Raw genomic sequence first — 48,987 nt, 5'->3', positions numbered from 1 at the left:
GCGGCAACGGCGATGCGGCGTTCCTGGCCCAGCCTGCCCACCCGCGCAACAACCGCCGCCACGACCGCCAACACGGCCACGGCAACGCCCAGCCACGGCCCCACACTCAACAACGTCGACGACATCAGTGCCTCCCTGCCCCACCCCACGATGCTCCATCGTGGCGGTAGTGCCGTCAGCGGTCGGGACGCAGCCGAAGTCCGGGTGCCTGGCGTCCCTTGGTCGTGCTGTTGCCATCGGTCAAGGTGCCGACCAGCAGCTCCAAGGTGTCGCTGGCGCCCGGCGCGGTGACGTCGCGTAGCTGGTTGAAGCCCAAGCAGATGCGGTTGTTGCCGTCGATGTAGTTGACCGCGTGGTCACACAGGTCGGCGAGATGCTTGCTGGCCGCTGGGCGGGCAGCGGCGGTCCAGCCGTCCAACCACGGCTGTACGTCACCGCTGTACGCCACCAGGAACTCCAGCGCCTGCATCGCAGTCGGCTGCCGGGGGTGCTGCTCGAGCGTGGCCCGCCACCACGCCTGGCAGTTGCGGTCGACAGCGGCACGCTCAGCCGCCGGCCATTGCGCGAGCACGGCCTCGTGCAGCCGCTCACCGACAAGCGCCTCGTCGACGGGCAGGTCACCGGTCACCAGTGGGGGCAGGATCCGCGGCGTAAGCCGCCGGTAGAGGCCGGCGAAGTCGTCCCAATGATCGGGTACCTCCCTGGCCACCTGGCTGATCAGGTCGACGGGGATCTCGTTGCGCGGGCCGGCAAGTATCGCCAGCTCGTCGGAGGTGTAGCAGTGCGCGCGACCGCCGACCGAGGACGGGCGGTCTGGGCCGAACGCCTTGGGTAGCTCGCCTACCGCAGCCTCGAGCTGTTCCTCCGCGGTTGCCATGGCGTGCCGTTAGTCGGTGAGGCGGGTTACTGCGCGCATCTTGTTGGTGGCGTCGAGGGCGGCTACCTTGTACGACTCAGCCAGGGTGGGGTAGTTGAACACGGTGTCGACGAGGTAGTCGATGGTGCCGTCGCAGCCCATCACCGCCTGCCCGATGTGCACCAGCTCGGTGGCGTTGCTGCCGAACACGTGTACGCCGAGCAGCTTCCTGGTCTCCGTGTGCACCAGCAGCTTCAGCATGCCGTACGAGTCGCCCATGATCTGGCCGCGCGCCAGCTCCCGGTATCTGGCGATGCCGACCTCGAACGGCACGCTGGACGCCGTCAGTTCGTCCTCGGTCTGCCCTACGTACGAGATCTCCGGGATGGTGTAGATGCCGATCGGCTGGAACGGGGTGAGGTCGTTGGTCGGCTCTTCGCACGCGTGGTACGCGGCGATCCTGCCCTGCTCCATCGATGTGGCGGCGAGCGCGGGGAACCGATGATGTCGCCGACGGCGTACAGGTGCGGCACGTTCGTGCGGTAGAACTCGTCGACGCTCACCCGGCTGCGGTCGTCGACGTCGAGACCGGCGTTCTCCGGTGTCAGGTCGGCCAGCACGCCCTGCCGGCCGGCAGAGTACATCACCGTGTCGGCGGGCACCTTCTTGCCGCTCGCCAGGATGGTCAAGGCGCCGCCGGTGAACTTCTCCACCGCGGCCACCGACTCCCGGAACCTGAACGTCACGGCCATGTCGCGCAGCTGGTACTTCAGCGCCTCCACGACCTCCAGGTCGCAGAATGACAGCATCCGCTCGCGGCGTTCGATCACCGTGACCTTCGTGCCGAGCGCGGCGAACATCGACGCGTACTCGATGCCGATGACGCCGGCGCCCACGACGACCATGGACGCGGGCACCCGGTCGAGCGAGAGCAGCTGGTCGGAGTCGACGATCGTCTTGCCGTCGAACGCGACGCTGTCCGGCCGCGCCGGACGGGTGCCGACCGCGATGACCACCTTGTCCGCCGTGACGGTCTGCTCGGCGCCCTCGTCGGACATGACGGTGAGCTTGTGGTCGCCGGCGAACCTGGCGGTGCCGGTCAGCAGGTTCACCCGGTTACGTGACAGCTGGCTGCGCACGACGTCGATCTCGCGGCCGATCACGTAGTGCGTACGGGTGTGCAGGTCGGCCATCCCGATCTCGGACTTGACCTGATAGCTCTGCCCGTACACCTCACGCAGGTCGAGCCCGGTGAGGTAGAGGACGGCCTCGCGCAGCGTCTTCGACGGGATGGTGCCGGTGTTGATACAGACACCGCCGACCATTGCCTTGCGGTCGACGATGGCGACCAACCGGTCGAGCTTCGCGGCGGCGATGGCCGCCTTCTGCCCGCTCGGCCCCGACCCGATGACGACGACGTCGTAGTCGTAACCGTGGCTGGTCGACCCCATGCTCACCCATTCCTACGAGGCTGCTGATACCCCGGGCAATCCGCCCAGCTCTTCGCGTACTTCGGTGAACGCGCGGACAGCTCGTTCCACATCGGCCCGCTCGTGCGCGGCCGACAGCTGGGTGCGGATCCGCGCCTGGCCCATCGGCACCACCGGGTAGGAGAACCCGATGACGTAGATGCCGCGGTCGAGCAGCAGGTCGGCCATCCGGGCGGCGAGCGCGGCGTCGTAGATCATCACCGGCACGATCGGGTGGTCACCGGGCAGCACGTCGAAGCCGGCGTCCGTCATGGCCTGCCGGAAGTACGCGGTGTTCGCCGCGAGCCGGTCGCGCAGTTCCGCGCCCTCGGTGAGCAGGTCGAGCACGGCCAGCGAGGCACCGACGATCGCCGGCGCCACCGAGTTGGAGAACAGGTAAGGCCGGGACCGCTGGCGCAGGTACTCGACTATCTCCGCGCGCCCGCTCGTGTACCCGCCGCTCGCGCCGCCGAGCGCCTTGCCGAGCGTGCCGGTGACGACGTCCACCCGGTCGCGTACGCCGAGCAGGTCGGGCGTGCCGCCACCGTTCGGGCCGACGAAGCCCACCGCGTGCGAGTCGTCGACCATCACCATCGCGTCGTAGCGCTCGGCCAGGTCGCAGATCTCCGGCAGCGGCGCCAGGTAGCCGTCCATGGAGAAGACGCCGTCGGTGGCGATCAGCCGGTGCCGTGCGTCCGCCGCCTCCTGCAGCCGCGCCTCCAGCTCCGCCATGTCGCGGTTCGCGTAGCGCAGCCGGCGGGCCTTGCACAGCCGTACGCCGTCGATGATGCTCGCGTGGTTGAGCGCGTCGGAGATCACCGCGTCGTTCTCGTCCAGGAGTGTCTCGAACAGGCCGGCGTTGGCGTCGAAGCAAGAGCTGTACAGGATGGTGTCGTCGGTGCCGAGGAACGTCGAGAGTCGTTCCTCCAGCTGCTTGTGCGGTTCCTGGGTGCCGCAGATGAACCGTACCGACGCCATGCCGAAACCCCAGTCGTCCATGGCGGCGTGCGCCGCGGCGATCACGTCCGGGTGGTCGGCGAGGCCGAGGTAGTTGTTCGCGCAGAGGTTGACGACCTCGCCCTCGGCCACCCCGATCCGCGCCCGCTGCGGAGTGGAGATGACGCGCTCCGCCTTGTACAGGCCCTGCGCGTGGATCTCGTCCAGCCGGCCGCGCAGGTCGGCTCGTACCGTCTCGAACACGCCTACTCCTCTCCGTGGGTGGGCTGCGCCCACTCCAGGACGACCTTGCCGCAGTGTCCGGATCGGCAGATCTCGAACGCACGCTCGTACTCGGTGTACGGCAACCGGTGCGTGATGACGTGCGAGATGTCCAGGCCGCACTGCAACAGCACGGACATCTCGTACCAGGTCTCGAACATCTCCCTGCCGTAGATGCCGCTGATGGTCAGCATCTTCAGCACGATCCGGCTCCAGTCGACGGCGAACTCCTCGCTGGGCAGGCCGAGTAGCGCGATCTCGCCACCGTGCTTCATGTTGGCCACCATGTCGCGCAGGGCGGGGGCCTTGCCGGACATCTCCATGCCGACGTCGAAGCCCTCGTGCATGCCGAGGATGCGCTGCGCGTCGGCGGCGCCGTGGGTGCGGGCATCGAGCGCGAGCGTGACGCCGGCCCGCTTCGCGAGGTCCAGCCGGTAGTCGCTGACGTCGCTCACCACCACGTACCGCGCGCCCGCGTGCTTCGCGACGGCGGCGGCCATGATGCCGATCGGCCCGGCGCCGGTGATCAACACGTCCTCGCCCATCACGGGGAACTTCAACGCGGTGTGCACGGCGTTCCCGAACGGGTCGAAGATCGACGCGACGTCCAGGTCGATGTCGCTGTGGTGCCGCCAGACGTTGCCCGCAGGCAGCGCGACGTACTCGGCGAAGCAGCCGGCCCGATCCACCCCGAGGCCCTGGGTGTGGGCGCACATCACCCGCTGGCCGGCCATGCAGTTGCGGCACCGGCCGCACACGATGTGCCCCTCGCCGCTGACGATGTCGCCGGCTTCCAGCTCCACCACCCGCGAGCCGACCTCGACGATCTCGCCGACGAACTCGTGCCCGATCACCAGCGGCGGCTGGATGTGCTCGGCCGCCCACGCGTCCCAGGACTGGATGTGCAGGTCCGTGCCGCAGACTCCCGTACGTAGCACCCGGATCAGCACGTCGTCCGCGTCGATCGCGGGCTCCGGTACGTCCGAGAGCGCCAACCCGGGCGCCGCAGCCGTCTTCACCAGGGCCTTCATGTCACCTCTCGAGGTCGACGCCGCTGCAGGCAGCTTCCCACAGGCACGGAAATACGTCATTTGGAGTACGTGGGCCGCGACCGGAAGGGTTACCGTCGACGGGAGGGGCCTAGGGAGGGAACTCGATGGGCAGCAAGCTTCGATGGACGATTCCCGTCGGGATCGCGGCCGCCGCGGTCGCCGCCTCGGCGGTGGTGCCCGCACTGACCGCGGGTGCCGACGCCGCGTTGCCCGCGGTGAGCGCGCAACAGCTGCTCAGCCGCACGCTCGCGTCCGACGTGGACACGTTCTCCGGCACCGTACGCACCGAGGCCGACCTCGGCATCCCGGCGCTGCCTCAGTCGGTGCGCTCGTCCGACCTCTCCTCGCTCCTCACCGGCACCGGCACCATGCGGGTGGCGAAGTCCGGTGCCGACAAGCAGCGGTTGTCCGTGCTCGGGTCGAACAGCGAGCGGACGTACCTCAGGGACGGCCGCACGGCCTGGATGTACGACAGCGCGGAGCGCAAGGCCGTCCGCACCACGCTGCCGCAGCGGGACGACCGGCAGCGGCACGAGCAGGCCAGCCCGGACCAGGCCGCCAAGCGGATCCTCGCCGAGCTCGGCGACGACTCCGACGTGTCCGTCGGTCGCGCCGGCGAGGTCGCGGGCCGCGACGCGTACGAGCTGGTGGTGGAGCCGAAGTCGGCCGAGTCGCTGGTCGGCTCCGTGCAGGTGTCCATCGACGCGAAGACCTGGATGCCGCTCGGCCTCACCGTGCTGCCCGACGGCTCCGCCGACCCGGCGATCGACGTCGCGTTCAGCGAGCTCAGCTACGCGGAGCCGGCGGCGGACACGTTCGAGTTCGACCCGCCGAAGGGCACCAAGGTCGAGCGGCGGACGGCGCAGGCCGGTGACCACGACCGCAAGCCGAAGCAGGCGAGGAAGCACGGCCACCACGGCGAGCCGTCGTGGACGAAGGTCGTCGAGCTGGGCGACAGGGGCTCGAAGCCGACCGGCGAGGCGAGTGCGTACCTGAAGCAGCTGCGCGCCGCCGGCACCCGGGTGACCGGTGAGTACGGCAGCGGCACCATGATCAGGTCGCGGCTGGTCACCCTGCTCGTGCTCGACGACGGCCGGATGTTCGCCGGCGCGGTGACCCCGTCGGCCGTCGAACGCGCCGCGGCGAACGCTTGACCGACCAGCCAGTGGCGGCGACGGCGCCTGCCGACACCGCGGTTGCCGATGACCACGGCGGCAGCGCGATCGTCACGCGCGCCCTGAGCAAACGGTTCCGTGGCGGCCAGTACGCGGTACGCGACCTGGCGCTCGACGTGCCCGCGGGGAGCGTCTTCGGCTTCCTCGGCCCGAACGGTTCCGGCAAGACCACCACCATCCGGATGCTGCTCGGGCTGGCCACCCCGACGGCCGGGGAGATCGAGCTGCTCGGCCTGCCGATGCCGCGGCAGTCCGCCGCCGTGCTGCCGCGCGTCGGTGCCCTGATCGAGGGGCCCGCCGGCTACCCGTGGCTGTCCGGCGCCGCGTACCTCGCCCGGATGGACGCCGCCGACCCGACCGCCGACCCGGCGACCCGGAAGGCGCGGGTCGGCACGGCACTCGAACGGGTGGGGCTGACGGCCGCGGCGCGGAAGAAGTACCGCGCGTACTCGCTGGGAATGCGGCAGCGGCTGTGCCTCGCCGCGGCGCTGTTGCAGCCGCGGCAGCTGCTCGTGCTCGACGAGCCCACCAACGGCCTCGACCCGCAGGGCACCAGGGAGATCAGATCGCTGATCCGGGAGCTGGCCGTCGGCGGTGTGACGGTGCTGCTCTCTTCGCACCTGCTCGCCGAGGTGGAGCAGGTGTGCAGCGACGTCGCCGTGCTCGACCACGGCCAGCTGGTGCTGCAGGGCACGGTCGACGAGCTGCGCGCGCACGCCGGCGTGCGGTTGGTCGTCACCACCCCCGACGTCGACCTCGCGGTGCGTACGCTCGGTGAGCTCGGCCTCGACGGGGTGCGGGCCGAGCGCGACCAGGTCACCGCGGACCCCGGCGAGCTGCCCGTCGAGGAGACGTGCGCCGCGCTGGTACGGGCGGGCGTACGGGTGCGGGAGCTCACCCGTGCGCGGCCGTCGCTGGAGGACGCGTTCGTGGCGGTCACCGGGGAGGGCTTCGATGTCACCGAGTGAGGTCGACACCGTGCAGTCACCGGTGCAGCGGCGTGCGGGCCACCCGGTGGGGCTGTTCCTCAGCGAGCTGTCGGTGACCTTCCGCCGGCTGCGCACGTACGCGTTGCTCGCGGCGTACGCGGCGGTGCCGGTGCTGCTGGGCGTGGTCATCTACCTGTTCGCCAGCCCGGGCGACCACGGCGGGCCGAACTTCATCGGCAGCGTCGTGCTCAACGGCGTGTTCCTGGTGTTCGTGTCGCTGTTCTTCCTGCTGCCGCTCTTCCTCCCGGTCGGGGTTGCGGTGGTCGCGGGCGACAGCCTCGCCGGCGAGGCGCACCAGGGCACCCTGCGGTACCTGCTGGTGGCACCGGCCGGACGGGCGCGGCTGCTGTTCGCGAAGCTGCTCGCCGTGCTGGTCTTCTGCCTGGCCGCGGCGCTGACCGTCTACCTGGTGGCGGTCGCCGTGGGCGCGATCCTGTTCCCGCGCGGTGAGGTGCCGTCGATCTCCGGGGTCTCGCTGTCGTACGGCGAGGGGCTGTGGCGCGGCCTGCTCGCCGCCGGCTACGTCGCCGCCAGCCTCACCGGCCTCGCGGCGATCGGGGTGTTCGTCTCGTCGCTCGTCGAGACCCCGCTGGCGGCGATGGCCACCACGGTCGCCGTGCCGCTGGTGAGCCAGATCCTGGACGCCGTACCGCAGATCGAGGTCATCCACGCGTACCTGCCGACGCACTACTGGCTGACGCTCGCGGACCTGCTCAGGGACCCGATCTACGCCGACAACATGCTCACCGGCCTGGTCGTCCAGCTGGTGTACGTGCTGATCTTCGGCAGCGCGGCCTACGCCAGGATGACCACCCGCGACGTCGCCTGAGCCGGTAGCCGGTAGCCGGCACTCAGCGCGAGCGCGGCTGCCGGTAGTGACCGGGGGTGTCGCGTCGCCGGTGGCTCTGTGGGCGACGCCGTGCAGCGGGTGACCGCCCGCGGGTCCGCTCGACCCGAGCCATCTCGTTCGACAGGGCGTTGCTGACGAAGCCGGCGAGGATCAGGCCGGTGGACTTCACCGGATCGGACAGGCCGGTCATCAGCGTGACCGCTCCCACGGCGATCCCCGCCTTGCTGAACAGCGCGACCCCGCGCCACAACCGCGCCTCGGGTGGCTCGTTCGCCCGCGCGGAGGCGCGGTGCCGGTAGAGAGAGACCACCGTTGCTCCCTCCTGGTGTCCAGGACGCAGACGGCCAGAGCATAACAACGTCACCCGCACCCGTGGCGTGCTCTGCGCGGCCGCTACCGGCCAACGCTCAGTCGTCGACGCCGCGGGCGGCTAGTGCCTCGCCGAGGTCGTCGGCGCGGCGCAGCGAGCGCACCAGCAGCGGTACGGCGAACGCGCGCGGGCTGAAGGTCAGCCCACGGGCGCGCTGCGCGTCGCGCACCTCGGCGGCCAGCGAGGCGACCGTGGGCACGGCCCGTACGCCGAGCGCGAGCAGCAGGCCGACGCGCTCCGGGTCGACGCCGAACCGGCGCAGCGGCCTGGTGGCCGCCACCGTGACGTCGAGGAGCGCGGTGGTCCTCGTGGTGACGGTGACCAGGCCGGCGGCGAGGACGAGCACGACCAGCTGCCCGGTGACGACCACTGCGCGTTCCCAGCCGGCGGCGACGAACTGGAACACCCCGATGGCGAGCAGGATCCACAGCAGCGGGCGCACCTGGGCGAGCATCGTGCGGACGCGTACCCGTGCCACCGGGTAGCCGAGCAGCACGACGGCCAGCGCTGCCGCGACGTGCCACCACCGGTCCAGCCACAGCGTGCCGACGCCGAGCGCGACCAGGGTGAGCAGCTTGACCGCGGCCGGCGCCCGGTGCAGCACCGAGCGCCCCGCGACGTACTGGCCCAGTGCCGCGCTCACTGCATCATCTCCTCGTACCGCGCCACCGCCTCAGCCGGTGGCGCGTCGCAGACGATGCGCCCGCCGTCGAACACCAGCACCCGGTCGAAGCCGGTGAGCGTCGCGAGGTCGTGCGTGACGAGCACGACGTGCTGCGGCAGGTCGTGCAGGATCTCCACGACCTGGCGGGTGTTGCGCAGGTCGAGCAGCGTGGTCGGCTCGTCACAGACCAGCAGCGCCGGGTCGAGCACGAGCACCGACGACAGGGCGAGCAGCTGCTTCTGCCCGCCGGACAGCTGGTGTGCCGGGTGGTCGGCGTAGTCGGTGAGGCCGAACGTCGCCAGCGTCTTCGCCACCTTCGCGTCGATCTCCGCGCGCGGCAGCCCGGACCTGCGCAGGCTGAACGCCACGTCCTCGGCGACGGTGGGCATCACGATCTGGGCGTCCGGGTCGGTGAAGCAGAAGCCCACCCGGCGCCGCACCTTGCGGCCGTCGCGTGCGGTGTCCAGGCCGTCCACGCGTACCCGACCGCGGCTGGGGACGACGAGCCCGTTGAGCAGCCGGGCGAACGTCGACTTGCCCGACCCGTTAGCGCCGATCAGCCCGACGCGGCGTTCGTCGAGCGCGACGGAGACGTCGCGCAGCGCGGTGAAGTCGCCGTACGTGTGGGTGACACCCTCGACCTCGATCATGGCCGCTGCACCACCATGGCGACGCCCTGCCCGCCGCCGGCAGCGATCGCCGCCAGCCCGACGTGCCCGCCGGCCGCGAGCAGCTGGCTGAACAGCCGCACCACGAGCACCGCGCCTGACGCACCCCACGGGTGGCCGAGCGCCAACGCGCCGCCTTCCCTGCACACCCGCTGCGGGTCCAGGTCGAGCGCGTCGCAGCAGGCGAGCAGCTGGCCGGCGAACGCCTCGTTCAGCTCGACGACGTCGACGTCGGCCAGCGTCAGCTCGGTCGCCTTCAGCACCCGCTGCACGGCGGGCACTAGGCCGAGCCCCGGCTGGCGCGGGTCGACACCCGCGGTGGCGGTGCCGAGCACCCGCAGGTACGGCAGCTCGCGGTCGCGTGCCTCCGCCTCGGGCAGCACGGCGACGAGCGCCGCACCGTCGTTGACCCCGCAGGAGTTGCCCGCGGTGACCGTGCCGTCGGTGCGGAACGTGGGTCGTAGCTTGGCCAGCCGCTGCTCGGTGAGGCCGGGCCGCGGGCGCTCGTCCGCCGTCACCCCGTGGACGGGCACCAGCTCCCGGTCGAACGCGCCGTGCCGGCAGCCGGCTACGGCGAGCCGATGGCTGCGGGCCGCGTAGGCGTCCTGCCGTGCCCGGTCGACGCCGGCCGACTCGGCCAGCAGGTCGGCGGCGAGCCCCATGTCCGGGTCGCCGCGTTCGGCCGGCGCGAACGGTGCGCGCTCGTACCGCACGGGCTCGGCCGAGCCGTCCGTCGGCGGCCAGAACCGCCACGGCGCCGTGCTGGCGCTCTCCGCGCCGCCGGCCACCACCCGGCCGGCGTGGCCGGCGGCGACCAGTGCGCTGCCGACGGTGACGGCCGCCAGCCCGCTCGCGCACTGCCGGTCGACGGTGAGGCCCGGCACGGTGTCGGGCAGACCCGCGGCAAGGGCCGCGTACCGCGCGGGGTTGCCGCCTGGGCCCAGGCAGTTGCCGAGCACCACCTCGTCGACCTCGCCGGGCGCGAGCCCGGCGTCGTCGAGCACCGCACGCAGCACCGGCGCGGCCAGGTCGGCGACCGTGGCCGTGCGCAGGCTGCGCCCCGCCGTGCCGATCGGCGTACGGCGGGCGGCGACGAGTACGGGCAGGTCGGTCATCGTGCTGTCACGGTAACGGGCGGCCCACCAGGTCGCCGGTGGCCAGGTCGGTACGGAGCCGGCCGCGGGCCGGCTTGCCCGCGTGCGTACGCGGCAGCTCCGCGACGGCCAGCCAGCGCCGCGGCCGGTACGCGGGTTCGAGCAGGTCGGCCAGCCGACGCCGCAGCTCGTCGCGGGCCGGCAACTCGCGGTCGTCGACGACGACCGCCGTCACCACCTCGCCGAGCTGCGGGTGCGGCAGGCCGAGCACCACGACCTCGCGGCCGGGCAGCACGGTCTGCAGCGCGGTCTCGACGTCCTCGACTGGCACGCTGGCGCCGCCGCTGACCACCAGCTGGTCGCCGCGCCCGGTGACGTGCAGCCGGCCGTCGGGGTGCCGACGGCCGAGGTCACCGACGGTTGCCCAGCCGTCCGCGTCGGTGCGCAGCGGGCCGGTAGCGCCGAGATAGCCGGCGGCGAGGTAGTCGCTGCGCCCCCAGATCTCGCCCGCCCGCACCTCGACGGCCACGCCGGGGAACGGTCGCAGGTCGTGCTCGTGGCCGCCGGTCGCGACGAACGAGAGCTCCGCCGCCCCGTAGTAGTGCGTCAGCCTGGCGCCCGCGGCCGCCGCCCGTTCGGCGAGCGGCTCGGTGAGGCGGGCGCCGGCGCAGACGACCGAGGTGTCGGCGAGCGCGGTTGGTGCGCGGTCGAGAACCGTGGTGAGCATCGTCGGGGTGAGGTGTACGGCGGTCGCGTCCGCGATGGCCGCGATCCCCGCCGCCGGTTGCCACCGCGAGGTGAGCACTGCCCGGGCGCCGGACTCCAGGGCGTGCACGGCGGCGAACAGGAACAGCGATGCCGACAGCGGCCCCGGCACCGCGACCACGTCGCCCGCGCCGATGCCGGTGACCGCGGAGAACGGCGCGAAGCTGCACTGCCACGACGCCCAGCTGCGCACCACGGCGCGCGGCCGGCCGGTGCTGCCCGAGGTGAGCACGGCGAAGCCGGCGTCCGGCGGCGGCCGGGTCAGGCCGTCGGCCGCGCCGACCAGTGGTACGCCACCGCTGCGGCGGACGGCGTACAGTCGGGTGAGCGTGTCGGTGGCGTCGGTGGGGTCGATGCCGACCACGGTGCCTGGCGGCACCTCGCCGTACGTCCGAACCGCCCGTTCGAGCGTCTCCAGGTCGAGGTGGGTCACTGCCTGCTCGAGTGCTGCTCGCGGCGCGTTCTGGCCTCGTCGGCGAACCGTGGGTACGCGGCGTGCACACCGCTGGCGACGGCCGTCGCAAGGACGACCTTCAGCAGGTCGCCGGGGAGGAACGCGAGGCCGCTGAGCAGCGCGGCGTCCGGCGGCAGGCCGGCACGCACGATGAGCCCGGGGATGCCGAGCAGGTACGAGACCCCGATGCCGCCGAGCAGGTTCGCCGCCAGCGCCACCGGTAGCCGAAACCTGGGCAGCTCGCGTTCCACGATCAACCCGATCACCAGCGCGGACAGCGGGAAAGCGATCAGGTAGCCGATGCTCGGCCCGGCGAAGACGCCGATCCCGCCGCGCCCGCCGGCGAGCAGCGGCAGGCCCGCGGCCACCAGGACGAGGAACAGCGCCATCGCGGCGAAGCCGCGCCTGGCGCCGATGAGCGAGCCGGCCAGCATCGGCCCGATCGACTGTGCCGTGATCGGCACCGCGAGCCCGAACGGCGCCCATGCCGGCACCGCACCGAGGGCGGCCATGATGCCCGCGAACATCGCGATCAGCGCGAGGTCCCGAGCCGGCCGGAAGCCGCGCGTCGCACGGTCGCTCACAGTACGCTCCTCCCACCCTACGTCGAGTCATGAGGCCGTCCGGCCCCCGCCATCCTCGCCGATCCGCCCCACGGCCCGGATCCAGCGGTACCGCCAACTCTGCGCCCCCATTTTGGTAGCGCCCCTCCTTGCCGACCGACCGTCGGGTGGTCAGACGGGGGTGATGCCGCGCTTCTTCGGTGGGTGCCGGTGGTGTTGGAGTCCGGTGTGGTGGTCGGGTGGTCAGACGGGGGTGATGCCGCGCTTCTTCGGTGGGTGCCAGTGACCGGTGTGGTGGTCCGCCAGGGCGAGGTGCTGCAGGGTGGCCAGCAGCGCGCTGCGGGTGTCGCGCGGGTCGATGATGTCGTCGATCTTCGCGTGCCTGGCGGCGTGGATCGGGTGTTCCAGGTCCCTGAACTGGTCGAGCACCTCCGCCCGCTGGGCGGTGGCGGTCTGGTCGTGGTGGCCGTAGATGACGTTGGTGGCGCCGTCGGCGCCCATCGGGCTGACCGCCGCCGTGGGCCAGCAGGCCATCAGCTCCGGGTGGAACTCGGCGCCGCCCATGGTGTGGTACGCGAGGCCGTACGCCTTGCGGATCACGATGGTGAGGACGGGCACGGTGGACTGGCCGAGCTCCCACAGCGGCCGCATGCTGTGCCTGGCGATGTTCGTGCGCTCGGCCGCGGTGCCGACGAGGTAGCCGGGGACGTCGGCGAGGAAGATCAGCGGCAGCCCGTACGCGTCGCAGACGTTGATGAAGCGGGCCATCTTGTCGCTGGCCGGGGTGTCGAGGGCGCCGGCGAGGAACATCGGGTTGTTCGCGATCACGCCGACCGGGTGGCCGCCGAGCCGGCCGAACGTGGTGACGACGTTGCGCGCGTGCGTCGGCTTGAGCTCGAAACCGCTGCCCGGGTCGAGGACCAAGCGCACCAGCCGGCGCATGTCGTACGCGGTGTTCGGGTTGTCCGGCACCAGCCGGAGCACCTTGTCCGGCAGCCGCTCGGACTCCGTAGGGGAGTAGCTGTGTCGTGGCGGCGACTGGCCGGCGTTCGTGGGCAGGTAGCCGAGGTACGTCTTGATCGCGTCCACGAGCGCGGCCTCGTCCGGCACCTCGAGCTCGACGGAGCCCAGCTCGGTCGCGTGCAGCGTGCTGCCGCCCATCTCCTCGGCGGTGGCCCGCTCGCCGGTGGCGGCCTCGACCAGGCGCGGGCCGGCGAGGCCGAGCGCGGAGCCCTTGGTCATCACGCAGAAGTCGCTCAGCGCAACGAGGTTGGCGTGGCCGGCGAACGCCGGGCCGGGAACGCCGCAGACGATGGGTACCCAGCCGGAGAGCAGGCTGAGGTCGGAGAACCGCTCGTGGCCGCGGATGGTGGTCGAGCCCATCCGCTCGTTGATCCTCGCGCCCGCGCCCTCGGCGAAGATGATCAGCGGTACGCCGTTGCGCAGCGCGACGTGCCTGGCGCGGGAGAACTTCTCGTCGTTGACGTGGCCCATCGACCCGCCGAGCACGGTGAAGTCGTACGAGACCACGACGACCGGCCGGCCGTCAACCAGGCCGCGGCCGACGACCACGCCGTCGGCCGGTGCGTCCACGTCGCGCATCAGCTCGCCGGTGCCTGTAGGTGCCGCCAGCTGCCCGATCTCGGCGAACGAGCCGGGGTCGAGGAGCGCGTCGACGCGTTCCCTCGCCGTCCACCGGCCGCGGCCGCGCTGTGCCGCCACCGCGTCCGGCCGTGCCGCGTCGAGCACCGCCGCCTTCTGCGCGTTCACCTCCTCGACGAGGTCGAGCAGTGGTGGCGCAGAGTTGGTCGTCTGCGTCATGCAGATCACTCCTCACGGGGGTGCCGTCCACTGTCGACGGCGAGATGCGTTACCGGGCCAGCGACTGCTTCGCGTGCGTCGACGCGACGCGGATGTGACTGCGCATAGCGCGCAGGCAGGTCTCGAGGTCCTGCTGTTCGAGCGCGGCGATGATCGCGCGGTGCTCCCGGTTGGCTTCGTCCCTGCGCTGCTTGCGTTGGTCGCTGGCGAAGAACAGGTACCGCTCACCGAGCCTGCGGTAGCGGTTGACGCCCTCGAGGATCACCGGACGGTCCGCCGGCTGCAGCAGGACGCGGTGGAACTCCCTCGTCAACGGCAGCCAGGTGCGTTCGTCGTCGGTGGCTTCCATCCGGTCGGCCAGCTCGTGCAGCTGCGTGAGCGTCGTGTCGTCGATGTGCTCGAAGGCGAGGCCGAGCAGGTGGCACTCGAACAGCTCGCGGATCTCGTAGATCTCGCTGAGCGCCGACGGGGTGAGCGTGGCGACGACGGCCTGCTGCCGCGGCCGGAACTCGACCAAACCCTCGCTCTGCAGGAGGCGCAACGCCTCGCGCATGGGGATCCTGGAGACGCCGAACTGGTTGGCCAGGTCGACCTGGTTCAGCACCGTGCCGTCCTGCAGGCCGCCGGTGCAGATCGCGTCACGGAGCACCTCGGCGATGTAGTCCGCGGCGTTCTTGCGGTCGAGCAGTTGTGCCGGTGCGGCGAACCTGACCGGCGCGTCCTCCGTGCGCTCCACCTGTTCAGTATCGTGCGCGGGCTCACTGCCCATCGCGCTACCCCCTTGTCGAGTGCCGACAGGTCTTCCGCGGCGGTCGACGACGGCGGTCATCGGACTCACCAGGTACCTCTTTCGACGAGCTCCATCACCTGGGTGTGGTCCCGCGCCGCGCCCAGCCGGCCGAGTGCCGCACGCCAGGTCTGGTCGACCACCGCACTGACCGCAGTCGCGGTCCCGCTGCCCCGCAGCAGCTCCACGGCGATCGCGACGTCCTTGGCCATGAGCGCGGTGGAGAACCCGGAGTCGTAGCTGCCCGGCACGATGTGCCGCGGCCACTTCACCTCGGTGGCGTAGCTGCGCCCCGAGCTCACGTTGACGGCCTGTACGAACGCGTCGACGTCCAGGCCGGTACGGCGCGCGGCCGCGAGCACCTCGCACGCGGACAGCACGGTGGTCGCGTTGAGCAGGTTGTTCAGCGCCTTCGCCGCGTGCCCGGTGCCCGGCCCGCCCATCGGCACGATGTCGGTGCCCAGTTCGCGGAGCACGGGGAGCGCCCGGTCGACCGCAGCAGGTTCGCCGCCGACGAAGATGGACAGCTGGCCGGTTCGCGCGGCGGGCACGCCGCGGGACACCGGAGCGTCGACGAGCGCGGCCCGGTGCCGGCTCAGTTCGCCGTGCAGCCTGCGGGTGCTCTCCGGCCGGGACGAGGAGAGGTCGACGACCAGCCGGCCGGCGACCTCGCCGCTGAGCAGGCCGCCCGGCCCCTCGACCGCGGCCTCCACCGCGTCCGAGTCCGGGAGCACCAGCAGGACGACGTCGCTGCGCTGCGTCACGTCCGCCGGGCCTGTGGCCGCGGCCGCGCCCCTGTCGGTGAGCCGGTCCACGGCGGCGGCAGCGACGTCGTGAACGACCAGGTCGACGCCCTGGTCGAGCAGTCGGTCGGCCACCGCGCCGCCCATCCGGCCGAGCCCGATGATGCCTGTCCGCACCCGTTTCACCTCGCTCCGCCGACTACGTCGTGGGGTAGTCGAACCGTTGTCAGACGCTCACTGGTTCCTGTATACAGTGAACCAGCTTACCGTATAGCAGGTTGGCACTCTCCCGATCCGGAAGGACGACCGATGAGCGGGATGAAGCGCAGCGTGGCGCTTGTCGTGGCAGCTCTACTGACGCTGGCGGGCTGCGGGGGAGGCTCAGCGGGCGGTGGCGGCGGCAAGGACGAGATCCGCATCGGCAAACAGTTCGGCATCGGCTACGCGCCGCTCGTGGTGCTCGAACACAAACCGGAGCTGCTGAAGAAACATCTGCCGGGAGTGAAGCTCACCTGGAAGGAGCTCGGCGCCGGTACCTCGCTGCGCGACGCGATGCTCGGTGAGCAGCTGGACGTCGGCTCAGGTGGCGCCGGCCCGGTCGTCGACGGCCTGACCAAGGGCGTGAACATCAAGATCGCCACCGGGCTGGTGGAGATGCCGATGTGGGCGGTGTCGACGAAGGACGGGCCGAAGAAGCTGTCCGAGTTCGGCGCGAAGGACAAGATCGCGCTGCCCGGCATCAACTCCAGCCAGCACGTCGTGCTGCGGGAGGCGCTGAAGCGCGAGGGCATCGCGCCCAAGCGCCTCGACGACAACCTGGTGCCGATGCCGCACCCGGACGCGCGCCAGGCGTTCACCGCGGACCAGATCTCGGCGCACGTGACGTCGGCGCCGTTCCAGTACCAGGAGGTGGCGGAGGGCGGCAACAAGCTCGTCGACAGCTACCAGCTGTGGGGTCGGCACACCTTCATGACGGTGTACGCCACGACCAAGTGGGCGAAGGAGAACCCGGAGAACTTCAAGGGCCTGGTCGCTGCGGTCAACGAGGCCACCGAGTGGATCGGCTCGCACAAGGCGGAGACGGCCAAGCTGCTCGCCGAGGAGTCCGGTGGGGAGACGCCGGCCAAGGACTTCCGTGAGCAGCTCGATGAGCCGACGGTGACCTTCACCCCGGACATCAAGAACATCAAGCCGATGGCCGACGCCATGTACGACCTCGGCTTCATCAAGAAGAAGGTGACGGCTGAAGAGTTGTTCTTCCCCTCGGCGAAGGTCGAAGGGAGCGACTGGTGACCCAGCGCCGCCCACTGCTCGAGTTCGACCACGTGACGCTGGCCTACGGGCAACAGGAGAAGGCGTCGCAGGGTGGACACGTCGCCATCGACGACGTCTCGTGCTCGGTGGGTTCGGGGGAGAAGTTCGTCATCATCGGCCCTTCCGGATGCGGCAAGTCGACGTTGCTCAAGGCGGCCGCCGGCTTCCTGCCCCCGAAGTCGGGCACCGTGACCCTCGACGGGGCCGAGGTGACCGCGCCAGGCCCGGACCGGCTGGTGGTCTTCCAGGAGTTCGACCAGCTGCTGCCGTGGCGCACAGTGCGCGGCAACCTGACGTACGCACTGCGGCGGACGTCGGGACGTAGCCGCGCGGATGTCGCGGACCGCGTCGAGGAGTACATCGCCATGGTGGGGCTCACCGACCGGATCGACGCGTTCCCGCACCAGCTGTCCGGTGGTCAGAAGCAACGCGCCGCGATCGCGCGCTCGCTGGCGTGCGACCCGTCGATCCTGTTGATGGACGAGCCGTTCGGCGCGCTCGACGCGCAGACGCGGACGAGGATGCAGCAGGAGCTCAACAACATCTGGCGCAACCTCGGCACCACCATCCTGTTCGTCACCCATGACATCCAGGAGGCCGTGCTACTCGGCCACCGGATCCTCGTGCTCACGCCGGGGCCGGGCCGGTTGCGTGCGTTGCTCGACAACCCGCACGAGGGAACGGATTCCGACGACCCCGCGGTGTTGGAGTTCGTCGGCCGGGTGAAGGCGTTGCTCGTCGACACCACCGATGCGGAAGACGCGTCGATGGCGGTGAAGGGAGCGGGCGGATGACGGCCACACTCGTCCGTTCCGGTCAGGCGCGGGTCCGCCGGGCAGGTCCGAGGCGGGCCGGTCGGCTGACGGTTGCGCGCAAGGCGGCCATCGTCGTTGCCCTGATCCTGCTGTGGGAGCTCTACACCCGGGTGTTCGACGTCAACCCGCGGCTGGTGCCGAAGGCCAGCGAGGTGGCAGTCGCGTTCGGCAGGCACCTGGCGAACGGCCAGCTCTTCTCGTACGCGTGGGGCACGTTGCAGGTGCTGTTGCTCGCCCAGGTGATCGCGGTACTCCTCGCGGCGACGCTCAGCGGCATCGCGGTCACCGTCAGGGTGGGGCGGGACCTGCTCGAGGTGCTCAGTGCGATGTTGAACCCGTTGCCTGCGATCGCGTTGCTGCCGCTCGCCATCATCTGGTTCGGGCTGTCCACCAGGAGCCTGCTGTTCGTCGTCACCAACGCGGCGTTGTGGCCGATGTCCGTCGCGTTCCTCATGGGGTTGACGACGACGCCACGCACCATCCTGATGGTCGGTCGCAACCTCGGCCTGTCGAAGCTGCGCCTGGTGGTCGACATCCTTCTGCCGAGCGGGCTGCCGCACTTCATCACCGGCATGAAGGTCGGCTGGGCGTTCGGCTGGCGCACCGTGGTGGCCGCGGAGCTGGTGTTCGGCACGACTGGCGGTGGTGGCGGGCTCGGCTGGTGGATCAACCAGAGCCGGTTCGAGCTGGCCACGGCGAGCGTGATGAGCGCACTCGTCGCGATCATCATCATCGGTCTGGTCACCGACGCGCTGTTCCGTGTGCTCGAACGTCGCACCATCGCGCGGTGGGGAATGGTCGAGGCAGGCCAGGAATGACCGCGTTGCGGCTCTACGTCGCCCATCCCGACGACACCGTGGCCACTGTCTTCGGCGATCCGCTCACCCGCGGCGAGCAGTTGACCGTGCGCGTGCGCGACGAGGAACGCGACCTGGTCAGCCGCGCCGAGATCGCGCGTGGCCACAAGGTCGCGTTGCGGGCGATGGCCACCGGCGAGCGGGTGATCAAGTACGGCCACGCCATCGGCGTGGCGAGCCGACCGATCGCCGTCGGCGAGCACGTCCACGTGCACAACGTGGAGTCCGAGCGCGGCCGCGGCGACCTGGCAGGTACGGACGGGGGAACACGGTGAGCGACGACATCTTTCACGGCTATCCGCGCCCGGACGGGCAGGTCGGGGTGCGCAACCACGTGCTCGTGCTGTCGACCACGCTCTACGCGAACGCCGTATGCGAACGCATCGCGCGGACCATGCGCGGTGTGGTGCCGCTGGTGCACCCGCTCGGCCGTGCCCAGGTGAAGCCGGACCTGCGCCACACCTTCCGCACCCTCGTCGGCCACGGCGCGAATGCCAACGCCGGCGCGGTGCTCGTCGTCGACCACTTCAAGGAAGAGGGGTGCAGCGCCGAGGAGATCGCGCACGAGCTCGCCGGCACCGGCAAACGCGTGGAGGTGGTGAACATCCGCGCGTCCGGCGGCACGATCGCCGCCACCGCCGACGGTACTCGCGCCGCACTGTCGATGGCGCGGGAGATCTCCGACCTGCATCGCGAACCGGTGCCCGCCGCCCGGCTGCTGCTCGGCCTCAACTGCGGTACGTCGGACACCACCAGCGGGCCGACGGCCAACACCGCGCTCGGCCGGGCGAGCGACCGGCTGGTGGCCGGCGGTGGGCGTTCTGTGCTGGCGGAGCTGCCGGAGCTGATGGGTGCCGAGGAGGTGCTGTGCGGCCAGGCGGCGAGCCCGGTGGTCGCCGACGAGATCGTCGCCGCGATTGCGAACATGGAGCAACGCATCCTCGCGTCCGGTGAGGACATCCGTGGCTCCCAGCCCACGGGCGACAACATCGTCGGCGGGCTCACCACGATCGAGGAGAAGTCGCTCGGTGGCGCGTTGAAGGCCGGGCGCGGGCCGATCACCGGCGTGGTCGACTACGCCGAGCGTCCCACCGGCGAGCCGGGCGTCTACCTGATGTGCACGCCGGGGCATGGCGGCGAGTCGGTCACGGGGATCTGTGCCGGCGGCGCACAGCTGTTGGTGTTCACCACCGGCGGCGGCCACGTCATCGCACACCCGTTGATGCCGACCATCAAGGTCACCGGCAACGCGGAGAGCTACGCGCTGATGAGCGACACCGTCGACCTCGATGTCTCCGGCATCGTCGAGGGGCGGATGTCCGTCGACGAAGCGGGCGAGCGGATCTACCGCGAGATCCTCGCGGTGGCGTCCGGCCGGGCGACGTTGTGTGAGCTGCTCCGGGAGGAGACCGGCTTCGCCATCAACCGGGTCGGCATGAGCATATGACGGCCGGCGTAGTGGATGTCCAGCGCGCCGACGGTTTACGGCGCCGCCCGCGCACCGTCGACGCGACCGCCGTAGCCGGCCTCGTCCACCGCGGCGAGACCGTGGTCGCCGGCCACGGCGGTGGCTGGCCGCGGCTGCTGGTGCAGGCGCTCGTCGCCGAGGCGCAGCACCCGTTCTTCGTCATGCACAACAGGGTCGAGGAGGCGCTGCCGTACTTCGGTGCGCGCCACGTACGGCACGTCGGGCTGATGGCGTCGCGGTCGACGCGCGCCGCGATCAATGCGGGCGCAGCCGACTACGTCCCCAACTGCTACGGCGACACCCCGGCGCTGTTCCGCGACGGCGTGCTGCCGTGCGACGTGGTGCTCGTGCACGTCACCCCGCCGGACGCGGCGGGCTGGCACAGCCTCGGTACCTGCAGTGCGTACCTGTCGGCGGCGTGCACGAAGGCCAGGCTCGTGGTGGCGCAGGTGAACGAGCGGATGCCCGTGACCAGGGGAACGCGGATCCACACGAGCGCCCTCGACTACGTGGTGCCGGTCGACGAGCCGCTGTACCGCGAGGAGGTGCCGGCCGCGGGGCAGGTGGTCACGGCCATCGCGCGCAACGTGGCCGGCCTGATCGGCGACGGCGACGTGCTGCAGATCGGCATCGGCAAGCTCGGCAACGCGATCCTCGGCGAGCTGTCCGGGCGAACCGGGTTGCGGTTGTGGACCGAGACGTTCGGCGACGCGGCGCTCGACCTGTTGCGCGACGGCACGTTGCGCGGCAGCGAGGAGATGCCGGCGATCACCGCGACGTTCGTCACCGGATCGCCAGCCCTCTACGAAGCGCTGCACGGGGAGACCAGGGTGCAGGTGCTGCCCGTTGACCGCACCAACCACCCGGGCCGGCTCGCTGGCATCCCGCACCTAGTTGCCGTCAACTCGGCGATCGAGGTCGACCTCACCGGGCAGGTGAACGCCGAGACCCGCGGCGGGCAGGTGTACAGCGGCGCCGGCGGGCATCTCGACTTCGCGATCGGCGCGCAGCTGTCACCCGGTGGACGGTACGTGTGCGCGCTGCCGGCCACGGCCGGCGACGCGTCGCGGATCGTGCCGACCCTCTCCACCGCGGCGGCCGTGACCGTACCTCGGGCGCTGGCCGGATACGTCGTCACCGAGTTCGGCGTGGCGAACCTGCGCGGCCGGTCGATGCGCGAGCGCGCGGAGGCGTTGATCGCCGTCGCGCACCCGGATCACCGCGAGCTGCTGCGGAAGTCGTTGGACCGACAGGTGGGAGTGTCATGAGCGAACAGCTGACCGGTGGCGAGGTGGTCGTTGAGACGTTGCGCAGGGAGGGCGTCGACGTCGTGTTCGGGTTGATCGGGTCGGCGACGATGGAGCTGTTCGACGCCCTGCACGGCGCTGCGGACATCAGGTTCGTCGGGGTGCGCGACGAACGTACCGGCACGCACATGGCCGACGCGTACGCGCGCACGACCGGTCGGCCCGGCGTCATGATCGCCGGCCAGAACGGCCCCGGGGTGACCAACCTGGTGACCGGGTTGGCGCAGGCGTACCGCGCGTACTCGCCGGTGCTCACCCTCGGCGGCGCCGTCGCGCGTCCGCAGGTGGACAGGGAGAGCTTCCAGGAGCTCGACCAGCAGGCACTGCTGACGCCGGTCACCAAGCGCACGTTCTCCGTCGGCCTGCCGGAGAACCTCGCCCGCACGATGCACGCGGCCTTCCGCACTGCGCTCGCGCCGCGTACCGGGCCGGTGCACGTCAACCTGCCCCGTGACGTCCTCGCCGCGCCGATGGACCGTCCGGCACTGCCCGATCCCGCGAGCTACCGGCCCGCCGCCCGCCCGTACGGCGACCCGGCCTGCATGCCGGCAGCGGCCGAGCTGTTGGCCAACGCACAGCGGCCGTTGGCCGTCGCCGGCGCCGGTATCAAGTGGGGCGGCAGGTACGCCGAGGCGCTGCAGCTGGCGGAGACGCTCGGCTGCCCGATCGCGGCGGCGGCCGGGCACGGCGACGCGGTGCCGACGGACCACCCGCTGGCGGCCGGGCAGGTGGGGCCGCGCGGCAACGTCGTGGCGTCCCGGTTGATGCGCGAGGCGGACGTGATCGTCGCGCTCGGTACCAGGCTCGGGTTCAACTCCACGTTCTTCTCGACCGAGCACATCAACCCGGACGCGGCGATCGTGCACGTGGAGCTGGAGCCCACGGCGATGGGTAGGGAGTTCCCGTTCGAGGTCGGCATCGTCGGTGACGCAGCGGCCGTCGCCGGGCAGCTGACCGAGGCACTCGGCGCACACCGGCCGAGCGCTGCCGTGCAGGCGTGGACCACGCAGTTCCAGGCCGACCGGGCGGCGCTGCTCCAGGAACGCGACGCGGCGGCGATGACCGACCGCAACCCGCTGCAGCCGGCGCAGGTGTTCGGCGCCCTGCGCCGCGTGCTGCCGCGCGACGCCATCGTCACGCTGGACGCAGGCACGCTGTGCCTGCAGGCGACCGACGTCCTGCCGTACCACACGCCACCTGCCCTGCTTACCCCGTTGGACTTCGGCCTGGTCGGGTTCTCGTTCGCCGCCGGGCTCGGGGCCAAGCTTGCAGCGCCAGGCCGGCCGGTGGTCAGCCTGATGGGCGACGGTGGTTTCGGCATGACCACGTCGGAGTTGTCGACCGCCGTGGCAGAAGGCATCGCGACGACGGTGCTCGTACTGAACAACGGCGTGTGGGGCGCGGAGAAGGCGTACCAGCGCGACTTCTTCGGTGGCCGGTACCTCGGCGCGGACCTGCACAACCCGCCGTTCGACAAGCTCGCCGAGCTGTACGGTGCGCGCGGGCTTGCGGTCTCGAACGCCGCCGACCTGGACGACGTACTGAAGGAGGCGGTTGCCGGCGACCGTTGCTGTGTCGTCGACATCGCGGTCGACCCGGACGCGTTGTACAGCTTCAGGCGGGACTCGTTCGCGCACCGCGCAGGGGGTTCGGGGCGATGACCACGGTGGGTGTCATCGGGGTCGGCGAGCTCGGTTCCCGGTTGGCCAGGCGGCTGCGCGGAGGTGGCTACGACGTATGGGCGTATGACATCGACGCGACCGCGCTCGCCAGCCTCGCGACCGACGACATAAGCGTGGTGGACACGATCGCCGAGCTGGCCGAGCGGTGCCACGTCGTGGTCACCTGTGTCACCGACCACCACGCCGTACGTGAGGTCTGCCTGGGCGCGGACGGCATGGTCGCCGCCGCCCGCCCTGGGATGGTGCTGATCGACACCACGACGTCGCTGCCCAGTGTCACGGCTGCCGTCGCCGACGCGCTGGCCGAGCGCGGTGGGTACCTGCTGGACGTGCCGGTCAGCCGCGGTGTGCCGGCCGCCGAGCAGGGCACGCTGTCGGCGATGGTCGGTGGCTCGGAGGAGACCTACCGGGCCGTGCTGCCGTTGCTGCGTACGTTCGCGACGGACATCGCCCGCGTCGGCGACATCGGTACCGGGCACGCGGTGAAGCTGTGGAACATGCAGCTGATGGCCGCGCACCAGGTGGCGCTAACGGAGACGCTGTGGCGGGCGCGCAATGACGGGATGTCGGTCGCCGCAGCGGTCGCGGCGTTCGACGACGGGCAGGCGCGCACGTACCTCACCTCGAACCACTTCCCGAAGTTCGTGCTCACCGGCACGTACGACTCGAAGTTCACCACCGGCCTGATGCGCAAGGACCTGGCGCTGTCGCTGGAGCTCGGCAGCGAGCTCGGCGTACCCGCACCGGCCGCGTCGAACGCGCTCGCCGTGTACGACCAGGCGTGCGCGGCCGGCCTCGCCCCGGCCGACAACATGCGCCTGGTGCCCTTCCAGCTGGCCATGCGCGCCGGCGCCCCGGCTGCCGAGGCCGCACGCGCAGCACAGGCGGCCGCCGGCCCTCCCGACCCCGACGAGGCACACACCGACCCCACCTACCTGGCCAAGGCCGACGCCGACCTGTCCCAGGTGAACCGCACCGCCCTCGACGACGTAGTCGCCGCCATCGAGGCGTACGGCATACCCCCAGAAGTAGCCCTGGCGATGATCGCCGCAAGCAGCGGCACCAGCCAACACGTCGCATCCACACTCAGGTGTGGTCAGACGGCGGTGCGGCCGCCGTCGACCGGGTAGGCACCGCCGGTCACGAACGCCGACTCGTCGCCGAGCAGCCAGCAGACCACCGCGGCGACCTCGTCGGCGGTGCCGTAGCGGCACAGTGTCGACGTGCCTACGCCCTCGCCGGCACGCAGTGCGGACGCGTCGATCCGCTCGATCATCTCCGTACGGACCGGGCCGGGACACACCGCGTTCACCCGCACCCCGTACTCGGCGGCCTCGAGGGCGGCGGTTCGCGTGAGACCGAGCACCGCGTGCTTGGACGCGACGTACGGACCGAGCCCGACCCGGCCACGCAGGCCGGCTACCGACGCGGTGTTGACCACCGCGCCCCGTCCCCGCGCCCGCATCACCTGCAGAACAGCATGCAGACCGAGATACACGCCGCGGACGTTGACCCGCATCACCCGATCGAACGCGTCGACGTCGGACTCATCCAGGGTCGCCACGGTGCCCTCGATGCCGGCGTTGTTGTGGAACACGTCGATGCCGCCGAACTCGTCCACCGCGGCATCGACGTAGCTCGCGACGCCCTCGGCGGTCGAGACGTCCGCCGGGACGACCCGCACCGACTCGGCGGGCAGCTGCTGCGCGAGCTGGTCGAGTCCTCTCGCGTCGAGGTCGACGGCGACGACACGCGAGCCCGCGGCGACCAACCGCCTGGTGACCGCGCGGCCGATGCCGCGGGCGGCGCCGGTGACCACGGCGATGGATGCTGCGGTCACCTGGTCGCCTCCGCGCCGAGCAGTGCCGTGCACTGGCTGGACAGCACGCCCCCGTTGCCGTGGACGAGCGCGACATCACAGTCGGCGACCTGGCGGTCCCCGCTGTCGCCGCGCAGCTGCCGCACCGCCTCGACGATGAGCAGTAGGCCGTACATGCCCGGATGGCAGTACGAGAGCCCGCCACCGTTGGTGTTGAGCGGGAACTCGCCACCGGGCGCGATCCTGCCACCGGAGACGAACGCGCCGCCCTCGCCGTTGGCGCAGAAACCAAGGTCTTCCAGGAACAGGACAGGGGTGATGGTGAACGCGTCGTAGAGCTCCACCACGTCGACGTCCGCCGGTCGCAGGCCGGCTTGCGCGAACGCGGCCGCACCTGACTGCACGGCAGCCGTCTCGGTCAGCGACGGCATGCTCGAGATGTGCCTGTGGGTGTGTGCCTCGCCGGCACCGAGCAGATAGACAGGCGGCCGCGCGAGGTCGCGTGCCCGAGCCGCGCTCGTCAGCACCACCGCACCCCCACCGTCGGTGACCAGGCAGCAGTCCCTGATGCCAAGCGGCGAGCACACCTGCGGTGCGTCGAGTACGTCGTCGACGGTGAGCGGTTTCCGTTGCCAGGCAACGGGGTTGAGTGCGGCCCACGCCCTCGCGGCGACGGCGACCTCGGCCAGCTGCTCCCTGGTCGTGCCGTAGTCGTGCATGTGTCTCGCTGCTGCCAGCGCGTACGCGGTGACCGGCAGCATCGGACGATATGGCGCCTCGTACGGGCTGAGCTCCTGCGGTGCGGCCGCAGATCTGCCCTGCGACCGCTGGGTACTCCCGTGCGCGATCAGCGCGACCTCGGCGCGGCCGGTCTCGATGGCGGCCTGCGCGTGCTGTAGGTGGGCGACGAACGACGATCCGCCGATCTGCGTGGAGTCGGTGTACCGCGGTTGCACGCCCAGGTACTCGCCGAGGTTCAGCGTCGCCATCGACAACTGGGTCGACGAGGCGAACAGCGCGTCGACGTCGCCGAGCGTGAGGCCGGCGTCCGCCAGCGCGCGATGGGTCGCCTGTGCCATCAGGTCTGCCGGGGTGGTGCCCTGCGCTACTTCACCGAGGTCGGACTCCGCCGCGCCGACGATCGCCACGCTGCCCCGGGTCATGTGGCGGCCTCCGTCGGCGCGAACACCGGCCACGGCTCACCGTCGACGTCCAGTGACTCCATCCGCATCGTCACCCGCATGCCGATCGCTACGGCGTCCGGCTCCACGTCGACGACCTTGCTCATCATCCGGAAACCCTCGTCCAGGTCGACCAGCGCGATGTTGTACGGCTCACCGCCGCGCGGGCGCGCCGTCGTCGTCGAGTACACGGTGCCGTGCCCGCTGGCCTCCCGCCAGCGCAGCTCGGTGTCCCCGCTGCCCGGCGCGAGCACGCGCGGAAAGAAGACGGGCGTGCCGTCCGTCGTCTCCTGGTGGCCGAGCTTGCCCCGGCGACAATACTCACGGAACGTCTCGTACGGCGCGGTGTCGGTCACCGGGTACTCCTCTCCCCATCAGGCAGCACGAGCAGCGCGTCGGCGGCGACGACCCGGTCGCCGTCGACGAAGAGCGGGTTGACGTCGAGCTCGGTGAAGTCGCCGGTGTGGTCGGCCGCGAACCAGGAGATCCTCGCCAGCACGTCGGAGAGCACGTCCAGGTCTGCCGCCGGCTTGCCGCGCGCGCCGCGCAGCACCGCCGCGCCGCGCAGCTCCGCGAGCATGTCGCGTGCGGTCTCGGGACCGAACGGCGCCATCCGGTGCGTGACGTCGCCCATCACCTCGACGAGTACGCCGCCCAGGCCGACGGCGACGGTGGGACCGAAGAACGCGTCGTCCACCACACCGACGAACAGCTCGGTGCCGGTGGCGGTCTCCTGCACGAGCACACCGTCGACATGTGCCTCCGGCGCGTACGCTCTCGCGTTGTCGACGACGGTGCGTGCGGCCACCTTGAGCTCGTCGAGGTCGCGGATGCCGAGCCGTACGGCACCCGCCTCCGACTTGTGCGGCAGGTCGGGCGACTCCACCTTCACCGCGAGCGGGAACGGCAACGGCGGCTCGGTGAGTGCCTCGATGTCAGCGGGTGTGAGTAGCGCCTCGCGTACCACCGGCACACCGTAGTCGGCGAGCGCCTGCTTCGTGCGGTGCTCGCCGAGCACCCGCTCACCGGGACGGATGTCGACCGGCTGCGGCGTCGGGCGGCCGTCGGGCAACCGGCGTACGCCGCGCTGGGCCTTCGCTGTGAACTCGAGCAGCTTGCCGGCCGCGTATGCGGCCCTGCCGGGCGTCGGGTACCACGGCACCCGATGGTCGTGGAGCACGGCGAGAGCCGCCGCGATGTGCTCCGGCGGAGCGCTCCAGCCGAGGAACAGCGGCTTGTCGCTGCCGTCGACGGAAGCGACGACCTCGGCGGCCAGCTGGTCGGCGAGCGCACCCTGGATCGACGCGTTGTACAGGATCACCTGGTCCACGCCGGGGTCGGCGAGCACGGCTGTCAGCACCGAGTGCAGGCAGTCCGGCTGGTTGAAGATCTGCGCGGTGAGGTCGACCGGGTTGCGCAGCGAGCTGAACGCCGGCAGCGTGGCCCGCAGCGCTTCCGTGGTCTCCGCGGAGAGCGCGGCCAGCTGCAGCCCCGCCTCCTCACAGCGGTCCGCGAGCAGCACACCAGCGCCGCCTGAGATGGAGAGCACGGCAGTGTGCGGCCCGCGGGCCCGCTTGCGCTGCAGCACCGCTCGCGCCACGTCGACCAGGTCGTCCACGTCACGCACCTCGACGAAGCCGCCTTCGGTGAACACCGCGCGGTACATCTCCGGTGCCGCCGTGAGATTCGCCGTGTGCGACGCGGCCGCCTGCCTGCCCGGCGCCGAGTTGCCGACCTTCCAGACGACGATCGGCTTGCCGAGCTCCAGCGCGCGGTCGCCGAGCTCGGCGAGCCGGCGGCCGTCGCGCACGCCCTCCAGGTAGACCGCGAGCACCTCGACCTCGTCGCGCTCGAGCAGGTCCGCCAGCACGTCCAGCGCGTCGACGTCGGTCTCGTTGCCGGTGGAGACGACGTAGTCGAAGCCGATGCCGGCGCGCTCGGCCAGCCCCATGACGGCGTAGCCGAAGCCGCCGCTCTGGGTGACCATCGCGATCGGCCCGCTCGACAGGCCGGGTTCGGTGAAGATCGCGCCGAAGCCGGCGTAGACCTGGTGCCGCGGGCTGAGGATGCCCTGGCAGTTCGGCCCGACGACGCGCACACCGCTGGTGCGGATCGCCTCGTCCAGATCGGCCTGCAGCTGCTCGCCGTCCTCGCCGACCTCCTCGAAGCCCGCGCTCAGCACGATGGCGAACGGGATCTCCGCCTTGCCACACTCGGTGATGACGCCGGGTACCAGCGGTGCGGGCAGTGCGACGAGTGCGACGTCGCACGGCAGCGGCACCGCCGTGACGTTCGGGTAGCACTGCAACCCCTGCAGCGTCTCGTACCGCGGGTTCACCGGGTGCACCTCACCGGCGAAACCGAACTCTTTCAACGCGCGCACCGGTTGGCCGCCGATGCGCGCGGGGTTCTCCGACGCCCCGACGACGGCGACGGCACGCGGGTTCAGCAGTCTGCTCAGGTCGTCAGCTGGACGCATCGGCGACCTCTCCCGGAGTCGTCGTTGCCCGTGCCTCGAACCGGAGATCGCCCTTGCTGACCTTGACGTACTCCACCTGCGGACGATTGGCGAGCTCGTCGACCAGCTCCACGACCGGGTGCCGCGGCGGCCGCCACTGCGTGGCCATCGGGCCGGCCGCGCGCATGTCGTCGACCTGGGAGCCGGCGAACATGAAGTACAGCAACCGGTGCTCGTCGCTGACGCCCGGATACTGCGTGCGCAGCCGCTCGACGGCCGGTTCGAGTGGTGGTGGTTTGGTTGGGATCCGCGACGAGCCACGGGCGACGATCCGGTCGAGCACGTCGGGATACACGGGAGCCGGCAGGTCGCCGTAGTGGCCGAGCGCGTACTTCTTCACCTCATCAGGTACCACGTGGTAGCGCTTGCCGTGTACGACGTTGAACACCGCCTGCGTGCCGACGAGTTGCGCGAACGGCGTGATCATGATCGGCCAGCCGAGCTCTTCACGCACCACCGCGCACTCCTCGAGCACCTCGTCGAAGCGTTCGGGGATGCCGGCCTGCTCGAGCTGGAACTTCAGGTTGGAGAGCATGCCGCCCGGCACCTGGTGTTTGAAGTGGAACGCGTCGTAGTCGAGTGGCTGGCCCACCGGTTTGCCCTCGGCCTGCGCGATGCGGAGGAAGTGGTCGCTGATCTCCGCGATACCGTCCGCGTCGAGCGGGGCGTAGCAGTCCACGCTCGGCAGGTTGTGCATCAGCTGCTGGCTGGACGGTTGTGCCGCGCCGCTGGCCAGCGGCCAGATCGAGCAGTGCAGCTGGTCGGCACCCAGCCGGGCGGCCTCCAGGTAGACCAGCGGCGCGAGGCCGGTCAGGCAGTGGCTGTGGATCTCCAGCGGGATGTCACCGAGCACGCCTTTCAGCGCCGGCACGAGCGTACGTATCCGGTCCGGGGTGAGCAGACCACCGGCGTCCTTCAGCATCACCGTGTCGACCACGCCGCTGTCGACGAGCAGCTTCGCCTTCTGTACGTAGAGGTCGTCGGTGTGCACCGGGCTCTCCGAGAACGCGAGTGCGCCGAAGGTCTGCGCGCCGAGCTCCTTCGCCCGGCTGACGGTGAACAACACGTTGTCCATGTCGTTGAGGCCGTCGAACGCACCGATTACCCGGAAACCGTTGTGGTACAAGCGGTCGACCCACAGCGCGATGATGTCATCGGGCACCAGGTCGAAGCTGATCAGGTTCTTGCTACGTACCAGCGCACGCAGCGGGGTGTCCACCACCTTCGACCGCATCAGGCGCACCCGTTCCCACGGGTCCTCGCGCAGGTAACGCACGCACACGTCGAACTGGATCGCGCCTGCCAGGTCGATCGACTCCAAGCCGAGACTGTCCAGCCGCTGCGCGATCGGGAGCATCATCGGCGTGGTTATCCGTGTCGCCCACAGGCACTGCGGTCCGTCGCGCAGCGTGGTGTCGATGATCCGGATCTCTCTCATACCAAGGCGCTCCACTTGTCCGCGTTCTCGTCCACCCAACCGGTGTGTACGCCGTCGTCGAGGAACGCCGGCTCCGTCAGCAGGGCCTGGTGGAAGGGCAGGGTGGTGCGTACCCCGTCGACGGTGAAGTCGTCGAGCGCGGCTGCCGCACGGTCGATCGCCGTCGCACGGTCGGGACCGTGCACGATGAGCTTCGCCAGTAACGAGTCGTAGTACGGCGGCACGGTGTAGCCCGGGTAGCAGTGGGTGTCGACCCGGATCCCCGTGCCGGCGGGCGGTGACCACCGGTCGAGTGTGCCCGGCGCCGGCAGGAAACCGCGGGCCGGGTCCTCGGCGTTCACCCGGAACTCGATGGCATGCCCGGTGGTGGTCACGTCTTCCTGCGGCAGCAACGGCTCGCCTGCGGCGAGCTTGAGCTGTTCGGCCACCAGGTCGACCCCGGTGACCATCTCCGTCACCGGGTGCTCGACCTGGATCCTGGTGTTCATCTCGAGGAAGAAGAACTCGCCGGAGCGCTCGTCGACGACGAACTCGACGGTCCCGGCACCGAGGTAGTGCACATGGGCGGCGAGGTTCACGGCTGCGTCGGCCATCGCCGCCCGCGTCGCCGCGTCGACGATCGGTGACGGTGCCTCCTCCACCAGCTTCTGGTGTCTGCGCTGGACGGAGCACTCACGTTCGCCGAGGTGGATTGCCTTGCCGCTGCCGTCGCCGAGCACCTGGATCTCCACGTGTCTGGCCCGGTCGAGGTAGCGCTCCAGGTAGGCGGTGCCGTCGCCGAACGCCTTCTCCGCCTCCGCCGTGGCGCTGTCGTACGCCCGCGCGACCTGATCGGGCTCGGCGACGACGCGCATGCCGCGGCCGCCGCCACCCGCGCTTGCCTTGAACAGGAACGGATAACCCACGTCGGCCGCGAGCTCGGTGGCGTGCGCGGCCGACCGCACGCTCACCGAACCGGTGAGCACCGGCACCCCGGCTTCCGCAGCGAGCGCACGGCTGTGCAGCTTGTCGCCCATCGCCTCGATCGCGTCCGCGCTAGGACCGACGAACACAAGGCCGTGCTCGGTGCAGAGGCGCTGGAACGCTGCCCGCTCGGCCAGGAACCCGTACCCGGGATGCACGGCGTCGCAACCGGTGCCCAATGCCGCCGCGACGATCGCCTGTGGGTTCAGGTAGCTGCCGGTCGCCGCGGCCGGGCCGATGCAGAACGCGCGGCCGGCCCGGCGGGCGCCGAGCGTGTCCCTGTCGGCCGCTGACACGCCGAGCACGGTCTCGATGCCGAGTCGGTCGCAGGCGTCGATGACCCGTACTGCGATCTCACCGCGGTTGGCGACGAAGACCTTGTTGAGTCCGGTCACGTGCGCTCCGCCGGCGCGACCGCGACGATCGGCTGGCCGTACTCCACCGTGGCGCCGTCGGGCACCAGGATGTCGACGACCGTGCCCGCTACCTCGGGTGTGATCGAGTTGAAGAGCTTCATCACCTCGATCAGGCACACCACGTCGTCGGCGCCCACCTGGTCACCGACCTCGACGAACGGTGGTTCGCCCGGTGCCGGCGAGCGGTAGAAGGTGCCGACCATCGGTGCGGTCACCAGGTGGTGGCCGGATGAGACGTCCGGTTGCGCCGGTTGCGCATCGTCGGGTGGCGTGGCAGGAGGCTGCGGCGCGGCAGGCACGGTGGGCGAGCCACCGTCGTCCGGCGCCGCTGTCGACTGCTCGCCGGCCTTTCGTACGTAGACCTGCAGGTCGCCGAGCTCGATCCGCACCTCACCGAAGTGCGAGCGGTCGACGATGTCGAGGATTTCTCGTACGTCCTCCCGGGTGAGCTGCTGCCCACCGTCCATCGTGTTCATGCCGCGGTCCACCCTCCATCGAACGGCAGTGTCGAGCCGGTCACGAAGTCCGAAGCCCGGGAGGCCAGGAACACCACCGGGGCGACGATCTCGTGACTCTCGGCGAACCTGTGTTGCGGGATCCGTTCCAGTGCCCGCTGTCTGAGCTCCGGTGTCAGCTCGTCGGTCAGCGGTGTCGCCACGTGGGCGGGCGCCAGTGCGTTCACCTGCACGTTGTGCGACACCCATTCCATCGCCAGCACCTTGGTCAGCTGGATGACGGCGCCCTTGCTCGACGCGTACGCCGCCTGGTGCGTGGCGCCGGTGAGACCGAGCACCGAGGCCAGGTTGATCACCTTGCCCGACCGACGCGCCACCATCCGGCGACCCACGGCCTGCGCGCACTGGAAGGTGCCGACCAAGTTCACGTCGAGCACCCGGCGGAAGTCGTCCACCGCCAGGTCGGCCGCGAGCTCCCGGTGGTTGATGCCCGCGCTGTTGACGCAGATGTCGATGGCACCGACCTCGTCCTCGACACGGGCGACGACGTCCTCCACCTGCCCCGCGTCCGTGACGTCGAGCTGCCAGCCGACACACCGGCGGCCGGTCTCGACCGCGACCTGTGACGCCGTGCGATACGTGTCGTTGCCGTCAAGGTCACAGAGGACGACGTCGGCGCCGAAGGCGGCGAGCCCGAGCGCGGACAGTTGACCGAGGCCCGAGGCGCCGCCCGTGACGAAGGCCGTGCGACCGGCTAGGTCGAAGGTGGCTCGCAGCTGCTCGGCCGAGGCGGGACACGCACTCACGCCGCCCCCGGTTCCGCACCGCTCGGGCTGCTCGACCGCGCCGCCTCCTGGTGGCGGTCTGCAGTGAGGTCCGTGTCGAGCGTCTCCCTGCTCGCCCACGCACAGGCCGCGGTGAGCAGGCCGATGACGACGAGGTAGCCCGCCACACCCCAAGGCTTGCCGCCCGCCCAGGCCGTCAGCGCAGTGGCGAGAATCGGTGTCGTCGAGCCACCGATCACCGTGGCCACGGCGACCGGGAGCGCGAAGCCGGTGAACCGCACGCTCGGTGCGAACAGCTCGGAGAAGTACGCAGGTTGCGGACCGTACATGATGTAGATCCCGCTGCCGAGTAGCACGATCGCAGCGGTGACCAACACCGGTGAACCGGTGTTGACCATCAGGTAGTAGGGGAACGCCATCACGGCAACCCAGAGAGCACCGACCAGGTAGACCTTCCTGCGCCCGAACCGGTCGGAGACCGCACCCGCGATGATCTGCACGGCGATGAAGCAGGCACAGGCGATGAGCACCGCGCTCAGCGCGAGCACTTGCGACAGGCCGAGCGTGGCCGTCAGGTACGAGATGATGAAGACGGTGGTCATGTAGAACGTCACGGTGATGCCGAGGTGCAGACCGGTGTTGAGCAACAGCTGCTTCGGTTCGGTGCGTAGCAGCCGGAGCACCGGGTGCTTGACGACCTCGCGGTTCTGCTTCAGGTCCTCGAACACCGGCGTCTCCGTCACCCGCAGCCTGACGTAGAAGCCGATCGCGACCATCACGATGCTCGCCACGAACGGCACGCGCCAGCCCCAGTCGATGAACGCTTCGTCGGAGACGGCGACGGCAACCAGCAAGATCGTGGCGGTCGACAATCCCAGCCCAATGGGGGAGCCGATGTACGGGATGCTGCCCCAGAAACCCCGCCGACCCCTCGGCGCGTGCTCGACCGCCATGACTGCCGCGCCGCCGAGCTCGCCACCGAACGAAAAGCCTTGCAGGAAGCGCAGGGTGATCAACAGCAGCGGTGCAACGATGCCGACTGATTGGTAGGTCGGCAGCAGGCCAATGCCGACAGTGGCCAAGCCCATGAGCAGCAAGGTGAGCATCAACATCGCCTTGCGACCGATCTTGTCGCCATAGTGCCCGCACACCAGCGCGCCGAGCGGACGGGAGATGAAACCAACGGCGAAGGTGCCGAACGACAGGATCGTTCCCGCGACCGGGTCGAACTGCGGGAAGAAGACCTTCGGGAACACCAACGCCGCGGCGGTGCCGTAGAGGAAGAAGTCGTAGTACTCGATCGTGCTGCCGAACGTGGCCGCGGTGACGACCCGTTTGGTCAACACCGTGTCGTGCCCGGCCACGGAACGTGGGTCACCATTTGTCGCCATGTCAATCCGCCTTGTGTCCTCGTCGTCATGAGCGGAACTGCTCGCCGGTGGCTCCCCGTCCCTGGGTCGCGTGACCGCAGGGGTTGAATCTTAATTATTGATCTTACTTGATGGATCGAGCGTCATCAAACTATATAGTCTTTTCAGTGCAACACAAGAAGTGCTTAAATCTGGTGTGACCGCTCAATCAGGTGATCCCGGTTATTGAGATGAGAACGATGCAGCTAGAGTCGCGGGCCGGCAGCATGACGGTCGACAAGGCGATCGACCTGCTCGAGGAGATTGCGGCTGCGCCTGAGGGTGCACGCAACCTCGACGTCGCGCGTGGGGTGGGGCTGGACAAGTCGACGAGTCATCGGCTGTTGTCGACACTGGAGCGGCGTGGGTTCGTGCATCGTGACCCGCACACCAAGCGGTTCGTGCTCGGGCCGCGGTTGCTCCAGCTGGCTACGGGTAGCGCGATCAGCTCCACCCTGCTCGCCCGCCCGTTCCTGTACGAGCTCGTCGCGTCGACGGGGGAGAGCGCGTCGCTCTCGCTGCTCGTCGACCGGACGTACGTCTGTGTGGACGCGGTGCAGGCACCGCACGAGATCAGGTTCGCGTTGGATCTCGGTCGGCCGTACCCGCTGAACGCAGGTGCGACGGGGAAGGTGCTCCTCGCGTTCAACGCGCGGGCGGAGCAGCGGATGCTCGCCGGCGAGCTGCCGAAGTACGCACCGAACACGATCGTCTCGCCGGACGAGCTCGCGGCGCAGCTCGACGAGATCAGGCGTACGGGAGTCGCGGGCAGCGAGGGGGAGCGGGTGGCTGGCGGCTGCTCGATCGCCGCGCCTGTGACCGGGAGCGACGGCCAGGCGGTCGCGGCCATCGCCGTGTCTTCCGTGGGCGCGCGGCTCGACCTGCCGGCACTGCGCAAGCACGTGGGGCGGATACGCACGCTCGCGGCCGAGCTCTCCGAGGTGCTCACTTCATCAGGGAACTGACCGGGTTGTGCGGAAAGGCAGGTGCTCGATGTCCGAGCGGATCTCCAGGGAACGACTCCAGCAGCCGCCGGGTGAGGTCTACACCCAGACCGTGCTCGAACCGAGCTTCCGGTTCATGCAGGAGCACTACTACGGGTACCTGTTGGAGACCAACAAGGCGTGGGTGTCGATGCTCGTCGAGACGGGCATCGTGCCGGCCGACCGCGGGCGCGCACTGCTGCAGGCCGTGCTCGCGCTCGACGCGGAGGGGCCGGATGCGATAGCGGAGTTCAACCCGGCCTACGAGTACTTCTACTCGCACGTCGAGGCGAAGCTCGCCGAGCACGCCGGGGACGAGGCCGCCGGTGAGGTGAACATCGGGCGTACCAGGCCTGAGCCGCTGACCCGGCTGGTGCTCCGCTCGCGCATCCTCGACATCGCCGAGCTGCTGAGCGGCTTCACCCGCACGCTGCTCGACCTCGCCGAGCGCGAGGCCGACACGGTGATGCCGCAGTGGACACACTTCCAGCCCGCACAGCCGGCGACCGTAGGGCACTACCTGCTCGGCATGGTCGCGGCGTTCGGGCGCGACCACGACCGGCTGGTGGCCGCGTACGGCAACACCAACCAGTGCACGCTCGGCTGCGGTGCACTCGCCGGCACGTCGTATCCGGTGGACCGGGCGCTCGTCGCCGACCTGCTCGGCTTCGACGGGGTGCGCGAGAACACCATCGACTGCGTCTCGAGCGGCGACTACGTCCTCGAGACCACGGCCGCGTTGGCGAACATGCTGGTGACCGCGAGCCGGCTCGCGCAGGACCTCTACATGTGGAGCACCGACGAGTTCGGCCTGGTGGAGATCGGGGACGAGTTCTCCGGGTCGAGCAGCATGATGCCGCAGAAGAAGAACGCGTACCCGTTCGAGTACGTACGGGCGCGCGGTGCGCACGCGATCGGCGAGATGACGAGCGCGTACGGCACGCTGCACAACACCAACTTCCAGGACCTCAAGGACGTGGAAGAGGAGATCGTGCCGCCGGCCTTCCGGTTGCTCGACGAGGCAGAGCAGGTGCTGCGGCTGCTCGACGGGACGATCCGGTCGATGACTATCCACCCGTGCCGGATGCTGGCGCGGGCGGCGTCCGGGTTCGCGACGGCGACCGAGCTTGCGGCGGTGATCCACCGCGAGACCGGTGTGGACGCGCGCACGGCCCACCGCGTCGTCGGACACCTGGTGCTGCGCGCCGTGCAGGGCACCTGGCAGCCCGCCGAGATCGACGCGGCCATGGTCGCGGAAGCGGCGCGCGAGGTGCTCGGGCGGGAGCTGACGCTCACCGACGAGGCAGTGCACTCCGCTCTCGACCCGACCGCGTTCGTCGCCGCGCACAAGGTGCCAGGCGGTCCCGCGCCGGAGAGCGTCGCCCAGTCGCTGGCCACTGCGTCCCGTCGCCTCGAGGACGACGACGCGTGGGCGGCGGAACGCCGCGATCGGTTGGCTGCGGCCGAGAAGGAGCTGGCTGCCCACGTAGCCAGGCACGTCGGTTGACGGTGGTGTGATGCCAGCCAACGCGTTGACGGTGGTCGTGCACCGCAGCGACCCCGAGGCACAACACAGCTTCCGGGTCACTCGTACCGAGCCGATGATGGTGCTCGACCTGTTGCTCGCCATCCAGCGCGAGCACGACGCGGCCATCGGCTTCAAGTACTCGTGCCGGGTGGCGATGTGCGGCACCTGCACCGTCCGGCTGGACGGACGCAGTGTGCTGGCGTGCCAGACGCCGGTGCCGCCGGAGCGCGACACCGTACGCATCGACCCCGCGGCGGGCCTGCCGGTCGTGCGCGACCTGGTGGTCGACACCGCGCCGTTCTGGCGGGAGTGGGCGAAGGTGACGCCGTACCTGGTGCCGCGCGACGACCTGACCGAGCCGGCGGTGATCGCCCCGGACGCCGAGGAGCGGCAGCTGATCGACCCGGGGCTGGACTGCATCGGCTGCGGCGCCTGCTTCTCCAGCTGCGCCGTCGCCGCGGGTTCGCGTGACTTCCTCGGGCCGGCTGCACTGAACCGGGCGATGGTGCTGGTCGCCGACAGCAGGGACGCCGCCGGCGCTCAGCGGCTCGCCGCGGCAGGTGGCGCGGGCGGCGTGGACCGGTGTCACTACGTCTACGGCTGCAGCGCCGTGTGCCCGAAGGGCCTCGACCCGGCCGGGGCGATCCGGCAGCTGCGTGCCTGGCGGCTGCGGCCAGGGAGTGCCGATGACCGTTGAGATCCCCGACCCGGCCGACCTCACCGTCGTCGACACCGACGTCGCGGTCGTCGGCAGTGGCGGCGCGGGGCTGATGTGCGTACTGCACGTGAAGGACGCGGCGCCCGAGCTCGACGTGACGGTCGTCAGCAAGGGCGCCGTGGGCAGGTCGGGCTGCACGCGGATGGTGCAGGGCGGCTACAACGCCGTGCTCGACCCGGCCGACTCGGTGGACCTGCACCTGCGCGACACCCTGGAGGGCGGGAAGTTCCTCAACGACCAGGAGCTCGCGCACACCCTCGTCACCGACGCGCCGAAGGTCATCCACGAGCTGGAGACGCGCGTCGGCTGCTTCTTCGACCGTGGCCCGGACGGCCGCATCCACCAGAAGGCGTTCGCGGGGCAGCAGTTCGACCGCACCGTGCACCGCGGCGACCTCACCGGCATCGAGATCATGGGCCGGCTGCGGGACCAGATGTTCCGCGTGCTGCCGAGCGAGCTGGAGGACGTGCGCGCGCTCGACCTCGTGCTAGACGCGGACGGCGAGCTGACCGGTCTCACCGCACTCGACGTTCGTACCGGCAAGGCGTTGCTGATCAGGGCGCGGGTGGTGGTCGTGGCGACCGGCGGCTCGGCGACCATGTACCGCATCGCCGCGCCCGCGCGGGAGAAGACCGGCGACGGCGTCGCCATGTGCTGGCGCGCCGGCTTGCCGTTGCGCGACATGGAGATGCTGCAGTTCCACCCCACCGGGTTGCTGGCCGACCAGGCGCGGATGACGGGCGCGGTGCTCGAGGAGGGCCTGCGCGGCGCGGGCGCGTACCTCTTCAACGCCGTAGGCGAGCGATACATGGCGCGCTACGATGCCGAGCGGATGGAACGGTCGACCCGCGACGTCGTCTCGCGTGCCGGGTACACGGAGATCATGGCCGGCAGGGGTACGTCTGCCGGCGGTGTGCTCATCGACATCTCGCACCTCGGCAAGGCGGAGGTGGAGCGGCTGTTCCCCGGGATGGTGGAACGTACCAGGCAGATCGGCCAGGACCTGGCCACCGGACCGGTCGAGGTGTCGCCGACCGCGCACTTCCACATGGGCGGTGTGCTCATCGACCGCGACTGCCGCACCGAGCTGGCCGGCCTGCTGGTCGCAGGCGAGGACTCCGGCGGTACCCACGGCGCGAACCGGTTGGGTGGCAACGGTGTCGCGGAGTCGACGGTGTTCGGTGCGAGGGCCGGCGACACGGCCGTCGCGGAGGTCGTCGGGCGGGCGCTGCGGGAGCCCGACCGCGCGCAGGTCGCGGCGTCGCTGGCGCGTACGTACGCACCGCTGTCGCGTACCTCGGGGGAGACGCCGTTCCCGCTCACCGCGGAGCTGAAGGACGCGATGTGGCTCGGCTGCGGCGTCGTACGCGACGGAGCGGGGCTGCGCGACTGCCTCGGCAAGATCGGCGAGCTGACCGCGCGCCTCGAGCACGTCGCCGTGCCGGGGCCTGCGCAGGTCAACTACGGGTGGCAGGAGGCGCTCGACCTGGCCAATCAGCTCGCCGTGGCGCGTGCGGTGGTGGTCTCGGCGCTGCACAGGGAGGAGTCGCGCGGCGCGCACTACCGGTCGGACTTCCCCGAGCAGGACGACGCGCAGTGGTCGCAGTACGTCGTGCTCCGCGGCAACGCGGAAGTCGAGACCCACCAGGTGCAACACACCAGGCTGAGCCCGGAGGAGGTGTCGTGACCGCGGCACAGCTGGTGTTCCTCGCCGGGCTCACCGGGGTGCTGGTCGTCGTGGTGGCGTTCACCGTGGTGGTCCTGGGGTCCGCGCGCCGGGTGGACGGCGGCGCGTTCCTCAGCTGGGCGTTGCTGCGCCGCATCGCCAGGTCGCGCAACGAGCGGGCGGAGGCGGCCCGGTGGGCGTTCTACGCCCACCGGATCAGCGGGTTCGGCATCTTCGCGTTCCTCTGCCTGCACCTGGTGGACGTCAGCCTTTACGTGTTCTCACCAGCGCTGTACGACTCCGTGCATGCGCTCTACGGCACGGCACCGCTGCGGGTGTTCGAGTGCGCCCTGTTGCTGGCGATCTGCTTCCACACGTTCAACGGCCTGCGCCTGCTTGCCGTGGACATCGGCAACGTCGGTCTGACCGGCTCGCTGCGAATGCTCGGTGGCGTCCTGGTGTTGACGCTCGGGCTCGGCATCGCGGGCAGCGTCGTGATCCTTGGCCCGGTGATGGCATGACGAAGACGATGCCCGCTGCCAGGCGCGCGGTGCTGAGCTACCTCATGGTGCGCGTCACGGGGCTGTTGCTCGCGGTGCTAGTCACCGGGCACTTCGCCGTGACACACATCGTCAACGACGTCGCCGCGACCGACGCGTCGTTCATCGCCGAGCGCTGGAGCACGGTGCTCTGGGTGGTCTGGGACGGGCTGCTGCTCGCGTGCGCGCTCAGCCATGGCGCGAGCGGGGTGTGGGTGGCGATCGACGACTACGTGCGCCCCGGCAGGCGACGGCCCTGGCGGTCGGCGCTCGTCGCACTGACCGCCGTGCTGCTGGCCTTCGGCGTCACCGTGCTCGTGGTCGGCGCCGCCAGCTGAACCGTCAGGCGAGGATCGCGGCGACGCCCGCGCAGATCACCACGAACAACGCGATCGTACGGAACACGTGCGCCGGCAGCCGGGTGCCGGCGCACGTGCCGATCAGGTTGCCCGCGACTGAGCCTGGCACGGAGATGGCGAGCAGCAGCCAGCCGTGCGGGGCCGAGATACCGCCGACGAGGACGGCGACCAGGCCGAAAATACTCGACCCGACGAAGAACGCGGCCAGGTCGGCGATGAACTCCCTGCTCGGCGGGCGCGCCTGCGTCATCACGAGCGCCGGCACCACGCCGTTGAGCGAGGTCGTCGCGCCCAGCAGGCCGCCGGCCGCGCCGGCGAAGAAGAACGAGCCCTTCGCCGGTTGGTACGCGGGCTTCCGCATCGCCAGCGACACGAGCGCGAGCACGATGACGATGGCGCCGGTGGCGACCTTCAGCACCTCGGTGTCGATCCTGCCGAGCAACAGGGCGCCGACCGAGTAGCCGGGGAGGCTGCCGGCGACCAGCAGCGTCGCCCGGCGGGTGACGTGGCGGCGCAGCCGCGCGAGGGCAACCCCGCGGGTGATGATGCCGAGGCCGAGGTTGAGCAGCACGATGGTCGGCATCGGCACGCCCACGGCGAGCAGCGAGGGCGCGGCGACCAGCCCGTAGCCGAAGCCGCTGAGCCCACCCAACAGCGATGCCACGGCCACGATGGCGGCGACGACGACGATCAGCGTGAGGTCCATCGGCTCCTTGCCCGGCAGGCAACTGTCGGCCCAGTCCTCAGCAGTCTGCGCCGTCAGTCCTCCGGTGAACCACGGAATATGTGGGTGAGCCCGCTCACAGCGTCGTCGCCCTCAGGCCCAGTCCTGGTGCAGGTTGATGTAGTTGCCGCAGGTGTCGTCGAAGACCGCGTCGGTGCCGCCGTACGGCATCTGCGTCGGCGCCATGGTGAAGCCGACGCCGGCCTCCTTCAGCCGTGCGTAATCCGCGCCGAGGTCGGTCGTCGTGAGCGAGATCGCCGGTCGGCCGTTCTCGTACACGTGCTTCTGGAACGCACTCGCTGCCTCGTCCGGCAGGTCGAGCAGCAGCTCGGGCCCGTCCGGGTCCTCAGGTGACACGACGGTGAGCCAGCGGGCGCCAGGACCGTACGCGGCGTCGGTCTTCACCTGGAAGCCGAGCTTGCCGGTGTAGAAGTCGACGGCGCGGTCCTGGTCGTTGACGAAGATCTGGGCGAAACTGATTCGCATGGTGGTGCCTTCTCCAGTTCGACTCCAGTGCTTGTAGCAACCGGACGATAGACCATCCACCGCCGTCCTGGCTTCTTCCAGCTTGCGCACCGGCGGTCAGAGGTCGAGCGCGATGTCCAGCGCCGGCGCGGAGTGCGTGAGGGCGCCGACGGACAGGTAGTCCACGCCGGTCTGCGCGTACGCGTGTGCCTGCTCCAGCTGCAGCCCGCCCGAGACCTCCAGCTTGGTGCCGCTGCCCGCCACCCGGCGTACGGCGTCCGCGCACTGCTCGACGGACATGTTGTCGAGCAGCACGAGCGGTACGCCGAGTGCGACCGCCTCGTCCAGCTGGTCGAGGGTGTCCACCTCCACCTCGCACGGCAGCGCAGGGGCGTGTGCCCGTACGGCCTCGACGGCAGCGGTGATCGACCCGGCGGCGGCGACGTGGTTGTCCTTGACCAGGACGGCGTCGCCGAGGCCGAGCCGGTGGTTGACGCCACCGCCGCAGCGCACCGCGTACTTCTCCAGCGGGCGCAGGCCGGGCAGCGTCTTCCTGGTGTCCCTGATCGCGCAGCCGGTGCCCGCGACGGCATCCACCCAGGCCCGCGTCACGGTGGCGATGCCGCTGAGATGGCCGAGCAGGTTGAGCAGCGTGCGTTCCGCCGTGAGCAGCTCACAGGTGGGTGCGGTCACCGTGGCGACGACGCAGCCGGCCGGCAGCCGGTCGCCGTCCGCCCGCTCGGCGTGCAGCTCGTACGCGTCCGCCGTGAGCAGCTCGCCGAGCACCACGTCGACCAGCGGCAGGCCGGCGAGCACGCCGGGCCGCCGGCTGGTCAGCCGCGCCTTCGACCTGGCGTCGGCGGGCACCGTGGCGGCCGTCGTCGCGTCCGGCCCGAGGTGCAGGTCCTCGGCGAGCGCCGTACGGACCACCTCGCGTGCGGTGTCGAGCTCGGTCATCGGTTCACTCCTACGGGTGCCACGGTGTCCAGGGAACGGTCGTTGGCCGGGTCGGCCAGCCTGAGGTACGTACTGCGCCGCCAGCTCTCCAGCGGCCGCGGCGCGTCGTGCCGCACGTGGCAGCCGCGGCTCTCCTCACGGTGCGCGGCGGCCACGGCGACCGCCCGCGCAACCAGGGTGACCGCGCAGTCGACAGCCAGCTCCCCGCTGGTGACGGCGACCGGGTCGGCGGTGTCGAGCAGCGCGTCGACCGCGGCCAGGCCGGCGGCGTCGCGGCCGAGGGCGAGCCGGCTGCTGGCCAGCCGCTGCAGCGTCGGCCGGTCCACCCGCCGGCCGACGACGGGTGCCGGTGTGACGGAGGCGGCTGGCTGCCTGCGTTCACGGGCGATGGCGTGCGCCGCCCTGGCACCCGTCACCAGGCCCTCGACCAGGCTGTTCGAGGCGAGCCGGTTCGCGCCGTGCAGGCCGGTGCGGGCGACCTCGCCGGCCGCGTACAGGCCGGGGACGGACGTCCATCCGTCCAGGTCGACGGCGACACCCCCGCAGAGGTAGTGCGCCGCGGGCGTCACGGGGATCGGCGCGGTCGCCGGGTCGACGCCGATCGCCAGGCACGACGCGTGCACGGTGGGGAAGCGGGTGGCGAACGCGTCCATGCCGGTGGCGTCCAGCCAGACGTGGTCGGTGCCGGTGGCCGCGAGCCGGCGCGTGATGGCGGCGGCGACCACGTCCCGCGGTGCCATGTCGGCCAGCGGGTGCACACCGGCCATGACCGGCCGGCCGGCGTCGTCGACGAGCACGCCGCCCTCGCCCCGCACGGCCTCGGTGACCAGCGGACGCTGGCCGCCTGGCTCGCCGGTCCACAGCGCCGTCGGGTGGAACTGCACGAACTCGACGTCTGCCAGCGCCGCCCCGGCACGCAGCGCGAGCGCGAGGCCCTCGCCGGCGGCGACCGGCGGGTTGGTGGTGGCCGCGTAGAGCTGGCCGACGCCGCCGGTGGCGAGCAGCACGGCACCGGCCGGCACGAGCACCTGGTTGCCGGCGCCGTCGAGCAGCTGCGCGCCGGTGACGCCGCGCTCGTCGACGCACAGCCCGACGACGCTGTGGTGCGGCAGGATCGCCGTCTGGTCGCCCCTCGCGGCGGCCACGAGCGCGCGCTCCACCTCCGCGCCTGTCGCGTCGCCGCCGGCGTGGATCACCCGGAACGCGCTGTGCCCGCCCTCCCTGGTCAGCGCGTACTCCCCGGCCGCCGTGCGGTCGAACGCCGCGCCGCGCCTGGTGAGCTGGCGGACGGCCGCCGGCCCTTCGGCCAGGATCGCCCGTACGGCCGTCTCGTCGCACAAGCCGGCACCTGCGGTGACAGTGTCCGCGACGTGGGCGGCCACGCTGTCGCCGGTGTCGAGCTCGTCGAGCACGACGCTGATGCCGCCCTGCGCCCAACGGGTGCTGCCGTCGGGCAGGCCGGCCTTGGTGACCACGAGCGTGCGCAGGCCGAGCGCGCGGGCTTCGAGCACCGCCGTCAGCCCGGCCACCCCGCTACCGACGACGAGCAGGTCGACGCCGGCCAGCTGGATCGGCGTGCCGGGGCTCACTCGCCGCCGCCCGGCTGGCCGATCGCGATCATCCGCGTCACGGCGGAGCGCGCACGTTCGGCGATGGTCGGGTCGACGTGCACCTCGTCGGTGCCGTCCCGTAGCGACCGCAGCAGCGCGGCCGGCGTGATCATCTTCATGTAGCGGCAGCTCGCCCGGCCGTTGACCGGCTGGAAGTCGACGTCGGGCGCGGCCTTCCTGAGCTGGTGCAGCATGCCCACCTCGGTGGCGACGAGCACGCTCTTCGCCGCGGTGGACCGCGCCGCGTCGAGCATCCCGCCGGTGGACAGCACGTGCACCCGGTCGGCGTCCACGGTGCCGCTCGCGGCCAGGTAGAGCGCTGAGGTGGCGCAGCCGCACTCCGGGTGGACGAACAGCTCGGCGTCCGCCGTGGCCTCGGCCTTGCTCGCGAGCGCGGCGCCGTCGATGCCGGCGTGCACGTGGCACTCGCCGTGCCAGACGTGGACGTTCTCGCGGCCGGTGACCCGCTTCACGTGTGCGCCGAGGAACACGTCGGGCAGGAACAGCACGTCCTGCTCCGGTGGGATCGAGCGCACCACCTCCACCGCGTTCGACGAGGTGCAGCAGACGTCGGTCTCCGCCTTCACCTCTGCGGTGGTGTTCACGTACGAGACGACCACGGCGCCGGGATGCTCCGCCTTCCACGCGCGGAGCTGGTCGGCCGTGATGGAGTCGGCCAGCGAGCAGCCGGCGCGCTCGTCCGGGATGAGCACCGTCTTGCCGGGGGAGAGGATCTTCGCCGTCTCCGCCATGAAGTGCACGCCGCAGAAGACGATGGTGGACGCCGAGGACTCCGCGGCGATCCGGGAGAGCGCGAGCGAGTCGCCGACGTGGTCGGCGACGTCCTGGATCGCCGGCACCTGGTAGTTGTGCGCGAGCAGCACGGCGTCGCGTTGCTGCGCGAGCCGGCGGACCTCCGCCTGCCACAGCGGCGTCGCCGCCTCCGCGTCGTGCTCCGTGACCAGCTGCGTCATGGGTACCTCTCCTCGCTTTCACCTGCCGGTCGGCGCGGCGTCGTGTCGACCCTGATGTTTTCGACTTATAGTCGAAAACGTGCATGATCCTAACACCGCGGCGCCCGTGCCGGTCGGCTCAGTCGTCCACGAAGTGCTCGCCGCCGTACTCAGCGTTCGGGACGGCCGGCTGCACGTGCTGCTGTGGCAGCGGGCGCAGCCACCCGCGGACGGCCACTGGGCGCTGCCCGGCGGCGTGCTCGGCGCGGGGGAGAGCGTCGAGGAGTCCGTAGTGCGGCAGCTCGCGGAGAAGGTCGACGTCAGGGACGTCGCGCACCACGAGCAGCTCGCCGTCTTCTCCGACCCGCACCGGCGCCCGGGGGCACGCCGCATCGCCACCGCGTTCCTCGGGCTGGTGCCGACCGACGCCGACCCCCGGGTGCCCGCGGACACCGCCTGGTGCCCAACCGACGCGCTGCCCGTGACGGCGTTCGACCACGGCGCGATCGTCGCCGGCGCGGTGGAACGGCTACGGGCGAAGCTCTCCTACACGAACATCGGGTTCGCGCTCGCGCCGCCGGAGTTCACCATCTCCACGCTGCGCGAGCTCTACGCCGCGTCCCTCGGCTACGACGTGGACGCCACCAACCTGCAGCGCTTCCTCACCAGACGCCGCCAACTGGAGCCCACCGGCGGCGCGACGGCGAGCGGCCCCGCCGGCGGCCGCCCGGCTTCGCTGTATCGCTTCCGCACCCACCGCCTGGCGGTCACCGACGAGTTCGTCGCCTTCCGGCCACCCCGCTGACCCGCCGCGCCGTCACGGGCCGGCCGGCGGCTGGAGCCGACCCGGGGATCGGCGGCGAGCGGTCCCGCCGGTGGTCGGTCGGCTTCGCTGTACCGGCAGCGCACCGGCTGGCAGTGTCGCCTTCCGGCCACCTCGCTGACCCGCCGCGCCGTCACCAGCCGGCCGGCGGCTGGCGCCGGCCCGGGGGATCGGCGGCGCCGTCACGGGCCGATGCCCCACTCGCCGGCGCGAATAACGCCGGCCCTCACCAGCCGGCCGGCGGGGCTGGAGCCGACCCGGGGATCGGTGGCGAGCGGTCCCGCTGGCGGCCGGCCCGCTTCGCTGTGCCGGTTCTGCGCCCGGCGGCTGGCAGTGTCGCCTTCCGGCCACCCCGCTGACCCGCCGCGCCGTCACGGGCCGATGGCCCACTCGCCCGCGCGCATGACGCCGGTCAGCTGGAGGGCGTCGTCGAGTACCACCAGGTCGGCGCGCTTGCCTGGCTCGAGGCTGCCGACCGTGTCGGCGAGGCCGAGCGCCTGCGCCGGGGTGAGCGAGGCGGCCCGTGCCGCGTCGACCAGGGAGAGGCCGGCGTCCTGTACGGCCCGGCGTACGGCTGTGTCCATGGTGAGCGTGCTGCCGGCGATCGAGCCGCCGTCGGCGAGTCTGGCCACGCCGTCGGCGACCTGCACCGCCAACGAGCCGAGCTGGTACGTCCCATCGCTGCTGCCGGCGGCGCTGATCGCGTCGGTGACCAGGCACGCCGTGCCGGTCTCCGCGGCGAACCTGACCACCCGCGGGTCCAGGTGCACGCCGTCGTTGATCAGCTCGCAGGTCACCTGCGGCGCGGATAGGCAGGCGAGGATCGGGCCGGGTTCGCGATGGTGCAGCGGGCGCATCCCGTTGAACAGGTGGGTGGCGACGGTGGCGCCGGCGTCGATCGCCGCGCGCGCCTGGTCGTACGTCGCGTCGGTGTGGCCGACCGCAGGCACGACCCCCGCGGCCACCGCCGTGCGGACGAGGTCGAGCGCGCCGGGCAGCTCAGGTGCCACGGTGATCATCGCGGCACGGCCTGCGGCGGCGTCCAGCAGCGCCTCGACGGCCCCCGGGTCGGGATCGCGCAGATGCGCGGGGTCCTGCGCGCCGCAGCGCTGTGCGGACAGGAACGGTCCCTCGAAGTGCACCCCGGCGATCGCACCGTCCGCGGCGAGGCCGGACAGCACGGCCGCCTGCCCGGTCAGGGTCGCGAGCGGCGCCGTGACCAGGCTGGCCAGCATGGTGGTGGTGCCGTGGCGGAGGTGGAAGTCCGCGGCGGCCCTCGCCTGCGCCGGGTCGTCGGTGGTGAAGGTCGCGCCGCCGCCACCGTGGCAGTGCAGGTCGACGAAGCCTGGCAGAACGTAACCGTCCAACTGCAACGAGTGTTCGTCCGCGGTGGGCGCCGGCGGTGGACCTGTGCCCACGTCGGTGAGGCGTCCGTCGGCGACCCGGAGCCAGCCGGCCGTCACCCGCTCCGGCCCCACCAGTCTGCCGCCGGCTAGTACTGTCACCCCTACCTCCTCGCCGCGGTGCTGTCGGTGACCGTAGCCCATTGACCGCGGCTGTCGCGGCAGGAGAGCATGTCGCAAACTCGCAATGACGCCCACCAGAGGAGACGTTCATGGCTCGGGTCTTCTTCGACAAGGCCTCCCGCATCTACCCAGGCTCCGACGACCCCGCTGTGGACGCGTTGGATCTCGAGGTCAACGACGGCGAATTCATGGTTCTCGTCGGCCCGTCCGGTTGTGGCAAGTCGACCTCGCTGCGGATGCTCGCGGGCCTTGAGGGAGTCGACAAGGGTAACATCTACATCGGCGAGCGCGACGTCACGAACCTGCCGCCCAAGGACCGTGACATCGCGATGGTCTTCCAGAACTACGCGCTCTACCCGCACATGACCGTACGGGACAACATCGGCTTCCACCTGAAGATCAAGCGGACGCCGAAGGCCGAGATCAACGAGCGGGTGATGGAAGCCGCGAAGCTGCTCGAGCTCGAGGAGTTCCTCGACCGCAAGCCGGCGAAGCTGTCCGGCGGTCAGCGGCAGCGGGTCGCGATGGGGCGCGCGATCGTGCGCCAGCCGCAGGTCTTCCTGATGGACGAGCCGCTGTCCAACCTGGACGCCAAGCTGCGTGTCGCCACCCGTACCCAGATCGCCTCGCTGCAGCGGCGGTTGGGCGTCACCACGATCTACGTCACGCACGACCAGATCGAGGCCATGACCATGGGCGACCGGGTCTGCGTGCTCAAGGACGGTCTGCTGCAGCAGGTCGACACGCCGCTGAACCTGTACGAGAACCCGGCGAACGTGTTCGTCGCCGGGTTCATCGGCTCGCCGGCGATGAACCTGATCAACGGCACCATCTCCGAGGCCGGCGTCGACCTGGGTGACGGCTACATGCTCCCGCTGACGCCCGACCAGCGTGGCCAGGTCAGCGACGGCAAGGTGGTCGTCGGTGCGCGGCCGGAGGGCGTCCTGATCGGCGCCGAGGGCGACGGGCTGAAGGCGACCGTCGAGCTCGTCGAGGAACTGGGCTCGGACGCGTTCGCGTACTGTTCCGCGGTGGTGCCCGGCCACGAGGACACCCAGGAGATCACCGTCCGCTGCGACCCGAAGAACACCCCGGTCAAGGGTGCGACGGTGGGGCTGCGCCTCCACGAGCAGTCGCTGCACGTGTTCGACGGCGTGAGCGGCGAGCGGCTGTCCAACTGAACGAGCCGTCCAAGGGCGTGTCACTTCGCGAAGGGACACGCCCCTGCGTGCTGTCGTGGTGAACGCGTAAAGTGAGCGCAGGGTGTAGGTCCCGCCTGGCCTACGCGAGTCTCGTTGAATGACATAGGTGTAGTTTGGTGCGTACGATGTGGCTGACCGAGCCGTTTGATCCGGAGGTTCTGCATGAGCATCGCCGCGCAGTCGAGAGCAGCCGCTGACGTGCCAGGTGAGCTGTCCGAGCGAGACGCGGAGATCCTGGCCTTCGAGCGGAAGTGGTGGAAGTACGCCGGGGCCAAGGAGCAGGCGATCCGAGACCTGTTCGGGATGCCCGCGACCCGCTACTACCAGATCCTCAACGCACTGATCGACCGTCCGGAAGCGCTCGAGCACGACCCAATGCTGGTGAAACGCCTCCGCCGGATGCGCGCCTCCCGCCAACGCGCCAGGTCCGCCCGCCGCGGCGAGCTCGCCAGCCCCGCCCAGTAACCCTCAGCTCGCCGGCCCGACCGACACCTCGCTGGCGTCGGTCGGAAGCCCGGCTCTGCACCTCGCCGGCCAGGCCGGAAGCCCGCGCCCGACACGCCGCCGGCGCTTCGCCGCCCTGGTCAGCAGGCTCGGCCCTCCCCGGTACCTCGCCGCCGCGGCTGCCTGCCGCTCGCTGGTATCGGCCCGCGCTGACTTGCACGCCCGCTATGCCGGGTGCGGTCACACTGTCCACCGGTCGCCGTGCGATGCACCGCGGAGGGCGTCGCCGGTCGGCCCGCCCAGGCTGGCCGGCAGCCCCGGCTGGCTGGCAATCCTCCCGGTGGCGAGCTCTCGCGGTCGGCGCGTCGCTCGGCGGTGGCTAGCCGCAATACCGTTCAGTTAGCGTTGGACGGTGTAGTTTGGTGATATGCCTCGTGCTGGGTGGAAGAAGCCGTCCTCGGATCGTCGGTTGTCGGACCTGGTCTCGGTCGGGGTGCTCACGCGGGTGTTCCCGCCGGGGCTGGT

General features: G+C 71.0%; 47 protein-coding genes and 1 pseudogene. 20 read left to right on the top strand and 28 right to left on the bottom strand.

The window, feature by feature from the left end:
- Positions 1-175: 175 nt before the first annotated feature.
- From GEV07_18760 to GEV07_18745, 4 genes and pseudogenes are all read right to left on the bottom strand, one after another.
- Entirely contained in the window at positions 176-877 is a 702-nt protein-coding gene (locus GEV07_18760; protein ID MQA04665.1) for a hypothetical protein, read from the bottom strand.
- Between the two features lie 9 nt (positions 878-886).
- Positions 887-2,307 (bottom strand): annotated as a pseudogene (locus tag GEV07_18755) (Si-specific NAD(P)(+) transhydrogenase).
- Positions 2,308-2,319: 12 nt separating this feature from the next.
- A complete protein-coding gene (locus GEV07_18750) occupies positions 2,320-3,525 on the bottom strand; it encodes a glycine C-acetyltransferase (protein MQA04664.1) in 1,206 nt (401 codons plus the stop codon).
- A 2-nt stretch (positions 3,526-3,527) separates the two neighbouring features.
- Positions 3,528-4,574 carry an L-threonine 3-dehydrogenase gene (locus GEV07_18745; protein ID MQA04663.1) on the bottom strand — a complete coding sequence of 349 codons (1,047 nt, stop codon included), beginning with the start codon at positions 4,572-4,574 and terminating at the stop codon, positions 3,528-3,530.
- Between the two features lie 125 nt (positions 4,575-4,699).
- Between GEV07_18745 and GEV07_18740 the strand changes: the two genes are divergently transcribed.
- From GEV07_18740 to GEV07_18730, 3 genes are read left to right on the top strand one after another with little or no spacing between them, the layout of a single operon-like run.
- Complete coding sequence (locus tag GEV07_18740) at positions 4,700-5,749, top strand: hypothetical protein (protein ID MQA04662.1); 1,050 nt, start codon at positions 4,700-4,702, stop codon at positions 5,747-5,749.
- The gene (locus GEV07_18735) at positions 5,746-6,738 is read left to right on the top strand and encodes an ATP-binding cassette domain-containing protein (protein MQA04661.1); all 993 of its coding nucleotides are present in this window, start codon (positions 5,746-5,748) and stop codon (positions 6,736-6,738) included. The genes GEV07_18740 and GEV07_18735 overlap by 4 nt, the downstream gene beginning before the upstream one ends.
- Positions 6,725-7,588, top strand: coding sequence for an ABC transporter permease subunit (locus tag GEV07_18730; GenBank protein ID MQA04660.1), 864 nt, complete (start codon positions 6,725-6,727; stop codon positions 7,586-7,588). Before GEV07_18735 ends, GEV07_18730 begins: the two co-directional genes overlap by 14 nt.
- Before the next feature lie 22 nt (positions 7,589-7,610).
- Here GEV07_18730 and GEV07_18725 read toward each other — a convergent pair whose 3' ends face one another.
- From GEV07_18725 to GEV07_18685, 9 genes are all read right to left on the bottom strand, one after another.
- Positions 7,611-7,919 carry a hypothetical protein gene (locus GEV07_18725; GenBank protein ID MQA04659.1) on the bottom strand — a complete coding sequence of 103 codons (309 nt, stop codon included), beginning with the start codon at positions 7,917-7,919 and terminating at the stop codon, positions 7,611-7,613.
- A 97-nt stretch (positions 7,920-8,016) separates the two neighbouring features.
- Positions 8,017-8,622: an energy-coupling factor transporter transmembrane protein EcfT gene (locus tag GEV07_18720; GenBank protein ID MQA04658.1), complete on the bottom strand. Its 606-nt coding sequence runs from the start codon at positions 8,620-8,622 to the stop codon at positions 8,017-8,019.
- Positions 8,619-9,293 (bottom strand): ATP-binding cassette domain-containing protein, encoded by a 675-nt coding sequence (locus GEV07_18715; GenBank protein ID MQA04657.1) that lies wholly within the window; start codon positions 9,291-9,293, stop codon positions 8,619-8,621. The genes GEV07_18720 and GEV07_18715 overlap by 4 nt, the downstream gene beginning before the upstream one ends.
- Positions 9,290-10,426, bottom strand: coding sequence for an acetyl-CoA C-acyltransferase (locus GEV07_18710; protein ID MQA04656.1), 1,137 nt, complete (start codon positions 10,424-10,426; stop codon positions 9,290-9,292). The genes GEV07_18715 and GEV07_18710 overlap by 4 nt, the downstream gene beginning before the upstream one ends.
- A 7-nt stretch (positions 10,427-10,433) precedes the next feature.
- On the bottom strand, positions 10,434-11,603 hold the full coding sequence (locus GEV07_18705) for an AMP-binding protein (GenBank protein MQA04655.1): 1,170 nt from the start codon (positions 11,601-11,603) through the stop codon (positions 10,434-10,436).
- On the bottom strand, positions 11,600-12,151 hold the full coding sequence (locus tag GEV07_18700; protein MQA04654.1) for a biotin transporter BioY: 552 nt from the start codon (positions 12,149-12,151) through the stop codon (positions 11,600-11,602). The genes GEV07_18705 and GEV07_18700 overlap by 4 nt, the downstream gene beginning before the upstream one ends.
- Positions 12,152-12,430: 279 nt before the next feature.
- Positions 12,431-14,008 carry an acyl-CoA carboxylase gene (locus GEV07_18695; protein MQA04653.1) on the bottom strand — a complete coding sequence of 526 codons (1,578 nt, stop codon included), beginning with the start codon at positions 14,006-14,008 and terminating at the stop codon, positions 12,431-12,433.
- A 49-nt stretch (positions 14,009-14,057) separates the two neighbouring features.
- Positions 14,058-14,837 carry an FCD domain-containing protein gene (locus GEV07_18690; GenBank protein MQA04652.1) on the bottom strand — a complete coding sequence of 260 codons (780 nt, stop codon included), beginning with the start codon at positions 14,835-14,837 and terminating at the stop codon, positions 14,058-14,060.
- Positions 14,838-14,842: 5 nt separating this feature from the next.
- Positions 14,843-15,724: an NAD-binding protein gene (locus tag GEV07_18685; GenBank protein ID MQA04651.1), complete on the bottom strand. Its 882-nt coding sequence runs from the start codon at positions 15,722-15,724 to the stop codon at positions 14,843-14,845.
- A gap of 123 nt (positions 15,725-15,847) precedes the next feature.
- On the opposite strand from GEV07_18685, the gene GEV07_18680 reads away from it, so the two are divergent.
- The 8 genes from GEV07_18680 to GEV07_18645 are packed head-to-tail and all read left to right on the top strand — an operon-like array spanning position 15,848 to position 24,111.
- Complete coding sequence (locus GEV07_18680; protein ID MQA04650.1) at positions 15,848-16,831, top strand: hypothetical protein; 984 nt, start codon at positions 15,848-15,850, stop codon at positions 16,829-16,831.
- Positions 16,825-17,646: an ATP-binding cassette domain-containing protein gene (locus tag GEV07_18675; protein ID MQA04649.1), complete on the top strand. Its 822-nt coding sequence runs from the start codon at positions 16,825-16,827 to the stop codon at positions 17,644-17,646. Before GEV07_18680 ends, GEV07_18675 begins: the two co-directional genes overlap by 7 nt.
- The gene (locus GEV07_18670; GenBank protein MQA04648.1) at positions 17,643-18,485 is read left to right on the top strand and encodes an ABC transporter permease subunit; all 843 of its coding nucleotides are present in this window, start codon (positions 17,643-17,645) and stop codon (positions 18,483-18,485) included. The genes GEV07_18675 and GEV07_18670 overlap by 4 nt, the downstream gene beginning before the upstream one ends.
- Entirely contained in the window at positions 18,482-18,799 is a 318-nt protein-coding gene (locus GEV07_18665; GenBank protein MQA04647.1) for a D-galactarate dehydratase, read from the top strand. The genes GEV07_18670 and GEV07_18665 overlap by 4 nt, the downstream gene beginning before the upstream one ends.
- A complete protein-coding gene (locus tag GEV07_18660) occupies positions 18,796-19,971 on the top strand; it encodes a hypothetical protein (protein ID MQA04646.1) in 1,176 nt (391 codons plus the stop codon). The genes GEV07_18665 and GEV07_18660 overlap by 4 nt, the downstream gene beginning before the upstream one ends.
- Positions 19,968-21,260, top strand: a complete 1,293-nt coding sequence (locus GEV07_18655; protein ID MQA04645.1) for a 4-hydroxybutyrate CoA-transferase — start codon at positions 19,968-19,970, stop codon at positions 21,258-21,260. The genes GEV07_18660 and GEV07_18655 overlap by 4 nt, the downstream gene beginning before the upstream one ends.
- Positions 21,257-22,960, top strand: coding sequence for a thiamine pyrophosphate-binding protein (locus tag GEV07_18650; protein MQA04644.1), 1,704 nt, complete (start codon positions 21,257-21,259; stop codon positions 22,958-22,960). The genes GEV07_18655 and GEV07_18650 overlap by 4 nt, the downstream gene beginning before the upstream one ends.
- Positions 22,957-24,111 (top strand): NAD-binding protein, encoded by a 1,155-nt coding sequence (locus GEV07_18645; protein ID MQA04643.1) that lies wholly within the window; start codon positions 22,957-22,959, stop codon positions 24,109-24,111. Before GEV07_18650 ends, GEV07_18645 begins: the two co-directional genes overlap by 4 nt.
- Here GEV07_18645 and GEV07_18640 read toward each other — a convergent pair.
- The 9 genes from GEV07_18640 to GEV07_18600 are packed head-to-tail and all read right to left on the bottom strand — an operon-like array spanning position 24,078 to position 33,947.
- A complete protein-coding gene (locus tag GEV07_18640; GenBank protein MQA04642.1) occupies positions 24,078-24,821 on the bottom strand; it encodes an SDR family oxidoreductase in 744 nt (247 codons plus the stop codon). The genes GEV07_18645 and GEV07_18640 overlap by 34 nt on opposite strands.
- Positions 24,818-25,963 carry a thiolase gene (locus GEV07_18635; protein MQA04641.1) on the bottom strand — a complete coding sequence of 382 codons (1,146 nt, stop codon included), beginning with the start codon at positions 25,961-25,963 and terminating at the stop codon, positions 24,818-24,820. The genes GEV07_18640 and GEV07_18635 overlap by 4 nt, the downstream gene beginning before the upstream one ends.
- Positions 25,960-26,337, bottom strand: a complete 378-nt coding sequence (locus tag GEV07_18630; GenBank protein MQA04640.1) for a hypothetical protein — start codon at positions 26,335-26,337, stop codon at positions 25,960-25,962. The genes GEV07_18635 and GEV07_18630 overlap by 4 nt, the downstream gene beginning before the upstream one ends.
- The gene (locus GEV07_18625; protein ID MQA04639.1) at positions 26,334-28,460 is read right to left on the bottom strand and encodes a CoA-binding protein; all 2,127 of its coding nucleotides are present in this window, start codon (positions 28,458-28,460) and stop codon (positions 26,334-26,336) included. The genes GEV07_18630 and GEV07_18625 overlap by 4 nt, the downstream gene beginning before the upstream one ends.
- A complete protein-coding gene (locus tag GEV07_18620) occupies positions 28,447-29,937 on the bottom strand; it encodes a pyruvate carboxylase subunit B (protein ID MQA04638.1) in 1,491 nt (496 codons plus the stop codon). Before GEV07_18620 ends, GEV07_18625 begins: the two co-directional genes overlap by 14 nt.
- Positions 29,934-31,295: an acetyl-CoA carboxylase biotin carboxylase subunit gene (locus tag GEV07_18615; protein ID MQA04637.1), complete on the bottom strand. Its 1,362-nt coding sequence runs from the start codon at positions 31,293-31,295 to the stop codon at positions 29,934-29,936. The genes GEV07_18620 and GEV07_18615 overlap by 4 nt, the downstream gene beginning before the upstream one ends.
- Entirely contained in the window at positions 31,292-31,783 is a 492-nt protein-coding gene (gene accB / locus GEV07_18610; GenBank protein MQA04636.1) for an acetyl-CoA carboxylase biotin carboxyl carrier protein, read from the bottom strand. Before accB ends, GEV07_18615 begins: the two co-directional genes overlap by 4 nt.
- 5 nt (positions 31,784-31,788) lie before the next feature.
- Positions 31,789-32,748, bottom strand: coding sequence for an SDR family oxidoreductase (locus GEV07_18605; protein MQA04635.1), 960 nt, complete (start codon positions 32,746-32,748; stop codon positions 31,789-31,791).
- Positions 32,574-33,947 (bottom strand): MFS transporter, encoded by a 1,374-nt coding sequence (locus GEV07_18600; protein ID MQA04634.1) that lies wholly within the window; start codon positions 33,945-33,947, stop codon positions 32,574-32,576. The genes GEV07_18605 and GEV07_18600 overlap by 175 nt, the downstream gene beginning before the upstream one ends.
- 209 nt (positions 33,948-34,156) lie before the next feature.
- Here GEV07_18600 and GEV07_18595 point away from each other — a divergent pair, with 209 nt between their 5' ends.
- Genes GEV07_18595 through GEV07_18570 form a run of 6 tightly spaced genes read left to right on the top strand, consistent with a single transcriptional unit; the run spans position 34,157 to position 39,737 of the window.
- A complete protein-coding gene (locus tag GEV07_18595; GenBank protein ID MQA04633.1) occupies positions 34,157-34,930 on the top strand; it encodes a helix-turn-helix domain-containing protein in 774 nt (257 codons plus the stop codon).
- Positions 34,931-34,958: 28 nt separating this feature from the next.
- Entirely contained in the window at positions 34,959-36,455 is a 1,497-nt protein-coding gene (argH, locus tag GEV07_18590) for an argininosuccinate lyase (GenBank protein MQA04632.1), read from the top strand.
- Positions 36,456-36,465: 10 nt separating this feature from the next.
- Complete coding sequence (locus tag GEV07_18585; protein MQA04631.1) at positions 36,466-37,173, top strand: 2Fe-2S iron-sulfur cluster binding domain-containing protein; 708 nt, start codon at positions 36,466-36,468, stop codon at positions 37,171-37,173.
- Positions 37,163-38,881 (top strand): FAD-binding protein, encoded by a 1,719-nt coding sequence (locus GEV07_18580; protein ID MQA04630.1) that lies wholly within the window; start codon positions 37,163-37,165, stop codon positions 38,879-38,881. Before GEV07_18585 ends, GEV07_18580 begins: the two co-directional genes overlap by 11 nt.
- A complete protein-coding gene (gene sdhC / locus GEV07_18575; GenBank protein ID MQA04629.1) occupies positions 38,878-39,381 on the top strand; it encodes a succinate dehydrogenase, cytochrome b556 subunit in 504 nt (167 codons plus the stop codon). Before GEV07_18580 ends, sdhC begins: the two co-directional genes overlap by 4 nt.
- Positions 39,378-39,737, top strand: a complete 360-nt coding sequence (locus tag GEV07_18570; protein MQA04628.1) for a succinate dehydrogenase hydrophobic membrane anchor protein — start codon at positions 39,378-39,380, stop codon at positions 39,735-39,737. Before sdhC ends, GEV07_18570 begins: the two co-directional genes overlap by 4 nt.
- Before the next feature lie 4 nt (positions 39,738-39,741).
- Here GEV07_18570 and GEV07_18565 read toward each other — a convergent pair whose 3' ends face one another.
- The 5 genes from GEV07_18565 to nadA form a co-directional block, all read right to left on the bottom strand.
- Entirely contained in the window at positions 39,742-40,464 is a 723-nt protein-coding gene (locus GEV07_18565; protein MQA04627.1) for a TSUP family transporter, read from the bottom strand.
- A gap of 111 nt (positions 40,465-40,575) precedes the next feature.
- The gene (locus GEV07_18560; protein ID MQA04626.1) at positions 40,576-40,968 is read right to left on the bottom strand and encodes a VOC family protein; all 393 of its coding nucleotides are present in this window, start codon (positions 40,966-40,968) and stop codon (positions 40,576-40,578) included.
- 96 nt (positions 40,969-41,064) lie between these two features.
- Complete coding sequence (locus tag GEV07_18555) at positions 41,065-41,904, bottom strand: carboxylating nicotinate-nucleotide diphosphorylase (protein ID MQA04625.1); 840 nt, start codon at positions 41,902-41,904, stop codon at positions 41,065-41,067.
- On the bottom strand, positions 41,901-43,493 hold the full coding sequence (locus tag GEV07_18550) for an L-aspartate oxidase (protein MQA04624.1): 1,593 nt from the start codon (positions 43,491-43,493) through the stop codon (positions 41,901-41,903). The genes GEV07_18555 and GEV07_18550 overlap by 4 nt, the downstream gene beginning before the upstream one ends.
- Positions 43,490-44,488 carry a quinolinate synthase NadA gene (gene nadA / locus GEV07_18545; GenBank protein ID MQA04623.1) on the bottom strand — a complete coding sequence of 333 codons (999 nt, stop codon included), beginning with the start codon at positions 44,486-44,488 and terminating at the stop codon, positions 43,490-43,492. Before nadA ends, GEV07_18550 begins: the two co-directional genes overlap by 4 nt.
- A gap of 133 nt (positions 44,489-44,621) precedes the next feature.
- Between nadA and GEV07_18540 the strand changes: the two genes are divergently transcribed.
- Positions 44,622-45,272 carry an NUDIX domain-containing protein gene (locus GEV07_18540; GenBank protein MQA04622.1) on the top strand — a complete coding sequence of 217 codons (651 nt, stop codon included), beginning with the start codon at positions 44,622-44,624 and terminating at the stop codon, positions 45,270-45,272.
- Between the two features lie 389 nt (positions 45,273-45,661).
- On the opposite strand, the gene nagA is transcribed toward GEV07_18540, so the two are convergent.
- Positions 45,662-46,837 (bottom strand): N-acetylglucosamine-6-phosphate deacetylase, encoded by a 1,176-nt coding sequence (nagA, locus tag GEV07_18535; GenBank protein ID MQA04621.1) that lies wholly within the window; start codon positions 46,835-46,837, stop codon positions 45,662-45,664.
- A gap of 68 nt (positions 46,838-46,905) precedes the next feature.
- On the opposite strand from nagA, the gene ugpC reads away from it, so the two are divergent.
- Both ugpC and GEV07_18525 read left to right on the top strand, forming a co-directional pair.
- Positions 46,906-47,997 carry a sn-glycerol-3-phosphate ABC transporter ATP-binding protein UgpC gene (ugpC, locus tag GEV07_18530; protein ID MQA04620.1) on the top strand — a complete coding sequence of 364 codons (1,092 nt, stop codon included), beginning with the start codon at positions 46,906-46,908 and terminating at the stop codon, positions 47,995-47,997.
- Positions 47,998-48,180: 183 nt separating this feature from the next.
- The gene (locus tag GEV07_18525) at positions 48,181-48,483 is read left to right on the top strand and encodes a DUF3263 domain-containing protein (GenBank protein MQA04619.1); all 303 of its coding nucleotides are present in this window, start codon (positions 48,181-48,183) and stop codon (positions 48,481-48,483) included.
- Positions 48,484-48,987: the final 504 nt, after the last annotated feature.

The sequence above is a fragment of the Streptosporangiales bacterium genome, from assembly GCA_009379825.1.
GTDB lineage: Bacteria > Actinomycetota > Actinomycetes > Streptosporangiales > WHST01 > WHST01.
The sequence above is the reverse complement of the archived record's forward strand: the minus strand, read 5'-3'. Positions and strand labels throughout refer to the sequence as shown.

Excerpts from the sequence above, each read along its gene's own strand:
- GEV07_18710 (MQA04656.1), bottom strand. The coding sequence starts at position 10,426 with ATGACCGACCTGCCCGTACTCGTCGCCGCCCGCCGTACGCCGATCGGC.
- GEV07_18655 (MQA04645.1), top strand. The coding sequence starts at position 19,968 with ATGACGGCCGGCGTAGTGGATGTCCAGCGCGCCGACGGTTTACGGCGC.
- GEV07_18580 (MQA04630.1), top strand. The coding sequence starts at position 37,163 with ATGACCGTTGAGATCCCCGACCCGGCCGACCTCACCGTCGTCGACACC.
- argH (MQA04632.1), top strand. The coding sequence starts at position 34,959 with ATGTCCGAGCGGATCTCCAGGGAACGACTCCAGCAGCCGCCGGGTGAG.
- GEV07_18600 (MQA04634.1), bottom strand. The coding sequence starts at position 33,947 with ATGGCGACAAATGGTGACCCACGTTCCGTGGCCGGGCACGACACGGTG.
- GEV07_18620 (MQA04638.1), bottom strand. The coding sequence starts at position 29,937 with ATGAGAGAGATCCGGATCATCGACACCACGCTGCGCGACGGACCGCAG.
- GEV07_18670 (MQA04648.1), top strand. The coding sequence starts at position 17,643 with ATGACGGCCACACTCGTCCGTTCCGGTCAGGCGCGGGTCCGCCGGGCA.
- nagA (MQA04621.1), bottom strand. The coding sequence starts at position 46,837 with ATGGGCTACGGTCACCGACAGCACCGCGGCGAGGAGGTAGGGGTGACA.
- GEV07_18635 (MQA04641.1), bottom strand. The coding sequence starts at position 25,963 with ATGACCCGGGGCAGCGTGGCGATCGTCGGCGCGGCGGAGTCCGACCTC.
- GEV07_18625 (MQA04639.1), bottom strand. The coding sequence starts at position 28,460 with ATGCGTCCAGCTGACGACCTGAGCAGACTGCTGAACCCGCGTGCCGTC.
- GEV07_18760 (MQA04665.1), bottom strand. The coding sequence starts at position 877 with ATGGCAACCGCGGAGGAACAGCTCGAGGCTGCGGTAGGCGAGCTACCC.
- GEV07_18690 (MQA04652.1), bottom strand. The coding sequence starts at position 14,837 with ATGACCGCCGTCGTCGACCGCCGCGGAAGACCTGTCGGCACTCGACAA.
- GEV07_18730 (MQA04660.1), top strand. The coding sequence starts at position 6,725 with ATGTCACCGAGTGAGGTCGACACCGTGCAGTCACCGGTGCAGCGGCGT.
- GEV07_18555 (MQA04625.1), bottom strand. The coding sequence starts at position 41,904 with ATGACCGAGCTCGACACCGCACGCGAGGTGGTCCGTACGGCGCTCGCC.
- accB (MQA04636.1), bottom strand. The coding sequence starts at position 31,783 with ATGGACGGTGGGCAGCAGCTCACCCGGGAGGACGTACGAGAAATCCTC.
- GEV07_18695 (MQA04653.1), bottom strand. The coding sequence starts at position 14,008 with ATGACGCAGACGACCAACTCTGCGCCACCACTGCTCGACCTCGTCGAG.
- GEV07_18700 (MQA04654.1), bottom strand. The coding sequence starts at position 12,151 with ATGTTCGCGGGCATCATGGCCGCCCTCGGTGCGGTGCCGGCATGGGCG.
- GEV07_18570 (MQA04628.1), top strand. The coding sequence starts at position 39,378 with ATGACGAAGACGATGCCCGCTGCCAGGCGCGCGGTGCTGAGCTACCTC.
- GEV07_18650 (MQA04644.1), top strand. The coding sequence starts at position 21,257 with ATGAGCGAACAGCTGACCGGTGGCGAGGTGGTCGTTGAGACGTTGCGC.
- GEV07_18715 (MQA04657.1), bottom strand. The coding sequence starts at position 9,293 with ATGATCGAGGTCGAGGGTGTCACCCACACGTACGGCGACTTCACCGCG.
- GEV07_18565 (MQA04627.1), bottom strand. The coding sequence starts at position 40,464 with ATGGACCTCACGCTGATCGTCGTCGTCGCCGCCATCGTGGCCGTGGCA.
- GEV07_18740 (MQA04662.1), top strand. The coding sequence starts at position 4,700 with ATGGGCAGCAAGCTTCGATGGACGATTCCCGTCGGGATCGCGGCCGCC.
- GEV07_18585 (MQA04631.1), top strand. The coding sequence starts at position 36,466 with ATGCCAGCCAACGCGTTGACGGTGGTCGTGCACCGCAGCGACCCCGAG.
- GEV07_18645 (MQA04643.1), top strand. The coding sequence starts at position 22,957 with ATGACCACGGTGGGTGTCATCGGGGTCGGCGAGCTCGGTTCCCGGTTG.
- GEV07_18665 (MQA04647.1), top strand. The coding sequence starts at position 18,482 with ATGACCGCGTTGCGGCTCTACGTCGCCCATCCCGACGACACCGTGGCC.
- GEV07_18595 (MQA04633.1), top strand. The coding sequence starts at position 34,157 with ATGAGAACGATGCAGCTAGAGTCGCGGGCCGGCAGCATGACGGTCGAC.
- GEV07_18525 (MQA04619.1), top strand. The coding sequence starts at position 48,181 with ATGAGCATCGCCGCGCAGTCGAGAGCAGCCGCTGACGTGCCAGGTGAG.
- ugpC (MQA04620.1), top strand. The coding sequence starts at position 46,906 with ATGGCTCGGGTCTTCTTCGACAAGGCCTCCCGCATCTACCCAGGCTCC.
- nadA (MQA04623.1), bottom strand. The coding sequence starts at position 44,488 with ATGACGCAGCTGGTCACGGAGCACGACGCGGAGGCGGCGACGCCGCTG.
- GEV07_18680 (MQA04650.1), top strand. The coding sequence starts at position 15,848 with ATGAGCGGGATGAAGCGCAGCGTGGCGCTTGTCGTGGCAGCTCTACTG.
- GEV07_18745 (MQA04663.1), bottom strand. The coding sequence starts at position 4,574 with ATGAAGGCCCTGGTGAAGACGGCTGCGGCGCCCGGGTTGGCGCTCTCG.
- GEV07_18560 (MQA04626.1), bottom strand. The coding sequence starts at position 40,968 with ATGCGAATCAGTTTCGCCCAGATCTTCGTCAACGACCAGGACCGCGCC.